The following is a 57,671-nucleotide window of genomic DNA, read 5'->3' as shown; positions in this document are numbered from 1 at the left end:
CACTTTTCTGATTACCATGGGTCCGAATGGCCACAACCGATGGCTCATTCAGAACGATACCGCGCTCGCGCACGTAAATAAGGGTGTTGGCAGTGCCCAGGTCAATGGAGAGATCGCTGGAAAACATGCCACGCAGTTTCTTGAACATGGGGAAAGGACCCTAGGCAACGCGTGGGTAAAAAAGTGCGGCAAACTCTAACAACGACAGGGATTTTGGGCAAGGCGCCAATGTGCTAAATTGGCCGACTTTCTGTGCACCAACCCCCACAATCGCGGCCTTATGACCGTAGAAATGCGGTAGTGTTCCGACAATCTAACACACGGACGCCCTCCGTTCTGTTTTCCACTGGAGAATCCCATGGCGCTTGAACGCTCCGACGTGGAAAAAATCGCACATTTGGCCTCGCTTGGCCTTAATGATGCCGATCTTCCACAGACCACCGCAGCCCTGAACAGCATTCTCGGGCTGGTCGACCAAATGCAGGCCGTGAATACCGACGGCATCGAGCCCCTGGCTCACCCACTGGAAGCCAGCCAGCGCCTGCGCGCAGACGTCGTGACCGAACGCAATAATCGCGAGGCCTACCAGTCCATCGCGCCAGCGGTCGAAAACGGCCTGTACCTGGTTCCGAAAGTCATCGACTAAAGGGAAAGAGCCTTTCATGCATCACATGACTCTGGCCGAGATCGCCCGCGGTCTCGCCGACAAATCGTTTTCTTCCGAAGAGCTGACCCAGGCCTTGCTGGCGCGTATCGCCGCGCTCGATCCGAAGGTCAACAGCTTCATCAGCCTCACCGAGGAGCTGGCCCTGAGCCAGGCCAAGGCCGCCGACGCCCGTCGCGCCAACGGTGAGAACGGTGCGCTGCTCGGCGCACCGATCGCCCACAAGGACCTGTTCTGCACCCAGGGCATTCGCACCAGCTGCGGCTCGAAGATGCTCGACAACTTCAAGGCACCCTACGACGCCACTGTGGTCGCCAAGCTGGCCGCCGCCGGCGCCGTGACCCTTGGCAAGACCAACATGGACGAATTCGCCATGGGTTCGGCCAACGAGTCCAGCTACTACGGCGCGGTGAAAAACCCGTGGAACCTGGAACACGTCCCGGGTGGTTCGTCCGGTGGTTCGGCTGCGGCCGTGGCCGCACGCTTCCTGCCGGCCGCTACCGCCACCGATACCGGCGGTTCGATCCGCCAACCAGCCGCCTTCACCAACCTCACCGGCCTGAAGCCGACCTACGGTCGCGTTTCCCGTTGGGGCATGATCGCCTACGCCTCAAGTCTTGATCAGGGCGGCCCTCTGGCACGCACGGCTGAAGACTGCGCAATATTGTTACAAGGCATGGCAGGTTTCGATAAACAGGACTCCACCAGCATCGACGAGCCAGTGCCGGACTACAGCGCCAGCCTGAACACCTCGATCAAGGGCCTGCGCATCGGCGTGCCGAAGGAATACTTCAGCGCCGGCCTCGACCCGCGTATCGCCGAACGGGTGCAAAACAGCATCAAAGAGCTGGAAAAGCTTGGCGCCGTGATCAAGGAAATCAGCCTGCCGAACAACCAGCACGCGATTCCCGCCTACTACGTGATCGCGCCAGCGGAGGCCTCTTCCAACCTGTCGCGTTTCGACGGCGTGCGCTTCGGCTACCGCTGCGAGAACCCGAAAGACCTCACCGACCTGTACAAACGCTCCCGCGGTGAAGGCTTCGGCAGTGAAGTGCAGCGTCGGATCATGGTCGGGGCCTACGCCCTGTCGGCCGGCTACTACGACGCGTACTACCTCAAGGCGCAAAAAATCCGTCGCCTGATCAAGAACGACTTCATGGCCGCCTTTGAAGAAGTCGATGTGATCCTCGGCCCGACCGCGCCAAACCTGGCGTGGAAGATCGGCGCCAAGACCGGCGACCCGATCGCCGAATACCTGGAAGACCTCTACACCATCACCGCCAACCTCGCGGGCTTGCCGGGCTTGTCCATGCCCGCAGGTTTCGTCGATGGCCTGCCGGTGGGCGTGCAATTGCTCGCCCCATATTTCCAGGAAGGCCGCCTGCTCAATGTGGCGCACCAGTACCAGTTGAACACCGACTGGCACACCCGCACCCCTACCGGCTTCTGAGGAGAACACTATGCAATGGGAAGTTGTTATCGGGCTGGAGATTCATACCCAGCTCGCCACCCAATCGAAGATTTTCTCCGGTAGCGCCACCACGTTCGGCGCAGAACCCAATACCCAGGCCAGCCTGGTAGACCTGGGCATGCCCGGCGTTCTACCGGTGCTGAACCAGGAAGCGGTGCGCATGGCGGTGATGTTCGGCCTGGCGATTGACGCCGAAATCGGCCAGCACAACGTGTTTGCGCGCAAGAACTACTTCTACCCGGACCTGCCCAAGGGCTACCAGATCAGCCAGATGGAACTGCCGATTGTCGGCAAGGGCCACCTGGACATTCCCCTGGAAGACGGCACCATCAAGCGCGTCGGCGTCACCCGTGCACACCTGGAGGAAGACGCCGGCAAAAGCCTGCACGAAGAATTCCCGGGCGCTACCGGTATCGACCTGAACCGTGCCGGCACGCCGCTGCTGGAGATCGTGTCCGAGCCGGACATGCGCAGCGCCAAGGAAGCCGTGGCCTACGTCAAGACCATCCACGCGCTGGTGCGCTACCTGGGCATCTGCGACGGCAACATGGCCGAAGGCTCGCTGCGTTGCGACTGCAACGTGTCGATCCGCCCCAAGGGCCAGGTCGAGTTCGGCACCCGCTGCGAGATCAAGAACGTCAACTCGTTCCGCTTCATCGAGAAAGCGATCAACAGCGAAGTACGTCGCCAGATCGAGCTGATCGAAGACGGCGGCAAGGTGATCCAGCAAACGCGCCTGTACGACCCGAACAAAGACGAAACCCGCGCCATGCGCAGTAAAGAGGAAGCCAACGACTACCGTTACTTCCCCGACCCGGACCTGTTGCCGGTGGTGCTGGAGGATTCCTTCCTCAATGATATCCGCGCCACCCTGCCGGAACTGCCGCAGCAAAAACGCGAGCGCTTCCAGGAGCAGTTCGGCCTGTCGGTCTACGATGCCAGCGTCCTGGCCTCCAGCCGTGAACAAGCCAACTACTTCGAAAAAGTCGTGAGCATTGCCGGCGACGCCAAGCTGGCGGCCAACTGGGTGATGGTCGAACTGGGCAGCCTGTTGAACAAACAGGGCCTGGAAATCGACGAAGCGCCGGTCACCGCCGAACAACTGGGTGGCATGCTGCTGCGCATCAAAGACAACACCATCTCCGGCAAAATTGCCAAGACCGTGTTCGAAGCGATGGCCGCCGGTGAAGGCAATGCCGACGAGATCATCGAGAAGCGTGGCCTCAAGCAAGTCACCGACAGCGGCGCGATCTCGGCTGTCCTCGATGAAATGCTCGCGGCCAATGCCGAGCAGGTCGAGCAATACCGTGCGGCAGACGAAGCCAAGCGCGGCAAGATGTTCGGCTTCTTTGTCGGCCAGGCCATGAAAGCCTCCAAGGGCAAAGCCAACCCGCAACAGGTGAACGAACTGCTCAAAAGCAAGCTCGAAGGCTGATTGCGGTGAAATGGTCGGAGTGGAGTTTCACCTACACCCCGACCTTTTGTGGGAGCTGGCTTGCCTGCGATTCAGACACCTCGGTGTTTCAGTTACACCGAGCCGATGCTATCGCAGGCAAGCCAGCTCCCACATTTACATCTGGGACTTCCTGACAATGAAGCGTCTACTCGGCCTCCTGGCCCTGTCCTCCCTGCTGGCCGGTTGCGCCAGCGGCCTCATCGACCCCAACGGCTACGACGAAACCGGCACCGCGTCCTATTACGGCGCCAAGCACCATGGCAAGAAAACCGCCAGCGGTGAACCTTTCAACCAGAACGCCTTGACCGCCGCCCATCGGCGCCTGCCCTTCGGCACGCAGGTCAAGGTGACCAACCTCGACAACAACCGTTCTGTCGTGGTGCGTATCAATGATCGCGGCCCGCATACCCGTGGCCGCCTGATCGACCTTTCACGCAAGGCTGCCGAGCAGTTGCGCATGCTGCGCAGCGGTACCGCACGGGTACGCGTGCAAGCCCTGAACAACTGATCGAGGCAGCCTTGAGCATTTTCGGATTGAACGCCCTCTCACCCTGGAGCCTGCTCGAACTGGTGGGTGGCCTGATCTTGCTGATCATCGGCGCTGAAATCCTGGTACGCGCCGCGGTACGCCTGGCGGCGAGCCTCAAGGTGCGGCCATTGATCATCGGCTTGAGCATCGTCGCCTTCGGCAGCAGTGCGCCGCAGATGACCGTCAGCCTTCAGGCCACGCTGGCCGGCAACACGGATATCGCCGTGGGCAGTGTCATCGGCAGCAGCATCTTCAATATCCTCGTGACCCTGGGCTTGTCCGCACTGATCATTCCGTTGCGGGTCTCGCGGCAACTGGTGCGCGTGGATATCCCGGTGATGATCGTCGCCGGCCTGCTGGTATTTATCCTGGCGGCTAACGAAATGCTGACGCCCCTCGATGGCGCCGTGCTGCTGGTGGCGCTGGTGGCCTACCTTGGCGTATTGCATTACCAGACGCGTCATTCCCGCCGCCCGCGCACTCTGGACACCGTGGCGAAGGCGCCATGGCTGAGCAGTGTGCTGCTGATGCTCGGCGGTTTGCTGGTGCTGGTGCTGGCCGGGCATTTGTTGCTCGGCGCAGCGGTGGATGTAGCGGGCGATCTCGGATTGTCGGAGCGCGTCATCGGCCTCACGTTGATCGGCGTCGGCACCTCGCTGCCGTGCCTTGCCACGTCGCTGATCGCCGCGTTGCGTGGCGAACGGGAGATCGCCGTGGGCAACGTGATCGGCAGCAACCTGTTCAACCTGCTCGGCGTGCTGGGTTTTACCGCACTGGTGGCGCCGACGCCGCTGTCGGTCTCGCCCAACGCCCTGGACTTCGATTTACCGGTGATGCTCGGCGCCATCATCCTGTGCCTGCCGGTGTTCTATACCGGCTATCGGGTAACACGCATCGAAGGGCTGGTGCTGCTGGGGCTGTACCTGGCGTACGGTCTGCATGTCATGGCCTTCACCACTGGCATGCCGCTGGCCAACAAGCTTGAACAATTGATGCTGTATTACGTCCTGCCAGCGTTAGGGGCTCTGCTGTTGTTCACCTCACTGCGCGCCTGGCACCGCCAACACAAGAGGGAATCGCAATGACCGATCAGAAAAAAGCCGGGGTTGAAGTACGTCGCCAGGTCATGGGCGATGCGTTCGTCGACCGCGCCCTGGGGAATGCCACGGCGTTCACCCAGCCGCTGCAGGACTTCGTCAATGAGCACGCGTGGGGCAGCGTCTGGAACCGCGAAGGGTTACCGCTCAAGACCCGCAGCCTGATCACCCTCGCCGCCCTCACCGCCCTCAAGTGCCCGCAGGAACTCAAGGGCCATGTGCGCGGTGCGCTGAATAATGGCTGTACGGTGGAGGAGATTCGCGAAGCGCTGCTGCATTGCGCGGTGTATGCAGGGGTGCCGGCGGCGATTGATGCGTTTCGGGCGGCGCAGGAAGTGATTGAGGCGTATCAGGCCGATCAGCAGTGACTGTCCTGTAGCTATCGCAGGCAAGCCGGCCCCCACACTTGAGGGTATTCACACGTCCACATGTGGGAGCTGGCTTGTCGGGTCGCCGCATCGCTGCGATGGGGCCTCAAGCTGCCCGCCTATTTCAGATCCAACCACCCGCCTGCAACACAAAAATCCCGATATTCGTGGTCACCGCCGCCATCAGCGTGGTGATCACGATAATCGCGGCCGCCAGCTCATGATTACCCTGCGCCGCCCGGGCCATCACAAAGCTTGCGGCGGCGGTCGGCGCGCCGAAATACAGGAACAGAATCCCCAGCTCCGGCCCTCGGAACCCCAGCAACCACGCGCCCAGGGTGGCGATCACCGGTAGCCAGATCATCTTCATCAGGCTCGCGCTCAACGCCATGTTGCCGCTCTTGCGTAGCGCGGCCATGGACAAGGTGCCACCGATGCAAATCAACGCCAGCGGCAGCGTAGTATCGGACAGGTATTGCAAGGATTTCTCAAGCCAACCGGGCACGCCGATCTGGAAGTACGCGAACGGTGTAGCGACGATCACGCTGATAATCAGCGGGTTGGCCAATACGCTTTTGAAGATGCTCCACGGGTCGGACTTGATCACCGGGCTATAGACCGCCAGCACAATGGTCGACAGCGTGTTGTAAAAGAGGATCACCAGCGCGGCGAGGATCGCGCCCAGGGATATGCCGTAATCGCCGTACATACTGGCCGCCAGTGCCAGGCCGATGACCCCGTTATTGCCACGAAACGCGCCTTGGGCGTAGATGCCTCGGTCTTCGCGCTTGCAGCGAAAGATCGCCCAACCCCAGGCCACGGCAAAGCTCACCAGGGTGGCGACGCAGAAGTAGATGAGCAGGCCCGGCTTGAGCGCCGAGTGCAGGTCGGCATGCAGAATACCAAGGAACAGCAGCGCCGGCATGGCCACGTTGAACACCAGGGACGATGCGGTGTGGATAAAGTTGTCATTGATCCAGTTGATGCGCTTTAGAAACACGCCCAGGAACAGCATGGCAAACACCGGCGCGGTGATGGTGAGGGTGGTGAGGAAGATTGCCAGCATGCCGGGGAGAACCTTGGTGGGCGTCGTTAGTTGGCTAATGATAAGCCAGTACGAGCGGGTTCGTGTGGGCAACGCCATTCAAATGTGGGAGCTGGCTTGCCTGCGATGGCGATGTGTCAGCCGATGCACTCATAATTGATGCACCGCTATCGCAGGCAAGCCAGCTCCCACAGGTTAGCGCCTGGTTTCAGGTAATCGGCGCCGGGTTGAACAGCGTGATGTCGTTATGCAGCTTATGCCGCTCTGCCCAGGTCTGCTTCTTGCCGCTGGCCACATCCAGATAGAAGTGGAACAGCTCCCAACCCAGCTCCTCGATACTCGCCCGCCCCGTGGCAATGCGCCCGGCGTCGATATCGATCAGGTCCGGCCAACGCTGGGCCAGTTCGGAGCGGGTCGAAACCTTCACCACCGGCGCCATCGCCAGCCCATACGGCGTGCCGCGCCCGGTGGTGAACACGTGCAGGTTCATCCCCGCTGCCAGTTGCAAGGTGCCGCAGACAAAATCACTGGCCGGTGTGGCGCAGAAGATCAGGCCCTTTTCCTTGAAGCGCTCGCCAGGGCCAAGTACGCCGTTGATGGCACTGCTGCCGGATTTGACGATGGAGCCCAACGACTTCTCGACAATATTCGACAGCCCGCCCTTCTTGTTACCCGGCGTGGTATTGGCGCTGCGGTCTGCCTCGCCCTTGGCCAGGTAACGGTCATACCAGTCCATTTCCCGGACCAGCTCGCGGGCGACGTCCGGGTTCTGCGCGCGTGAGGTCAGCAGGTAAATCGCATCGCGCACTTCAGTCACTTCGGAAAACATCACCGTCGCGCCGGCGCGCAGTAACAGATCCGAGGCATACCCCAGCGCCGGGTTGGCGGTGATGCCGGAGAACGCATCGCTGCCGCCGCACTGCATGCCCAGGATCAACTCGGAGGCCGGCACGGTTTCGCGGCGGCGCTGGTTGAGTTTTTTCAAGCGCACGTCGGCCAGGGCCATGATCTGCTCGATCATTTCGGTAAAGCCATGGCTGGAATCCTGCAAGCGATACAGCCACGGCTCGCTCAGGTCCACGGAGCTGTCGTTGTCGTGCATCACCTGGCCGGCCTGGAGCTTTTCACAGCCCAGGCTGATCACCAAGGCTTCGCCGCCCAGGTTGGGGTTGCGCGCCAGGTTGCGCACGGTGCGGATGGGGATGTAGGCATCCGTCGCCGTAATCGCCACGCCGCAACCGTAGCTGTGGGTCAGCGCCACCACGTCATCGACATGCGGGTATTGAGGCAGCAACTCGTCCTTGATGCGCTTGACCGCATGGTCCAGCACGCCGGTAACGCATTGCACGGTGGTGGTAATGCCGAGGATGTTGCGCGTGCCCACGGTGCCGTCCGCATTGCGATAGCCCTCGAAGGTAAACCCCTCCAGGGGCGCCTGGGTTTCAGGCACCTCGGTGGACAGCGGCAAGCTGTCCAGCGGCGGTGCGGTGGGCATGCGCAACTGGTCCTCCTGCACCCAACTGCCGCGAGGAATCGGCGCCAGGGCATAACCGATGGTCTGGCCGTAGCGAATAATCTGGCCGCCCTCGGGGATGTCTTCCAGGGTCACCTTGTGGCTCTGCGGGATGAAATCCACGGTGACCAGGCCGTCGGGAAACTCGGTACCGGCGGGTACCCCTTGATCGTTCACCACGATCACCACATTGTCGCGCTCGTGCAAACGGATCGAGCGCGGCGAGTCAGCATGTTCAATCAACTGCATCACACGAACCTCAGGAATGCGCTTGGGAAAGATTGGTCAACTCCGGGCCTTTGGTAGGCGGCTCCTTGAGCACCACGCGCTTGATCGGGCCGACAATCACCAGGTAGCTGAATACCGCCACCAGCGCGTTGGCGCCGACGAACACCAGCGCCCATTTGAACGAGCCGGTGGTGCTGATGATGTAGCCAATCACAATCGGCGTGGTGATCGACGCCAGGTTACCGAAGGTGTTGAACAAGCCGCCACTGAGCCCGGCGATCTGTTTCGGCGAGGTGTCGGAGACCACCGCCCACCCTAGTGCGCCAACGCCTTTGCCGAAGAAGGCCAACGCCATGAAGCCCACCACCATCCATTCGATGTCCACGTAATTGCACGCCACGATGCTGCTGGAAATCAGCAGGCCACCGATGATCGGCGCCTTGCGTGCGAAGGTCAGCGAATGACCCTTGCGCAGCAGGTAGTCGGAAATCACCCCGCCGAGCACCCCGCCGATAAAGCCACAGATCGCCGGTAACGAGGCAATGAAGCCGGCTTTGAGGATGGTCATGCCACGCTCCTGCACCAGGTACACCGGAAACCAGGTCAGGAAGAAGTAAGTGATGCCATTGATGCAGTACTGGCCCAGGTAGACGCCGAGCATCATACGGTTGGTCAGGAGCTGACGGATGTAATCCCACTTCGGCCCGTCGGTTTTTTTACCCTTGCCCTTGTCCTGATCCATATCGACCATCGCGCCATTGGCGGCGATGTGATTGAACTCGGCCTCGTTGATCATCGGATGTTGGCGCGGGCTGTGGATAACTTTCAGCCAGATCAGCGAGAAAACAATGCCGATCACACCCATCACGATAAACACGTGCTGCCAGCCGAAGCGATAGACGATCCAGCCCATCAACGGCGCGAACAACACCGTGGCGAAGTACTGGGCCGAGTTGAAGATCGCCGACGCAGTGCCGCGTTCCGCCGTAGGAAACCACGCCGCAACAATACGGGCATTTCCCGGAAACGACGGCGCCTCGGCCAAGCCCACCATGAAGCGCAGCATGAACAGCGCGACCACCGCAGTGGAGACGCCAAACTCACCGACATAGCCTTGCAGCACGGTGAACAGCGACCAGGTGAAGATGCTCAGGGCATAGACTTTTTTCGAGCCGAAACGGTCGAGCAGCCAGCCACCGGGAATTTGCCCGGCCACGTAGGCCCAACCGAATGCAGAGAAGATATAACCGAGGGTGACCGCGTCGATGCCGAGGTCTTTTTGCAGGCTGGAGCCGGCGATAGCGATGGTGGCCCGGTCGGCGTAGTTGATCGTGGTCACCAGGAACAGCATGAGCAGGATCAAATAGCGGACGTGGGTCGGCTTGGTCGCTTGCATGTAGAAGTACTCCCACTAATTATTTTTTTTGCGGGTAATCATTTTTTTTGCCGTGGAAACCGCTCTATGTGGGAGCCGGGCTTGCCCGCGATGCAGGCACCTCGGTGTGTCAGCCAGACCGAGGTGATGCTATCGCAGGCAAGCCAGCTCCCACCTGGAGCCGGTGCCACGGGGTGCTGCGTGTTACGAACCGATGTAGCTGGTTTTCACCACGGTGTAGAACTCTTGCGCATAGCGACCCTGCTCACGCGAACCGTAGGATGACCCCTTACGGCCACCAAATGGAACGTGGTAATCCACCCCCGCCGTCGGCAGGTTGACCATCACCATCCCGGCCTGGGAGTGGCGCTTGAAGTGGTTGGCATATTTGAGCGAGGTGGTGGCAATACCGGCCGACAAGCCAAACTCGGTGTCATTGGCCATGGCCAGCGCTGCCTCGTAGTCCGCCACGCGCACCACGTTGGCCACCGGGCCGAAGATCTCTTCACGGCTGATGCGCATGGCCGCTTCACTGTCGGCAAACAGTGTGGGCGCCAGGTAATAGCCTTCGGTGTCGCAGGTCACCAGGCCGCCCCCACTCACCAGCCGGGCACCTTCGCTCTGGCCGATGTCGATGTATTTCAGGTCCTGATCCAACTGAGCCTGGGATACCACCGGGCCAATGTCGGTGCCGCTATTCAAAGCGTGGCCCACCTTGATCGACTTCATGCGCTCGGCCATGGCGGCGACAAACTGGTCGTGGATCCCCGCGGTGACAATCAAGCGGCTCGACGCGGTGCAACGCTGGCCGGTGGAGTAGAACGCACTCTGTACCGACAGCTCGACAGCCTGCTTGAGGTCGGCATCGTCGAGAATGATCTGCGGGTTTTTGCCACCCATTTCCAACTGCACCTTGGCCTGGCGCGATACACAGCTGACGGCGATCTGACGCCCAACGCCCACAGACCCGGTGAAACTGATGCCATCGACTTTCGGGCTGTTGACCAACACGTCGCCGACCACACGGCCACTGCCCATCACCAGGTTGAACACACCGGCAGGGAAACCGGCACGGGAGATGATTTCGGCCAAGGCCCAGGCGCAGCCAGGCACCAGTTCGGCAGGCTTGATCACCACGCAGTTGCCATAGGCCAGGGCCGGGGCGATTTTCCACGCGGGGATGGCGATCGGGAAATTCCACGGGGTGATCAAGCCCACCACACCGAGGGCTTCGCGGGTCACTTCAACGTTGACGCCCGGGCGCACCGAAGGCACGTAATCGCCCGACAGGCGCAGGCACTCACCGGCGAAGAATTTGAAGATATTGCCGGCGCGGGTCACTTCACCAATGGCTTCGGGGAGGGTCTTGCCCTCTTCGCGGGCCAGCAGGGTGCCGAGTTCTTCACGACGGGCGAGGATCTCGCTGCCGACTTTATCCAGCGCATCGTGACGCGCCTGGATACCGGAGGTGGACCACGCCGGGAACGCGGCGCGGGCAGCGTCGATGGCTGCGTTGACTTGGGCCACGTCCGCTTTGGCGTATTCGCCAATGGCGTCAGACACATCCGACGGGTTGATATTGGTGCAGTAGTCGGCGCCGGTTACCCATTCGCCATTGATGTAGTTCTCAAAACGCTTTGCCTGGGACACGAATCTTCTCCTGACGCAAAAGGCCGCTGATTGCTCAGCGGCCTTGTGGATAATTTATTGCGCGCCTTGCTTGTCGATCAGCGCGGCGAGGGCTTCGTACTCTTCCGGCAGCAGGTCGGTCAGTGGCGTGCGCACCGGGCCTGCGTCATAACCGACGATTTTCGCACCGGCCTTGACGATGCTCACCGCGTAACCGGCCTTGCGGTTACGGATATCCAGGTATGGCAGGAAGAAGTCGTCAATGATCTTGCCCACGGTGGCGTGATCTTCGCGAGCAATGGCGTGGTAGAAATCCATCGCAGTCTTGGGGATGAAGTTGAACACCGCCGAGGAGTACACCGGCACGCCCAGGGCCTTGTAGGCCGCGGCGTAAACCTCTGCGGTCGGCAAGCCACCGAGGTAGCTGAAACGGTCGCCCAGGCGACGGCGGATCGACACCATCAGCTCGATATCACCCAGGCCATCCTTGTAGCCGATCAGGTTCGGGCAACGTTCGGCCAGACGCTCCAACAGCGGTGCGGTCAGGCGGCAGACGTTGCGGTTGTACACCACCACGCCGATCTTGACCGACTTGCACACGGCTTCAACGTGGGCGGCAACCCCGTCCTGGCTGGCTTCGGTGAGGTAGTGCGGCAGCAGCAACAAACCTTTGGCGCCAAGGCGTTCGGCCTCTTGGGCGTACTCGATGGCCTGGCGGGTGGCACCGCCTACACCGGCCAGGATCGGCACGCTGGACGCACAGGTATCCACGGCGGTTTTCACCACCTGGGAATATTCGCTGGCCGCCAGGGAGAAAAACTCACCTGTGCCACCTGCGGCGAACAAGGCGCTGGCGCCATAAGGGGCCAGCCATTCCAGGCGCTTGATGTAACCCGCCTGGTGGAAATCACCCTGGGCGTTGAAATCGGTCACCGGGAAAGACAGCAGACCGTGGGAGAGGATGGACTTCAGTTCTTGTGGATTCATTATTCGAACACCCTGGGCGAAGACTTTCTAACGAAAGGTTGTTGTTGGTTTTGATGATGTCGTACGTCATCGTACAACTATAAATAGATTCGTCAACTGCAATTCATCCGGCGTAATCCTGCGAAGGCTTAAGACGCGGCTCTTGACGTAGGAAATTTCTCACCTATGATTCAGATAACTGTATACATATACAGTTATCACGGAAGATTCCTACGACATAGCAAGGAGCTAACATGTCAGGTCTTGAACTTGCAGCACCCGAAAAAACACCACCTACCCTGCGCTTCGAAGGCGGTGAACACACCGCCATCGGCGATGACACCCTGCTTCGCTTCGTCAAGGACGCCCCGGCCATTCCTGCGCGCCAAGTCGAACTGCACCTGCCCAACGGGCTTGCGCTGACCTATGGCCAAGTGATCGCCCTGGGCGGCGACTTCTATGGCATCCCCGGCCAACCGATCAGCGATGGCAATTCTCCGGCCGAGCGCGTGCAACGCTTCACCGCGGCCTTCAATTCTCTTGCCGTGTTGCCTGCTTCACGGGAAGAAGCGCAAAAAATCCTGGCGGTGATGCAAAAGGAGATCAACGCCGTCAACCAGGCGATCAAGGACGGCAAGCAGCCTCATGAAGCCTATGACGCCCTGGGAGATACGTTGTCGGAGGAGTGGAACCGCATTACCGGTGGTGGCAGTGCTGTTTCGGCCCTCGTCCCGCTGGGCCGCTACCTGAAGCTGGCAGCGGACAACGCCGACCACTTCGGTGAATGGGCCTTGTCCGCCTACTTGGCCGGCCATACGGCAGCCTTGCAACAGGCAGTAGTGGCCCATCAGACCGGCACCGACCAGGCCCTGGAGTTGGCCTACGCCATGAACAGCTTTGCCGATCATTTTTTGACCGACCTGTTTTCCGCCGGCCACCTGCGGGTACCGCGCAAACAACTGGCAGCGGTGGTGACGCCTGGGGAGCTCGGCTCGCTGATCAGCCGCTTTATGCACGATGAAGACAGTAAATTCGGGCTCAAGGTGCGCAATGCCATGGGCGCTCAGTGGCATGCCTACGGCGACAAGCGCTACTTCGACAGCATCGACGCCGACAATCGCGTGCAGGTCAAACGGGCGGTACAGGCCTCGGCAGATGAAATCTTCGAAACCTTCATCAGCGGTATCGCGCCCTCCCCGGCTGAGTTCAAGGCACCGCTGTATGTGCCCGACCTGAACGCCGCGCAAAACCCGGCGAATAACTTCTCGCCGCTGTTCAAGATGGAGGGGGACAAGGTGCTGCGGCGCAAGGACGTCAACGATTTGAACGACAAGCACTGGACCAATGATTGGTGGGGGTGGAGTACGTATTTACTGCTTAAAGACTACAAGCCAAACCAACCCGCCAGCTAAATAGACGCGGTACTCCAGATAACGGAGATCAAATGTGGGAGCTGGCTTGCCTGCGAATGCAGTTGTTCAGTGACAAGCTAAGTGACTGACACACTGCCATCGCAGGCAAGCCAGCTCCCACACGGGATATGAATGACCTCAGACCCGCTGCGCCTCTGCCTCTTCATGGGCATGACGCAGTCGTTCGCGACTATTGGTCAAATGCAAGCGCATCGCAGCCCGCGCCGCATCCGAATCCTGGCGGGCTATCGCCTCATAAATCTCTTCGTGTTCGCGGCTCAAACGGCTCATGTAGTGCTGTTGATCATCATGGGCCAGGCGCGCCGAATTCAGGCGGGTACGCGGAATGATGCTGGTGCCCAGGTGGGTCATGATGTCGGTGAAGTAGCGGTTGCCGGTAGACAGTGCAATTTCCAGATGGAAGGCAAAGTCTGACGCCACCGCATCGCCGGCGTGGGCGGCACTCTCATTCAAGGCATCGAGGGCCGCACGCATGGCCGCCAGCTGCTCATCGCTGCGACGCAGCGCCGCGAGGCCCGCAGACTCCACTTCCAGGCTGATACGCAGCTCCAGAATCGCCAGCACATCGCGCAAGGTCACCACGGTGGCCGGGTCTATGCGAAAACCGCTGGGGCTTGGCGTGTCCAGCACGAAGGTGCCGATACCGTGGCGAGTCTCGACCTGCCCCGCCGCTTGCAGGCGCGAGATGGCTTCACGCACCACCGTCCGGCTGACGCCATGGGCGTCCATGATCGCCGACTCGGTCGGCAGCTTGTCGCCGCGTTTGAGCTGGCCATCGCGGATCTGCTCGGACAACACCGTGACCAATTCCTGGGCAAGGCTGCGGCGCTTGCGGGGAAGACGTGGGGCGGCACTGGCGTTTTCCATGATGAACCATCTTTCTCGACGAACTAAAGACCGCATCATAGCCCATGGTGGTTGTACGATCACCGTTCCGGCGCGACTTTCATCCATATCCTTCACGCAAAAAAAATGCCCCGACCGACGTCGGGGCATTTTTCAGACGGGTGTGTAAGCGAAATCCGCCTACTTCACCACTTTCAAGCTTGGCCGACCGCTAGGGCGCGGCGGCTCGGTATCCGGTGGCGGTACATCATCGCCGTCTTCGCCTTCGATCGTTTCGTCATCCTCTAAAGGCGACTCCAGATCGAACACCATGCCCTGGCCATTTTCCCGGGCGTAGATCCCGAGGATGGCACCGATGGGCACGAACAGCGTATGGGGCACACCGCCGAAACGCCCTTCGAAGCTCACCGCTTCGTTGTCCATGTGCAGATGGCGCACGGCACTGGGCGATACGTTCAGCACAATCTGTCCGTCACTGGCAAAACCCTGGGGTACCTGAACCGCAGGAAATTCGGAATTGACCAGCATGTGCGGGGTGCAATCGTTGTCCACAATCCACTCATAGAGCGTGCGGACCAGGTAAGGTCGACTGGAGTTCATCAACGGCTCCTTAAGCCTTAGCGCATATCACGTTCGGCACCAGACAGACTCGCCTGGAAAGCCTCACGCGCAAACTGGCGCTCCATGTAATCAAGCAACGGCTTGGCCGGCCGTGGCAGTTCAATGCCCAGAATCGGCAAACGCCAGAGTATGGGTAATAGGCAGCAATCCACCAGGCTTTGTTCCTCACTGAGGAAAAAAGGTTTATCGGCGAACAACGGCGAAACGCCGGTGAGGCTCTCGCGCAATTCCTTGCGCGCCTGCACACGAGCGGCTTCTTTGGAACGCGAATCCAGGATCACATCCACCAACCCGCACCAGTCACGCTGGATCCGATGGATCAGCAGGCGGCTGTTGGCACGCGCCACCGGGTACACCGGCAGCAAAGGCGGATGAGGGTAACGCTCATCCAAGTATTCCATCACCACGGTCGACTCCCACAACGCCAGGTCACGATCGACCAGGGTGGGCAAGCTGCCGTAAGGGTTCACTTCGATCAGCTTCGGCGGCTGACGGCCCGCCTCCACACTGATGATCTCGGCGCTGACACCCTTCTCTGCGAGCACGATGCGTACTCGGTGGGAATAGTGGTCGGCGGGGTCGGAGTAACAGGCCAACCGGTTGGTCACGCCCATGGCGGTCCTCCTCGCTTGTTGAAATTATCGAAAGCTCAAAAACGAGCGCGCCCAGAAAGCATCCCTGTAACGTCCGGTTCAAACCGGCGCTACGTGTTCAGAGATGCCGCTGGGCGCGCAAGATTAACAGCAATTGCTTACGGTTGGATCAATGCACATCCTTCCAGTATTCACGCTTGAGCAAATAAGCGAATACAAAGAAGAAAGCCAGGTACAGCAAGACGTAGGTACCGATGCGCTGATGCTGCAGTTTGACCGGGTTGGCCGAGTAGGCCAGGAAGGTCACCAGGTTCTTGACCTTCTCGTCGAACTGCTCTTCGTTCAGCGTACCGGTCTTGGGCACGATGGTCAGTTGATCGCACGCTTCATGGGTCAGCGGCGTGCCGGTCAACGGATCATATTGCTTCTTGCCGTCTTCAACGACCTGAACCTGTTTGCATCCTACCACCTGGCGCCCCTGCAGGCCGACCAGAACGTTCGGCATGCCGACGTTCGGGAAGACTTTGTTGTTCACGCCATAGGGGCGTGCAGGGTCTTCGTAGAAGGATTTGAGGTAACCGTAGAGCCAGTCGGTACCGCGTACACGAGCCACCAGGGTGAGGTCGGGCGGCGCAGCGCCGAACCAGGTCTTGGCGTCGGCCGGCTGCATGCCGATGTTCATGTGGTCGCCGATCTTGGCACCCGTGAACACCGCGTGGCTGAGCATCACTTCATGGGGGATTCCCAGGTCATCGGCAACGCGCTCGTACCGTTGGAACTTGGCGCTGTGGCACCCCATGCAGTAGTTGGTGAATGTACGCAGCCCATCCTGCATGGCGGCTTTGTCAGACACATCGATATCGACTTTTTCCAGCTGCGCACCATGTTCGGCAGCGAAGGATAGTAGCGGCAGCGCCGCAAGCACGAATGCAACGAGTAATTTTTTCATCAGCCAGTCACCCTTTCCGGAACCGGTTTGGTCTTCTCGAGCCGGGTATAGAACGGCATCAGAATAAAGTAGGCGAAGTACAGGAAGGTGCAGACCTGCGACAGCAACGTCCGCTCAGGGGTGGGCGCCAATACACCCAACACACCCAGGATCACGAACGAAATGCAGAACACCCACAGCCAGATCTTGCTCAGCCAGCCTTTGTAGCGCATTGACTTGACCGGGCTACGGTCGAGCCACGGCAGCACGAACAGCACCGCGATGGCCGCGCCCATGGCGATCACGCCCATGAGTTTGTCGGGGATCGCACGCAAGATCGCGTAGAACGGCGTGAAGTACCAGACCGGGGCAATGTGCTCAGGTGTCTTGAAGGCGTTGGCCTGTTCGAAGTTAGGCTTCTCCAGGAAATAACCACCCATCTCCGGGAAAAAGAACACGATCGAGCAGAACACAAACAGGAACACGACCACGCCGACAATGTCTTTCACGGTGTAGTACGGGTGGAACGGAATGCCATCCAGCGGGATGCCGTTTTCGTCCTTGTGCTTCTTGATGTCCACGCCATCCGGGTTGTTGGAACCCACTTCGTGCAGCGCCAGGATATGCAATACCACCAGGCCCAGGATCACGATCGGCAAGGCCACCACGTGCAAGGCGAAGAAGCGGTTCAGGGTGATGCCGGAGATCAGGTAGTCACCACGAATCCACTGGGTCAGGTCGTTGCCGATCACCGGGATTGCGCCGAACAGCGAGATGATCACCTGGGCGCCCCAGTAAGACATCTGGCCCCAAGGTAGCAGGTAGCCCATGAAGGCTTCGGCCATCAGCGCCAGATAGATCAACATGCCGAAGACCCACACCAGCTCACGGGGCTTCTGGTACGAGCCGTAGAGCAGGCCGCGGAACATGTGCAGGTAGACGACGATAAAGAACGCCGACGCGCCAGTGGAGTGCAGCAGGCGCAGGATCGAGCCGTACTCGACATCACGCATGATGTATTCGACAGAGGCAAACGCCTCTTCCGCCGACGGCGTGTAGCTCATCGTCAACCACACGCCGGTGACGATCTGGTTGACCAGCACCAACAGGGCCAGGGAGCCGAAGAAGTAGAAAAAGTTGAAGTTTTTCGGCGCGTAATATTTGCTGAGATGGTCTTCCCACATTTTAGTGGCGGGGAAGCGCGCATCCACCCAATCCATGAACTTGCTCATCACGCGTTCTCCTTGTCGAGGCCAATGACAATGATGTCGTCAGATTCGTAATTGTGAGGAGGAACCGGCAGGTTCAGGGGGGCGGGCTGGGATTTGTAGACGCGGCCCGCAAGGTCATAGTGGGAACCGTGGCACGGGCAGAAATAACCGCCGACCCAGTCTTTGCCCAAATCGACAGGCGCCACTTCCGGGCGGAAGGTAGGTGAGCAACCCAGATGGGTACAAAGACCAACCAGCAGCAGAATCTCTGGCTTGATCGAACGTGCTTCGTTCTTGGCGTAGGCGGGCTGGTCGGACTTTTCGGATGTCGGGTCAGACAGCTGGCCTTCGATCTTCTTCAGATTCCCCAGGATTTCCTCGGTACGACGAACAATGAAAACCGGCTGGCCGCGCCACTCAGCAATCATCTGCTGGCCTGGCTCGATCTTGCTGACATTCACCTTCACCGGTGCACCTGCGGCTTTCGCCTTGGCACTGGGAAACCATGACCCCACGAACGGGACCGCAGCCCCCACCGCTCCTGCAGCACCCACCACGGATGTGGCTGCTACCAAGAAGCGACGCCGGCCTGCATTCACGCCGTCATTGCTCATTCAGTCCTCTCCCATCAGCTTTTTGGCCTGTTAAATCAGGCGTCTACTAAGTGTTGAATCTTTACTTATAAAAATTTTGACGGATGGTAATGAAAAGCCCCACGTATGACAAGGGAATTGCCCGGGGCTCCGCCTCCAGGCCTTGTAGTATAGGGGGTCTACGGATGTGGCAAGTTGTCACGGCGAAAAATGTGCATAAATCGCAGGCAATAAAAAACGCCCAGCTCCGTGAGGAGGCTGGGCGTTTTTGTGGAACGTAAAGCGAATTAACGCTTCGAGTACTGCGGACGCTTACGCGCTTTACGCAGACCGACTTTCTTACGTTCAACTTCACGAGCATCGCGAGTCACGAAGCCAGCTTTGCGCAGAGCGCCACGCAGGGTTTCGTCGTACTGCATCAGAGCGCGAGTGATACCGTGGCGGATTGCGCCAGCTTGACCACTTACACCGCCACCGATAACGGTGACGTAGATGTCGAACTTTTCAACGGTCTCGGTCAATTCCAGCGGCTGACGAACTACCATGCGGGCAGTTTCGCGACCGAAGAAGTTGTCCAGGGAGCGGTTGTTGATCGAGATGTTACCAGTGCCCGGACGCAGGAAAACGCGTGCGGTTGCGGTTTTGCGACGGCCAGTGCCGTAATTTTGAGTCGCCGACATAATGAACTATTCCGTTAAAACTTCAGTTCTTGGGGCTGCTGAGCAGCATGAGGGTGTACAGCGCCCGCATAGACTTTCAGCTTGCGAAACATATCGCGACCCAGTGGGCCCTTAGGCAGCATGCCTTTGACCGCGATTTCGATCGGGGCTTCAGGCTTCTTGGCAATCAGGCCTTCGAAGTTGGAAGACTTGATACCGCCTGGGAAACCGGAGTGACGGTAGTACATTTTGTCGCTTGCTTTGTTGCCGGTTACACGAACCTGCTCAGCATTGATGATGACGATGTAGTCGCCGGTATCAACGTGCGGGGTGTATTCAGGCTTGTGCTTGCCACGCAGACGGCTGGCGACTTCAGTGGCCAGACGACCCAGGGTCTGACCAGCGGCGTCGACGACAAACCAGTCGCGCTGAACTGTTTCCGGTTTTGCAGTAAAAGTTGTCATTCTTTAATAGCCTCAGGGGCCGCCTGTAAATTTAGACGGCGGATCTTACTGAATAGTGCGTACTTTGACAAGGTCAAAGGCAGCCGGATACAGACGCTATCGGGGGCTCGGGTCGGCGCGTCCGTTCAACGGCAAGATTCTTCGGCAGGCGGCGCATCACTTCCACTGCAGAAAGAGGTGGGCAATTATGCAGATTGCGAAAAAAAATTCAACCTGCTTTTATGATTGTTTTCCCCCGAAGGAGTACCCGATGGATTACCGACAGCTGGGCCGCACCGATCTGAATGTCAGCGCGATCGCGTTGGGCACCATGACCTGGGGCGAGCAGAACAGCGAGGCAGAGGCCTTCGCGCAGATCGAACGGGCCAAGGCCGCGGGGATCAACTTCCTCGACACTGCAGAAATGTACCCGGTGCCGCCCAAGGCCGACACCTACGCCACCACCGAGCGCTACATCGGCAACTACTTCAAAAGCCGTGGCGACCGCGCCGACTGGATCCTTGCCAGCAAAATCGCCGGCCCCGGCAACACCATCGACTACATCCGCGATGGCCACCTGCGCCACAACCGCAAGCACATCGGCGCAGCCCTCGACGCCAGCCTCAAGCGCCTGCAGACCGACTGGATCGACCTCTACCAACTGCATTGGCCGGAGCGCAGCACCAACTTCTTCGGCCAGTTGAGCTACAAGCACAAGGACGAAGACGACCTCACGCCACTGGAGGAAACGCTCGAAGCCCTGGATGAACAGGTGAAGGCCGGCAAGATCCGCCACATTGGCCTGTCCAACGAAACGCCGTGGGGCACCATGAAGTTCCTCGCCCTGGCTGAAGCCCGTGGCTGGCCGCGTGCAGTGTCGATCCAAAACCCCTACAACCTGCTCAACCGCAGCTTTGAAGTGGGCCTGGCGGAAGTTGCCATTCGTGAGCAGTGCGGCTTGCTGGCCTATTCGCCTTTGGCGTTCGGCATGCTCAGTGGCAAGTATGAAGACGGCGCACGTCCGGCCAAGGCGCGCCTGACCGAGTACAGCCGTTTCAGCCGCTACTTCAACCCGCAATCGGAAGCGGCATGCAGCCGCTATGTGGCGTTGGCGCGCGAGCATGGCCTGGACCCGGCGCAGATGGCGCTGGCGTTTGTGACACAGCAGCCGTTTGTGACCAGCAATATCATTGGGGCCACATCACTGGAACAACTGGACAGCAACATCGCCAGTGCCGATCTGAAATTGTCGAAAGAGGTGCTGGAAGGGATTGAGGCGATTCAGAAGGATCATCCGAATCCAGCGCCTTGATTGATCGGTAGACCGCTATCGCAGGCAAGCCAGCTCCCACATTTTGATCTGTGAATGCATTCAAGTGTGGGAGCTGGCTTGCCTGCGATGAGGCCATCAAGAACACCAGAACATCAAAGCGCCCTCGCAATGATCTCCTTCATGATCTCATTGGTCCCCGCATAAATGCGCTGCACCCGAGCATCCGCCCAGGCCCGGGCAATCGGGTATTCCCACATGAAGCCGTAGCCGCCATGCAACTGCACGCACTCATCGAGCACCTTGCACTGCAGGTCGGTGGCCCAGTACTTGGCCATCGCCGCCGTGGGCACGTCCAGCTTGCCTTCCAGATGCAAGGCCATGCACTGATCGACAAACACGCGGCCAATCTGAATCTCGGTGGCCATCTCCGCCAGCTTGAACCGGGTGTTCTGGAAATCGGCAATCGCCTTGCCGAACGCCTTGCGCTCTCGCGTGTACTCAAGGGTCCATTGCAACGCCGCTTCGGCTGAAGACAGCGCGCCAATCGCCACAGTCAGGCGTTCTTGCGGCAGTTCCTGCATCAGGTAGGCAAAGCCCATGCCCGCCTGGCCCAGCAGGTTCTCCTTGGGCACACGCACGTCCTGGAAGAACAGCTCCGAGGTGTCCTGGGCCTTCATGCCGACTTTTTCCAGGCGCTTGCCCTTGTCGAAGCCCGGCGTGTCGGCTTCCACCAGGAACAGGCTGGTGCCCTTGGCGCCGGCCTTGGGGTCGGTCTTGGCAACGACGATCACCAGATCGGCCAGGTAGCCGTTGGTGATAAAGGTCTTGGAGCCGTTGATCACGTACTCATCGCCGTCCAAAACCGCTGTGGTCTTGACGCCCTGCAGGTCGGAACCAGCGCCCGGCTCGGTCATGGCAATGGCCGTGACCATCTCCCCGGAGATCAACTTGGGCAGGTACTTGTGCTTCAGTGCTTCACTGCCGTAATGCAGGATGTAAGGCGCGACGATATCCGAGTGCAGGGAAAAGCCGATGCCGGTCAAACCCAGGCGGCTGACTTCTTCGATCACCACCGCGCTGTAGAGAAAATCCGCGCCCAGCCCGCCATATTCCTCTGGCAGGTGGGAACACAACATGCCCGCCTCCCCCGCCTGGTTCCACAGGTTACGTTCGATATAGCCCTGCTTTTCCCATTGCCCATGGAAGGGCACGGCGTGCTTTTCGAGGAAGGTGCGCACGCTCTCACGGAAGAGTTCGTGCTCCGAGCTGAACAAGGTTCTGGGGATCATGGGTCACCTGCGTGGATTGTCGGACAAGGACGAGCCCACAGAGCCTATGCCCCGAAGGCGTCACGGGACACTGGACACATGCGACAAAAAATAAGACGATCCAGCCGTCTGGTGACCACTTTCCCCTATAAGAATAAATGAAATTATGTCTAACCAAATCTCCACGCCGTTGCGGCGCGTCAGCATTTTGGCCATTGATCGGGTATTCGCTTCAACCCTCATGCAAGCCAAGGATTTCTTCCATCTCGCCAGCCTGCGCCATGGCAAACAGCAAGGCCTGGGCCTGACCCCAGGGTTCGAAACGCGCCTGGTCAGCCCCGACGGCCAGTCAGTGCGCAGCTTCAGCGATGTAATCATGCCGGTGGACGGCGGCCTCGAAGACGCCGACATTATTGTGCTGCCAGCTTTCTGGGACGACTTCGATGCCCTGTGCACCCGCTACCCGCAAGTGCTGCCGTGGCTGCGCGAGCAGCACGCCCGCGGCGCCGTACTCTGCGGCGAGGCCACCGGGGTGTTCTGGCTGGCCGAAGCCGGGCTGCTCGATGGCAAGGAGGCGACCACCTACTGGCGCTTCTTCAATGCCTTCAGCGAGCGCTTCCCCAAGGTGCAGCTCAATCAGGACAAGCACCTCACGGATGCCGATAACCTGTATTGCGCCGGCGGCACCACGTCGGCCTGCGACCTTTATATTTACCTGATCGAACGCTTCTGCGGCGCCAACATCGCCCAGGCGGTGGCCCGCGACATTCTCTATGAGGTGCAGCGCAACTATTCACCGGGGCGGATCGGGTTTGGCGGGCAGAAGCTGCATCAGGACGTGATCATCCTGCAGATCCAGCATTGGCTTGAAGAGCACTTCGCCGACAAATTCCGCTTTGAAGACGTCGCCCGGGAACACGGCATGAGCATCCGCAACTTCATGCGCCGCTTCCAGGCCGCGACCGGTGACAAGCCGCTGCATTACCTGCAACGCCTGCGCATCGAGACCGCCAAGGGCCTGCTCTCGGGCAGCCGCAAGAGCATCAAGACCATCAGCTACGAGGTGGGTTACGACGATGCGAGTTTCTTTGCGCGGTTGTTCAGGCAGCACACGGAGTTGTCGCCCAACCAGTACAGGCAGCAGTTCCAGCAGGCCGCCTGATCTCAGGCAGACATAAAGCATTGTGGGAGCTGGCTTGCCTGCGATGACGGTGTATCAGCCAGCCTATAGCTGACTGATACACCCCCATCGCAGGCAAGCCCGGCTCCCACATTAGATCTCCATTGAGCCGGAGATTGATTAAGGCTTGTGGCCGCGCGACAGGAACTCGTGGGACTGCATTTCCAGCAGGCGGCTTAGGGTGCGCTGGAATTCGAAATTCAAGCGGCCGCCGGTATAGAGGTCCTTGAGTTCGACTTCCGCCGAGATGATCAGCTTGACGTTACGGTCGTAGAACTCATCGACCATGTTGATGAACCGTCGGGCGATATCGTCGGTGGTCACGCCCATCTGTTCCACACCACTCAAGATCACGGCGTGGAAGATCTTGCCCAGCTCGATGTAATCGTTCTGGCTGCGTGGCCCATCGCACAGTTGGCGGAACTCGAACCAGGCCACATCATCGCAGGTGCGCAGTGCGATGATTTCGCGGTTCTCGATCATCAGCTTGTCGTTTTCCACCGCCTGGGTGCATTCCGGCGTCAGGGCACGGAAGCTTTTCTTCAGGCTTTCGTGTGCTGCTTCGTTGAGCGGGAAGTGGAACAGCTCGGCTTGCTCCAGATGACGCAAGCGGTAGTCGACGCCGCTGTCGACGTTGACGATATCGGTGTTCTGCTTGATCAGCGCAATGGCCGGCAGGAAGCGCGCACGTTGCAGGCCGTCCTTGTACAGGCCATCGGGCACGATGTTCGACGTGGCCACCAGGGTCACACCGTTCTTGAACAGTTCTTCCATCAGCGTGCCAAGGATCATGGCGTCGGTGATGTCAGAGACGAAGAATTCATCGAAGCAGATCACCCGGGCCTCTTGGGAGAAACGCTTGGCGATGATGGTCAGCGGGTTTTTCTCGCCCGGCAGGGTCTTCATCTCTTCGTGCACGCGCTTCATGAAGCGGTGGAAGTGCGTACGCACCTTTTCCTTGAACGGCAGTGCTTCAAAGAAGGTGTCTACCAGGTAAGTCTTGCCCCGGCCCACGCCGCCCCAGAAATACAGGCCCTTGACCGGCGTGTGGTCTTTCTTGCCAAACAGCTTGCTGAACATCCCTGGCTTGCTTTGCGACGCGGCCACGAGGTCCTCGTACAGGCGCTGCAAATGACGCACGGCATTTTCCTGGGCCGCGTCGTGGAAGAACTCGGGGCGTTTCAGATCAGCTTGATATCGTTCTAGGGGCGTCATAATTTCGTTAGCAAGGCAACAAAAACGGGCCGACACTGTAACGACGGCCCTGGATAATGGCAATCAACCCTTGGTCGGGTTAATCCTCGATTGGGGCTAACGCAGCGCGCAAGGCTTCGATGGCCGCGTCACGCGATGCTTCATTGGCGTACTCGGCACTGTCAGCTACTGCGGCGCCGTCCAGCCATACGCTGAAGCCCAAAGCCTCGGCGCGTACGTCCAGCGCATCGCCACTTTGCAGTTGCTTGGTCACCGCGCCGGCTGCTTTGCCATCGGTAAAGTTGCGCGACAACAGCAGTTGCTCGCCGTCGGCGGCCAACAGGCGGAAGCGGAAGCTGCCATCGTCTTCACGGAAGCTCACAAACCGTGCAGCCTTCGCTGCTTTTTTCTTGGTGGCGACCGGCGCCGCCGTCTGGTTGACGAACGAACGCAGGCCCACCGCTTCACGCAGCTCGGCCAGGAACGGTGCCGCCACAGCGCGGGCCTTCTTGGCGCCGACCTGCAGCAGGTCCTCCATGTCCGATGGGCGCGCCATCAGTTGATGGTAACGCTCGCGCGCTTCGCCGAGCTGGCCGTCGAGCAGTTGGAACAGACGGTTCTTGGCCTCGCCCCAGCTTAGGCCTTCTAGCAGCTCGCCACGGAATTGGGCTTCCTGGGCCTTGGTCGCAAACGCCTGGTACAGGGTGAACAGGTGCGAATTGTCCGGATCCTTGGCTTCGCCTGGCGCGCGCGAGTCGGTGACGATCCGCGAGATCGCGTCCTTCATGTCCTTGGCGCTGGTGAACAATGGGATGGTGTTGTCGTAGCTCTTGGACATCTTGCGGCCATCCAGGCCCGGCAAGGTGGCCACGCTTTCTTCGATCAACGCCTCGGGCATGGTGAAGAATTCTTTACCGTTGCCGAACAGGTGGTTGAAGCGCTGGCCGATGTCGCGGGCCATTTCCACGTGCTGGATCTGGTCGCGGCCCACCGGCACCTTGTGCGCGTTGAACATCAGGATGTCCGCTGCCATCAGCACCGGGTAGCTGTACAGGCCCATGCTGATGCCCGCATCCGGGTCTTCACCGTTTTCCACGTTCTTGTCCACCGAGGCCTTGTAGGCATGGGCGCGGTTGAGCAGGCCCTTGGCGGCAACGCAGGTCAGCAGCCAGGTCAGCTCGGGGATTTCCGGGATGTCCGACTGGCGGTAGAAGGTCACCCGGTTCACATCCAGGCCACCGGCCAGCCAGGTCGCGGCGATTTCCATACGCGAGCGCTGGATGCGCTGCGGGTCATCGCATTTGATCAGGGCGTGGTAGTCGGCCAGGAAGTAGAAGGAATCGGCATTCGCGTCTTCGCTGGCGAGGATCGCCGGGCGAATCGCACCGGCGTAGTTGCCCAGGTGCGGCGTGCCGGTGGTGGTGATGCCGGTGAGGATACGGGTACGGGTCGTCATGGGTGATCGCTTGTCATCAATTCGAAAGGCGTGGCAGCACCAGATCCTTGAGATCGGTCAGCTTGCCGTGAAAAAAGTGTCCGCATTCTGCCACTTTCAGCAACTCATGGGGGCGTTTGAGGGCGGCGGACCAGTCGTAGACCAGCTGCGGGTCAACCACTTCGTCGCTTTCCGGTTGGATCAGGGTCAACGGGCAGCCCAGCGGTAACGCGTCGGTATCGCGCAGGCGCATCACCGCAGCGGCGATCATGAACAGGTGTGCGAGCTTTTCACCTTTGGCTTCCAGGCGGCCGCCGAGGCTGGCGGCCACATACCCACCGAAAGAAAAACCCAGCAAGGTGATTGGCAGGTCAGGGTGCTTTTCCCGCAGCCAGGTGGCGGCCGCTTCAGCATCGTCGACCTCACCGGTGCCCATATCGTGAGTACCGGCACTGGCACCCACGCCACGGTAATTGAAGCGCAAAGTAATCAAACCCGCATCGCGGGCAGTGCGTTGCAGGGTCGAGACGACTTTATTGAGCATGGTCCCCCCCTGCACCGGGTTAGGGTGGCAAACCAGCGCCAGGCCACGTGGTTCGGGGTGATCCAGGTACAAGGCTTCCAATTGGCCCACCGGGCCATCGATCAAAACGGGGGTTTCACGCATGAGCAAGGATGAACTCCGTGACCTCTCAAGGGGTCGACTCGTCTAGCTAAAAGTCTGTGCATGGCATCATTGCGAGCTTAATCGCGGTATACAGCGCAGGTTTGAGCCGTTAACGTAAAGCAAAGCCGTTTATAGAGGAAGGACTCGTGGAACACTCGCTCTTAGTTTGGTTGTTGCCGACTCTTGCCCTGGTTGCCGGTGTCGCCATTGGTTTCCTGGTTGCCCGCCTGCTGCCGAATGCCGCGCCTAACCGCACGCAACGTCAGCTGGATGACATTCAGGAACGTTTTGACAGTTATCAGAACGAGGTTGTTACCCACTTCAACAGCACCGCGACCCTGGTCAAGAAGCTCACCCAGAGCTACCAGGAAGTACAGGATCACCTCGCCGATGGCGCTAACCGCCTGGCCCTCGACGACATCACCCGCCAGCGCCTGCTGGCCGCGCTGCATTCCGATGCCCCGCAAACCCCACGGGAACGCCTGACCCCGCCTCGGGAAAACCAGGAGCCACCACGGGACTACGCGCCAAAGACGCCGAACGCTCCAGGCATGTTGGATGAGCATTACGGCTTGAAGAAGTAAGTCATCTTCGAGCAACAAAAAGCCCGGCTGATCGATGATCAGCCGGGCTTTTTGTTGGGTGCCTGAACCATCAGACAACACCATGCCCCTGTGGGAGCTGGCTTGCCTGCGATAGCGGTGTGCCCGTTGACACACCTGCCTCAGGCACTCCGCCATCGCGGGCAAGCCCGGCTCCCACATTGAGCGAGCAGGCGCTCAAGTGAGTTGTTGTTCCTGCAACCGCCCACCGTCAATGCGCACATGTCGCCCATGAAAGCGCTTGAGGCTGCTGCGGTGGCCGACGCTGACGATGCTCAACCCCGGCAACTCATCGATCAACGCCTGGTACAAGGTTGCTTCGTCTTCTTCATCCATGGCCGAGGTAGCCTCATCCATGTACAGCCATCGCGGTGCAAACAACAACGCGCGGGCAAAGGCCAGGCGCTGTTGCTCGCCGGGCGAGAGCATGCGTTGCCAGTGGTTGGCTTCATCCAGGCGGCTGACCAGATGGGGCAGGCGACAGGTTTCCAGCACCTGTGCATAACGTTCTGGTGAATAGACACTGTCGTCCTGTGGATAACTCAACACGGCCTTGAGCGTACCAATCGGCAGGTAAGGCTTTTGCGGCAGGAACAGGTAGCGCGTCGCCGGCAAGCGAATGCTGCCATGACCGGCGGGCCACAGATGCCCCATCGCCCGCAGCAAAGTGCTCTTGCCGCTGCCGGAACGCCCGCTGAGCATGACGCGCTGGCCAGGCTCCACGGTCATGTGGGCGTCGGTGAGCAAATGGCGGCCGTCGGCCAGGTCCATGCCCAGGTCCTTGATCACCAGGCGCTCGCCTTCAGGGCGCACGTCGATCGCCGGCGTGCGTTGCTCGTTGTCGCTCATGGCCTGCTGGAAACTCAGCAGACGGTCGCTGGTGGCGCGCCATGTCGCCAGCTCCGAATAGGCGTTGATAAACCAGCTGAAGTTCTCTTGCACGTTGCCGAACGCCGAGTTGATTTGCATCAGCTCGCCCAGCTCGATCTTGCCAGTGAAGTAGCGCGGCGCGGCGACGATAAAGGGGAAGATGATCGCGATCTGGCTGTAGCCAGCGGTGAAAAAGGTCAGGCGCTTGGACACTTTCATGATGTCCCAGAAGTTCTGCCAGACCTTGCCGAAGCGCGAACTCAGGCGTTGCCTTTCATTCGGCTCGCCGTTGTACAGGGCAATACTTTCGGCATTCTCACGCACCCGCACCATGGAAAAACGCAGGTCCGCTTCGAAGCGTTGCTGTTGATTGCTCAGGCCGATCAAGCGCCGGCCGATCAAGTGCGTCAGCCAACTGCCCACAGCGGCGTACAGCAGCGCACACCAGAACATGTAACCGGGGATGGTGACGCCGAACACTTCGATGCTACCCGAGACGCCCCACAGGATGATCGAGAATGACACCAGGCTGACCACGTTACGCAGCAACCCAAGGCCCAGACTCAAGGTACCGGACGTGAAGTTGTTAAGGTCTTCGGAAATCCGCTGGTCCGGGTTATCGGTGTAGCCGCCCTGCTCCAGCTGGTAATAATTCTTGTGCGCCAGCCAACGGCTGAAGTGTTTTTCGGTGAGCCAGGCGCGCCAGCGGATCGTCAGCATCTGGGTCAGGTAAAGGCGGTACACCGCGCCGAGTATCGCCACCGCCGCGATCCCGCCGAAATAGCCGATCAGTTGCCAGAAGGCCGCGGTGTCTTTCTTCTCCAGGGCGTTGTAGAAGTCTTTGTACCAGTGGTTGATCCACACGGAGATCGCCACGCTGAACAGCGACAGGCCAATCACTGCGGCCAGCAGCAGCCAGGCCCTGCCCTTCTCTTCACTGCGCCAATAGGGTGTGATCATCGCCCAGGTTCGGCGGAAGAATTGCCCACGCACCGCGTCGTTGACCGCGCGATATTCAGCGTTCTGATTCATCGTTCAGGCTCGGTAGGAAAAAGTCACAGGCGTTTGAACCGATCATAGGTGATCGGTTCGTGCGTCCGTGCAGCCTGAAGTGAGTTGTTCAGTCGCCGTTCAGCGTCGTACCGGGCGCTTCTGCAACTTGCGTTGCAGCGTGCGGCGGTGCATGCCCAGGGCGCGGGCGGTGGCGGAGATGTTGCCTTCGTGTTCGGTCAACACGCGCTGGATGTGTTCCCACTGCAGGCGGTCCACCGACATCGGATTTTCCGGCACCAGGGTGTCGAGGTCGGCATGCTCGGACAGCAAGGCGGCCAGCACGTCGTCGGCATCCGCGGGTTTGCACAGGTAGTTGCAGGCGCCGCGCTTGATCGCCTCGACGGCGGTGGCGATGCTGGAGTAACCGGTGAGGATCACCACGCGCATTTCCGGATCGAGTTCCAGCAGCTTGGGCAGCAGCACCAGGCCCGAGTCGCCGTCCATTTTAAGGTCGAGGGCGGCGTAGTCCGGCAGGTCGGCCTGGGCGATGGTCAGGCCTTCTTCGGCAGAACCTGCGGTGCTGACGCGAAAACCGCGCCGGCTCATGGCGCGCGCCATCACGCGGGTAAAGGTCGCGTCGTCATCTACCAGCAACAGGTGCGGCAGTTCTTCGCCTTCGACTTGGATCTCGTCACTCATCGATATCTCCTCGTGCGACACGGGGCAGGCGCAGCTCGGTGAGCGTGCCACCTTCCTCATGACTATAGAGCTTCACTGAGCCGCCCGCGCGGGTCACGCTAGCCTTGCTCAAAAACAGGCCCAGGCCGAAGCCTTTGCCCTTGGTGGTAAAGAAGGGTTTGCCGATTTGCTCGGCAATGGCCAGCGGCACGCCCGCGCCGTGGTCACGAATGCTGATGGTGACGTTTTCCGCGTCCCAGTCCAACTGCACCCCGAGGCCTTCAGGGCAGGCGTCGGCTGCATTGTTCAGCAAGTTGAGCAGCGCCTGGGTCAGGTCCGGCGGTGGCGCCATGCGCGGTACGCTGCCTTGGCCCAACAGGTTGAAACGGTAACTGGCTTCGGGACGCATCAGGTGCCAGCGGTTGAGTGCCTCATCGAGCCACTGGGTGACGTCTTGCATTTCGACCGCCAGACGACGATTGGCTTCGGCGGCGCGCACCAGTTGCTGCAGCGTCAGCTTGCACTGTTTGACCTGCTCCTGCAGTACGCTCAAATCATCCTGCAGGACCGGGTCGTGATGGTCCTGGGTCATTTCCTTGAGCAGCACGCTCATGGTCGCCAGCGGCGTGCCCAACTCATGGGCGGCGCCAGCGGCCTGGGTGGCAACGGCCAGCAGTTGCTGGTCACGCAGGCCCTCTTCACGGCGAATGGCGCGCAGTTCTTCCTGGCGGCGCAATTCTTCGGCCATGCGCGCGGCAAAGAAGGTAATGACTGCCGCAGACAAGGCAAAGCTCAACCACATCCCGTAGATCTGCAGGTTTTCCCGGGCGATGGGGAATGTCTGCAAGGGGTAGAACTGCGCCAACAGCAGGGTGTACAGCGTCAGCGCAATGCCCGACAGCACCACCGAATAGCGCCACGGCAGGGTGACGGCAGCGATGGTCAAAGGCACCAGGTAGTAGGAGACGAAGGGGTTGGTAGAACCACCGGAGAAGTACAGCAACACGCTGTGGATAAACAGGTCGCAGGCCAGTTGCAGGGCGTATTCCAGCTCGGTCACAGGCCAAGTGGTGCGCAGTCGAATGGCGGTGAACACACACAATACGGTGGAGAAGCCCAGGGTCACGGCCAATTGCAGCCAGGGCAGCGGCAGCAGGTCGAACCAATAGGCAAGCCCGACGGAACCGGCCTGTGCGGCCAATACCAGGGTGCGAATGAACGTCAGGCGCCAAAGGTTCTGGCGGGTGGCGGAAGTCAGTTTTACGGCGGCGAGCATGAGCTCTCCTGATGAGCGCTGCAGGTATATCGCACCGAGTATAACCAAGACACGAGGACGGCAGGGCTTATGCGGCAAACCGCCACAGCGCGGCCTTCTCCTACCCACATAATTTGGCGCATTACTTACAGGAACCAAGGTGAGCATCGGACCACCCAGAGGCCTACCGCCCACCGATGGGCATCATCATGCCTCGCCACTCAGGAACGCTTTCATGCAGATGAATAACGCACTCCCCACTCAAAGGCCCTACACCGCTGAACCGCCATCAGGTGCCACTCTTAGCCGCCAGCGACGTGCGATAGACCAGAGCCCAAACAACGAGCAATACCTCGTGGAAAGCGTGCGCAGGGATTTATCCAATAACGGTGGTGACGGTTACGAACTCGTCAGCGTGAACCACGATCCCGGCAAGACGGTGGGAGCCCATGACAAAACAATTGTACCCGTGGATGTGGGGATCAATATCGACAGCGCCAGCAATGCCGAGAACCTGGCCTTGGCCTTCAAGTCGGTAACGCAAGATGCCGCGCAGACGGTCAAGCAACTGTTCAAAGACAAGTGGAACCTGGACATCGACCCGGACAGAACGTATCTGACGACGTTCAATTACAACACTACCGGCAAGCCGCCCTACCCGGCCAAGCTGGTCGAACAGATTACGCTGACGGACGCCCTGGTAAAAAACAGCCAGACCACGCCCGAAGGAAGAGGGGCGCTGGTTCCTCATTATGTCGGCGGCCCAGCAGTGAGGCTGGTCGATCACCTGCCCCATATTGCACCAGGCGTATTCGACTTCGCCGACCGATTCAACCCCAATCGCGAGTCGGCCCACATTACCCACACCTACCAAGGCATTTATACCGCCTCCACGCCCGGCACCCCGCAGGTCTATGCGCCTTCAACCCAGCTGTCCGTGTCGCCAAAGGACTTCAAGGAGCAAGTCTGGGCCACCGACTTCCAGCGCCCCTACATCGAGTTCCTTAACGACTTCTGGGACAAGCACGACCGTCAATACCCTATTGTGGCCAAGGCGGCACTCGTCAAAGCTGCACACTCGCAACATCAGGAGGGCAGCCTGACGCAGGAAGACAAACAACTGGTCCTGCGCGCAGCGGGGCTGCCTGGCAACACCCTGGCCTGGGCCGATACGCTGTTCAACGACCTCACACGCCCGACGCGGCCCGATCCTGGACTAGACGTAGGCCTGTTGAGCGTAGGGCAATACAAATCCACCGACCTGATGGTGATCACCGACAAAAACACCCGCCAGGGTGCCGATGGCAAACCGATCAACCGCACACTGCTGGTCATCCCGGGCAACTCTTCGCCAATCCACGCTTTTGACAGCGTAGAGCAAATGAAGCAGTGGTTGGCGAGCCAGGCCGCAGACCCGGAAAAACTCAAGGCACTGGAAGGACACTTCACCTTCAAGGACTTGAACAGCGGCCCGTTCAAAAGCGGCGTGCGTGAAATGCTCAAAGGGATGGCCGTGTGGCCCAAATATGCGCACCACCGTACCTGGCCTCCTGCAACGACCTTGAGCCTCCAGCGCTTCAACGCCACCGGGCGTTCAAATACCGGCCCTGATATCGACGCCACCGCCGATGTCTTTCAACAGATCGGCCAACGCCAGTACGATCGGTCGTTCGACGACGCCAAGTCGCAGATCACCTCCGATGCCGACGTCACCAAAGCCAATATCCTGTCTGGCCTCAGCAAGGCAGCCATGATCGCGATGCTCTTTGCCCCGGTGGCCATCGCCGTGCCCGAAGTGGCTTTGGCGTTGGATGGGCTGTACATCGCCTCGGGTATCACCGAAGCAGGCATTGGCGCCGACGATTTGGCCAAGGGCAAACCCGGCGGCGTCGGTCATTTGATTTTTGGCGTGCTCAATGCCGCGCTGCCTGTAGCCACACGCGTGCTGTCCCAGGCCGGTACAGTGGTGGAAGAAGGGGCCTCGGCCAGTTCGCAACGCCCCGTTGGGCAGCCAGTGACTGATGCCCATCCGGGCAAGCCCTCGGTCGACCTTAACGTCGACAATAACTTTGCCTCCTTACTCCCCGAATCGGAACCTGTGGCGCCGGTCTCCGAAACACTGTCGACGGACGGTAAGTTGGTCACCCTCACGGGCACCAAGGATAACCTGGTCAAAGTCGAAGACAACCTGCACATTTTCACCGACATGAATAAAAATGGTCTGGAGCATCGCCTCAACATCATTGGCCACGGCGATGGCACCCATATTTATTACAAAGGCGGCAAACACACCCCGCAGGGGTTGTACAACACGCTCAAGCGCAATGGCATCTTCCCGGAGAGCTATGACAATATTCGCATTCTGAGCTGTTACTCCGGGGCGCAGGGCGAGAACTCCTTCGCCGCTCAATTTCAGCGACTCACCGGACGCCCAGTGAAAGGCTATGTAGGTGAACTGACTGCCAGATACTCCCCTGAAGAGATCCTGGGAGATAACCAGACAATCTACGAAAGCGGAAAACCCCCTGTAACCTTCGATCATCCCAGTCCCGACGATGGCGTTTCGGGTAAAGAATTCAAGCCGGTGAAGACCAACCCGTATTCGATTTTCGATCACCCGTTCAAATGGTGGAATTTCAGCTACAAGCCTGTAACGTTTACTCCAAAAGGGGCCACCCTGTAACAGAGTCCTCGCGTGGCGTGAGGGTAGCGCACGCCACGCTGAAATTTATTTGTATTGGGTAAACCCGACGAACCCCAAGGCTACGTCTACAGTCTTACCGAACACGAATATCCCCAGGAGCTTCCATGTCTCGTTTCACTCGCAGTGCAGTTGTTCTCACCCTCAGCGCCAGCGCCCTGGCCAGCCTGCCGGCTATGGCCGCCGATGCACTGAATTACAACCAGATCTCCCTGCGCGCCGAAGTCAGCCAGGAAGTGGCCCGCGACAAGATGATCGTCACCCTTTACACCGAATCGCAAAACGCCGACCCGGCCAAGCTCGCGGCCGAAATCACCACCACCCTGAACCAGGCGCTGGGCCAGGCTCGCGAAGTCAAAGGCGTGACCTTGCGCCAGGGCAGCCGCAACAGCTACCCGATCTACGACAGCAAGAACCAGAAGATCACTGGCTGGCGCGAACGTGCAGAACTGCGTATGGAAAGCGCGGACTTCCCGGCACTGTCCAAACTTACCGGCGAGCTGCTCAACACTCTGAAGATGGACAGCATGGACTTCGCCATCGCCGATGCCACGCGCAAGGCCAGCGAAGATGCGCTGCTCAAAGATGCCGTGGCTGCATTCAAGGCGCGTGCGCAACTGGCTACCGATGCACTCGGTGGCAAGGGCTACAAGATCGTCAACCTGAACTTCAACACCAATGGCTACCCGATGCCCTACGCCCGCAATGGCGGCATGATGATGAAAGCCGCCATGGCCGATTCAGCACCGACGCCTGAAGTGGAAGCCGGCACCAGCCAGGTCAACATGAGCGCCGACGGCGTGATCGAAGTTTTACAGTAACTTTTTTAGACAGGACAACGGCGCACCCCCACGGGGCTTGCGCCTTTTTTTTGCGCGTTTGCGCCACGTCATATCCAGCAGTACATCTCGCAGGAATCAAGTGGCCGGCCTCTACGACTCATTACTGCCATAGCTACCAGGGAGGGATGTGCTGGCAATTATTCATACAATGAGAGCCGAATTTATGTCCCTGTCACTCAACTCAACCCACAGGTTATCGCTGCCACTCGTAGTCGCCAAACCGACGTCGGCCATTCAAGCGCAGGCGACACCGCCCACTGCAAAAACCGCCCAACCCGACGAAACAGCACTGCTCAAGGCCTATCTCGAGGCCGCACAACGTAAGGTGTTACACGGCAATGCCGGGCTTATAACCGTGCCGCCCCAGAGCACTCTGGGCCAGTGGCTTGGGCTGTATCGCATGCATTTGGAAAACGCCGTGGTACAAGGCTGGCTGCAGGAACAACACTTCGCCCCGGACACCTTGCTTTCAATCAACCCGTCTACAGGTACCTTGTCCGCCAAGGTCGAGGGCAAAACTAAAACCTTCCATCTCTCGGATTCATCAGGCTGGGGACAAATTTCAGGACCATTGCTGGACGCCGCAAAAGTTATCGCCCCTGGAAATAACGGTGATTTACGTGTGAGGCTGGGCAAGGACTCCATCAAGGTCAGCGCAAAAGTGGTGGCCAACTTTGAAGGTGTGCCCCTTCCCCAAAAGCTGTCACAGGCTCGAACACAAATAAGGCACCTGGAACACAAAGACACCTTCGATCCTATCCCCGCCGATGACCGCCTGCGCCCTGCCAGCAGCCGCTCGCCACAGGCGCTGCAAGTGCAAAAACACAACGCCGCCAACTACTACAGCACCGCACCACAAGCCTTGGCTTACAAGCGCCTGGCCGTTGACGTCGCCGACAACCTGCCCAATACGCGGGCAGAGGCCAAAAAGTGGGCGGATGACCTGCTGCTCAAACTCACGGGCAAACCTATCGACTCCGACACCGTGTACTTGAACCGTTTCAAAGGTGGCGAAAGCGCAGACACGGCGACCGGCTGGGAACACACCTTTCAAGAACCCTGGTCTTCGCTGCGCTTGCCCGACGCCTTGCTGAAGAACTTCTCCGAGCACGACTGGGTGCCCGGCAACCTGGACCTCGAAGCGGGGCTGTATACCCAGCCTGCTGGCCAAAGCGAAAAAGGCGGCTACGGCAAGCATAATCAAATCGACCTCAAGCCCTCCCAAGTGATGCATGAAAGCTGGAAAACCGACTTTCAGACCCAAATGACCCAGAAGATCGACCATTTCTGGAGCACGCATAACGACGAGTATGAGACGACGATCAAAGGTGAATTCATCTTCCAGGCCCGCAAGCAATTGAAAAGCGCCGAGAGCAGACCCCCTCTTGAACGTTCCTTGCAAGCGCCCGAGCACCAGTTCACCCGTGACGACTACCGTTTGGTGATGGGTGCTGTGTCCAACCTTACGCTCGATGAAAACGCCCCGATCACCGTGGAACAACTCAAGGCCAAAGCACCGGCAAACGGCAACGTTCAAGCGCATGCCCTGAGCCTCCACGGGGTTACGTCCAGCGATATAGTGCGATTCAGCGCTGCGGACGGTGGCCGGCAAGTGCTCTATATACCGGGCGCCGAACCCGCATTCTTGCGCTTTGATTCTATTGAGAAGCTGGATCAGTGGCTGCTCGAGCAAGCCAAGGACCCTGCAAAACGCGAAGCACTGGCGGCTCACTTCCCGATGATCTATCGCCAGGACCAGACCAAGAGCTTTGCTGAACGCGCGGCAAAAGTACTGATGCCCATTCTGTGGTTCACCCATGTGGGCGAAAAGAAGGATGGCCTGGACACCCTCTTGGCGAAAATGGCCAGTGGTGAGTTGAAGGGGTCAGCGATCGACCGCAGCCACGCTGCCATTAAAGACGACGTTTTTTCCACATTGGCGACGGCCGCCACAGAGCGGATGAACAGTGACGCCGATGTGGTCATCAAGTCCAACAGCGAGGAGATTCGCGATACCTGGCTGAACGACATCACCGTAGCCGCCGGCCTGCTGGTCAAACTCGCGCCCATCGCCGCGCCCGTAGCCGCCGCAGCGGTGGCGGCCGGGTTGACCGAGGTGGCGCTAGGGGCAGAAAAAACCTCGTCTGGCGACACCGTGACAGAGCGGGATGAGGGCGCCTCCAAAGCGTTCGATGGCTTACTCAATACAGTGTTTTCCTACGGTGCCAGTGCTGTGCCGGAAGACCCTTTTGCACTGCCCGCAGAAAGAGAACTACCGAGCCTTAAGCCCCAGCCCCTCCCCAGGGCAAACGCTCGCGAACCACAACCTGGGCCGTCCACAGGCACCCCTGTGGTTATCGACTCCATTAACGCCCCACTCCCCAGATCCCGTTCACTCATTCCAATGGCGCAATATGCCGTCCCGGAGGGTGAACAGCTGATAAAGAACGCGCCTCGCGACGCGTTGGGTGTTTATCGAGTAACCGACAGCCAGGGAGCGTTGCGCCAGTTCGTGCGCCTTACCGATGAGACGGGGGCGAGCAAGGTATTTGAGATATCGGGGCGTTACCGGACCGGCGATGCATTTGCCAGAGTCATCAACCCCGATAACGGCGCGGGGCTGATGGTCATCACACCCGGGCGTAATGGAGAGTGGGCCCGGGCACCGGGCGATGGCGGGATAAAATGGCCGTGGCCGTGGCAACGTCCTGAGTCCCCGACACCCAGTAACGATTTAAAAACGCCTGCACATGTATCGGATAATTTTATTGAGTTAGACGGCACCAAAATGAAAAGCGCTGACCTATTCGACAAGTATTTCAACGTTGCAGAGCAAGCGAACTATAAATATGGCGTCACTTTCAGGGAAAATAACGGTATTTTAGAAAATCGTCCTGTCTTTTCCTGGACAGCAGACAGCGCGGATTTCACCGTACTTGCATCGGAAACAGCCTCCCCCTCCTCGTTTGGTAGCAGCAATTACTCCGAATACTTTATCAAAGACATCGACCGGGACCCTTACACAATAAGACGCCCTGGCCTGGAGAACGTTGAGATCAACGTACCCCGGCAGCTAGCAGGAATGACCATCCCAGATAACTTAGGAGGGGCAATTCGTGAGGGTCTGGTAAGGGACGGGATCGATACATTTGAGCGCACCGTGCCCAATCCTGACATGCGAGCGGCAATTTCAGAGGTTGCTCATCAAGGATCTTCCGCTCCTGCGTGGTTTGAATTGCAACCTCCGCGAGTGAAAGACGGCTATAGCAGCAGCGTTAGCAACCGGCAGTACTTCATCGACTACAACCCTCTAAAAAATGAGACCGAGGTCACAATAGTCACCCAATGGCACCTGAAATATGATGTTAGAGGTGAGTCCACCCTCGTCGATGACGTGAACATAACAGCCACTCGGACTTTCACCCTTCGTGAAAGTAATGAAATAGACGGCCCGCCCGTTACAATCGATAAATCGGCCCCCACCCGTATAGAAGTATCCCCCGCATAAAGGTATCCCCTACCTAAGCCAGTTGAACGGCGGTAACCTCGGTGACCGCCGTTTTTGTTTGGGCTGCTTTAAGATGCCCGCCGCCTCAGGGGTCTCCATGGAAAAAATCGCCGTCAAGCCACTGCTCCTCGCCGCAAGCCTTCTGGCCTTTATACCAATGACCCAGGCCGCCACCACCCTGGTCTACTGCTCCGAAGCCAGCCCCGCCGGCTTCGACCCCAGCCAGTACACCAGCGGCACCGATTTCGATGCGTCCGCCGAAACCGTGTTCAACCGCCTGACCCAGTTCAAGCGCGGCGGTACCGAAGTCGAACCTGGCCTGGCCACCAGCTGGGATGTTTCCAAGGATGGCCTGACCTACACCTTTCACCTGCGTGAAGGCGTCAAGTTCCATACCACCGACTTCTTCACCCCGACCCGCGACTTCAACGCCGATGACGTGCTGTTCACTTTTAATCGCCTGCTCGATGCCGACAGCCCGTTTCGCAAGGCCTACCCCTCAGAGTCGCCCTACTTCACCGACATGGGCTTGAACACCACGATCAAGAACGTCGAAAAACTCGACGAGTACAGCGTGCGGTTCAACCTGAACACGGTCGATGCTTCGTTCGTGCAAAACCTGGCCATGAGCTTCGCCTCTGTGCAATCGGCCGAATACGCCACCCAGTTGTTGAAACAAGACAAGGCGGAGCAGATCAACCAGCAACCGGTCGGCACCGGGCCGTTTGTGTTCAAGCGCTACCAGAAAGACTCGCAGATCCGTTATGTGGCCAATAAACAGTATTGGAAACCCGAGGATGTGAAGCTCGATAACCTGGTGTTCGCCATCACCCCGGACGCCGCCGCGCGCCTGCAGAAACTCAAGGCGGGCGAATGCCAGGTCAGCGGTTACCCGCGCCCCGCCGATATCGAGGTGATGAAGCAAGACCCCAACCTGCGCGTACTGCAACAAGCGGGCTTCAACCTGGGTTTCCTGGCCTATAACGTGACTCACCCGCCGCTGGATCAACTCAAGGTTCGCCAGGCACTGGACATGGCCATCGACAAGCCCGCAATCATCAAGGCCGTGTACCAGGGCGCCGGGCAATTGGCGCAGAACGCACTGCCTCCCGCGCAGTGGTCTTATGACCCGAAAATCCAGGACGCCCCCTACGACCCGACCAAGGCAAGGTTGCTACTAAAAGAAGCAGGGGTTGCACCAGGTACCACCATCAACCTGTGGGCAATGACCGTACAACGCGCCTCAAACCCGAATGCGCGGATGTCTGCACAAATGATTCAACAGGATTGGGCCAAGGTCGGCATCAAGGCCAACATCGTCAGCTATGAGTGGGGCGAATACATCAAGCGCGCCAAAAATGGCGAACACGATGCAATGATTTATGGCTGGACCGGCGACAACGGCGACCCCGATAACTGGCTGGGCGTGCTCTACAGTTGTGCTGCGGTCAAGGGCAGCAACTACGCCAAATGGTGTAACCCGGCCTATGACAAGCTGGTGCAGCAAGCCAAGGTCAGCAGCGACCGCGAGCAGCGCATCAAGTGGTATCAGCAGGCACAGAAAATCCTTAAGGAACAAGTACCTATAACGCCTATTGCGAACTCGACGGTTTTCCAGCCTATGCGCAAGCAAGTGCGTGACTTCAAGATCAGCCCGTTTGGGCTAACGCCGTTCTACGGTGTGGGTCTAGATAAGTAACAGCCGCGCCCCAACCGAGTGCGCTAGACGCCTCGGCTGGGCTTTTTTGGTGCGCCATTTGCACCGAAAAAACCCTCCAAACAGGCACTTTTGTGTCGAAACTTTCATAATTGCGACATTCCTGTACGTTCGTACCACAGTTTTCCCTTTGCAACCGCTCTGCATCTTGCATTGGGTATGGCGCCTGCATAAGTATCCGCAGGCCGACTCACGAGGTCGCCCTCACCACCAAAAATGACAACAAATCATGAGGCCAACATGCTTAAACACGCAGTCCTTCCGTTATTAGTGAGCGCTGGCCTTATGGCCGCAGCCCCCGTAGCCCTTGCGGCAACTAACCTGGTGTTCTGCTCCGAAGGGAGCCCGGCCGGTTTTGATCCAGGCCAGTACACCACCGGAACAGACTTCGATGCCTCGGCCGAAACCATGTTCAACCGCCTGAGCCAGTTCGAACGTGGCGGCACCGCCGTCGTTCCTGGCCTGGCCACTAGCTGGGACGTGTCCCCGGATGGCCTGACGTACACCTTCCACCTTCGCGAAGGCGTCAAGTTCCATACCACCCCGTACTTCAAGCCAACTCGTGAATTTTCGGCTGACGACGTACTGTTCACCTTCAACCGGATGATCAATAAAGACGATCCATTCCGTAAGGCCTACCCCACCGAGTTCCCGTACTTCACGGACATGGGGATGGACACCAACATCAAGAACATCGAGAAAATCGATGACCACACCGTCAAGTTCACCCTTGGCACCGTGGACGCCGCGTTCATCCAGAACCTGGCCATGAGCTTCGCCTCGATCCAGTCCGCCGAATACGCTGCGCAGTTGTTGAAGGAAGGCAAGCCTGCCGACATCAACCAGAAGCCGGTCGGCACTGGCCCGTTCGTGTTCAAGAGCTACCAGAAAGACTCGAACATTCGCTACACCGGCAACAAGGACTACTGGAAACCTGAAGACGTGAAGATCGATAACCTGATCTTCGCTATCACCACCGACCCGTCGGTGCGTATCCAGAAGCTCAAGAAAAACGAATGCCAGATCACCCTGTTCCCACGTCCGGCCGACCTCAAGGCGCTGGGTGAGGACAAGGACCTGAAACTGCCGCACCAGGCCGGTTTCAACCTGGGCTACATCGCCTATAACGTCATGCCAGTACTCAAGGGCCAGACCGCCGCGAACCCGCTGGCTGACCTGCGCGTCCGTGAAGCCCTGGACATGTCGGTGAACAAGCAGCAGATCATCGACTCCGTGTACCAGGGTGCCGGCCAACTGGCAGTCAACGCCATGCCGCCGACCCAGTGGTCCTATGACACCACCATCAAGGATGCCAAGTACGATCCTGCCAAGGCCAAGGAATTGCTCAAGGCCGCTGGCGTCAAGGAAGGCACCGAGATCACCCTGTGGGCCATGCCGGTCCAGCGCCCCTACAACCCCAACGCCAAGTTGATGGCCGAGATGCTGCAGAACGACTGGAAACAGATCGGCCTGAAGGTCAACATCGTCAGCTACGAGTGGGGCGAGTACATCAAGCGCTCCAAAGGCGGCGAGAACCAGGCCATGATCATTGGCTGGAGCGGCGACAATGGTGACCCGGACAACTGGCTGAACGTGCTGTTCGGCTGCGACTCGTTGTCGGGCAACAACTTCTCCAAATGGTGCGACAAGAAATTCGACGGCATCGTTAAAGAAGCCAAGGCCACTTCGGATGTCGCCAAACGCACCGAGCTGTATAAGCAGGCGCAACATATCCTCAAAGATGCAGTCCCGATGACACCTATCGCGCACTCGACGGTGTATCAACCCATGCGTAATACCGTGCAGGACTTCAAGATCAGCCCGTTTGGCTTGAACTCCTTCTACGGCGTTAGCGTCAGCGGCAAGTAAGGATCAATAACGGCGACGTTTCCTAACGTCGCCGTTATTCCATCCGCCTGGACCTTAGGAAACAGACTACGTTTGCAAGCGTTGCCGTCTTACAGCAATGAACTGCGACCCGTGCCTCCGTTGCCTACAAGGTCAGTCAGAATTGACGCATTTACTGCAAGGTCAGCGCCCCATAAGGTCGTAGGACAGCAGAGGCATCACTCTGGGAAGGGCACTTGCTGTGTGTGGGATCAGTGATGTCTGCCTGGCTGTAAGCCAGCAGGAAGGCTCGCTGTTGATAACTACAAACAAGGACCGGGATCGCCATGCGCCATACCACCGTTGTATCCGCTCTGTTTGCCACCAGCCTGCTGGCCATGGCCACCATGGGCCAAGCCGCCGAGAAAAAGAGCCTGGTGTTCTGCTCCGAAGGCAGCCCGGCAGGGTTTGACACTGCGCAATACACCACCGCTACCGACAACGATGCGGCGGAGCCTTTGTATAACCGTTTGGTGGAGTTCGAAAAAGGCGCGACCGACGTCGTCCCTGGGCTGGCAACCAAGTGGGACATTTCCCCGGATGGCCTGACCTACACCTTCCACCTACGTGAAGGGGTGAAGTTCCACAGCAACAAGGAATTCAAGCCGACACGGGACTTCAACGCCGACGACGTGCTGTTCACCTTCAACCGCATGCTTGACCCCGAGCACCCGTTCCGCAAGGCCTACCCCACCGAGTTTCCGTACTTCAACGGGATGAGCCTGAACAAGAACATCGCCAAGGTCGAGAAAACCGACCCGTACACCGTGGTGATGACGCTGAACACGGTCGACGCCGCGTTCGTGCAGAACATCGCCATGAGCTTTGCCGCGATCCTTTCGGCGGAATACGCCGAGCAGTTGCTCAAGCAAGGCCGGCCCAGCGACATCAACCAGAAACCGATCGGGACTGGCCCGTTCGTGTTCCAGCGCTACCAGAAAGACTCGCAGATCCGCTACGTGGGCAACAAGCAGTACTGGGACCCGAGCCGCGTCAAGCTGGACCAACTGATCTTCGCCATCAACACCGACGCCTCGGTACGCGTACAGAAGCTCAAGGCCGGCGAATGCCAGGTGACCTTGCATCCACGCCCTGCCGATGTCGAGGCCCTCAAGGCCGACCCGAACCTGCAACTGCTGACCAAGCCGGGCTTTAACCTGGGCTATATCTCCTACAACGTGCGCCACAAGCCATTCGATCAGCTTGAAGTACGCCAGGCGCTGGACATGGCGGTGAACAAGCAGAGCATCCTCAATGCTGTGTACCAGGGCGCCGGGCAACTGGCGGTCAACGCCATGCCGCCGACGCAGTGGTCCTACGACGACAGCATCAAGGACGCCGCCTACGACCCGGAAAAAGCCAAGCAGTTGCTCAAGGCCGCCGGGGTCAAGGAAGGCACCGAGATCACCTTGTGGGCCATGCCAGTGCAACGCCCGTACAACCCCAACGCCAAGCTGATGGCGGAAATGCTGCAGAACGACTGGGCCAAGATCGGCCTCAAGGTCAAGATCGTCAGCTATGAATGGGGCGAGTACATCAAGCGCACCAAGAACGGTGAGCACGATGTCAGCCTGATCGGTTGGACCGGCGACAACGGTGACCCGGACAACTGGCTCGGCACCCTCTACAGCTGCGACGCCATCGGCGGGAACAACTACTCCATGTGGTGCGACCCGGCGTACGACAAGCTGATCAAGCAAGCCAAGGTCGTGACCGACCGCGAACAAAGGACTGTTCTGTACAAACAGGCGCAGCAACTGCTCAAGCAGCAGGTGCCGATCACGCCCATCGCCCACTCGACGGTCAACCAGCCGTTAAGCGCCAAAGTCGAAGGCTTCAAGGTAAGCCCTTTCGGCCGCAACGTGTTCTCGGGCGTCAGCATCAACCCATAAGAAAATAACCGGATGGCGGGGAGCGAAATACGCTTCCCGGCAAACGTGCAGGCTTTTGTTGGGAAATTTCCTACGCCAAACGTTTGCAATAGCTTGAACGAGTTCCACACCCAATAGCCGGATCACCCAAAAAGACCGGCATTAAAAAAGAGAACCAAAGGAGCTTCACCCATGAAACTGAGCAGCAAAGCGCTTCTGGCCTTGGCCATCAGCAGCATCACGGCCACCGCCTACGCTGAAACGCAAAGCCAGGACTTCGTTCCTACCACCCTGGCCGGCACCAGCGCCCAAAGCGAGGCCAAAGGCTTTATCGAAGATTTCAGCCTGGGCGGCACCACGCGTAACTGGTACTCCCATGAAAGCAAATACCGTGGGGGCACCTTCTCGTACCAGAAGCACGGCCAGACCCTGACCGATCGCAACCGTACCAACTGGGTGCAGGGCACCATCCTCAACGCCAGCTCGGGTTTCACCCAGGGCACCGTAGGGGTCAAGACTGAAGTGGCGGTGTACAACGCCCTGGTGCTGGATCGCAGCAAGCGTGATATCAAAGGCGGCTCCAACCGTACCCTGGCCGACTCCAACGGTGACGCCGTAGACCAGTGGAGCAAACTGGGCTTGGCCAACGTGCAATTCCGTGTGTCCAACACCACACTGACCGCCGGTCGCCAGAACTTCAGCAGCGGCATCGTCGACACCATCGGCAACCGTGCTCTGCCTTCGAGCTTCCAGGGTGTGAGCTTTAACAGCGAAGAGTTCAGCAACCTGTCGTTCCAGGGCGGCGTGTTCGACCGCGTTTCGCCACGTAGCGAGCAGAGCCTGTCGAAATTCCGTAGCGAATACGGCAATGGCGCAGAAACCGACAAAGTGTCGACCCTGGGTGTGAACTACCAGCCGCTGAAAAGCCTGAAGACCAGTTTCTTCGCCGCCAACGTGAAGGACTTCTGGAACCAGTACTACTTCGGCGCCACCCACGAGCTGGGCGACGCGCAGCAGTTGGGCCTGACCACCGGCTTCAACTACTACAAGACTGTCGATGAAGGCAAAAAAGAGATGGGGGAAATCGACAACGATACCTTCTCCCTCTCCCTGGGCCTGACTCACCAGGCACACAGCCTGACCTTCGGCTACCAGCAAGTGAACGGTAACGAGTACTTCGACTACCTGCACGAAACCAACGGTATCTACCTGGCCAACTCCCTGACGTCTGACTTCAACGGCCCGAACGAGAAATCCTTCCAGATCGCCTATGCCATCAACATGGCTGAATACGGCGTACCCGGCCTGAAGTTCAACGCTTACTCGGCACGCGGCTGGGACATCGACGGTACCCACTACACCGGCAACAATGGCCGGGCCAAGTTTGCTTATGACGGCATCCAGTCCCAGGACGGCGAGAAGCACCAGGAATACGGTGTAGGCGCCTCTTACGCGCTGCAGAGCGGCCCACTCAAAGCCACCACCGTGCGCGCAACCTATGTTGAGCACCGTGGCAGCGAGTTCCAGTCCGACGGCAGCATCAAAGAGTTCCGTCTGGTCACCACCATCCCGTTCAACATCCTTTAATTAGCGCCAGGCAGGCGGCGAGCTCAGGACGAGCCCGCCGCCTACGCTTTTCTGGCTCCATCGATTGCAGAGGGCTCTGAATGAAAATGCTCCCACTACAAGCCGCCATGGCCGCTGCGCTGTTGAGCGTGGCGATCGGCGTTTCGGCCAAACCGCTGGTGGTCTGCACCGAAGCCAGCCCGGAAGGTTTCGACCCGGTCCTGTACACCACTGCTGTGACTGCTGACGCCGCCGCTGAAACCATGTTCAACCGCCTGGTGGACTTCAAGCCCGGCACCACTGAAGTGGTCCCTGCCCTGGCCAAAGACCTGCCGGAAATCAGCGCCGATGGCCTGACCTACACCTTCCACCTGCGTGACGACATCAAGTTCCACACCACCGACTATTTCAAACCCACGCGCAACCTGAATGCCGATGATGTGCTTTGGAGCTTCCAGCGCCAGCTGGACCCGAATCACCCGTGGCATAACAAGTCCAACGTGGGCTACCCGTACTTCGAAAGCATGGGCTTCAAGGAACTGCTCAAGAGCGTAGAGAAAACCGACGATCACACGGTTGTCTTTACCCTGACTCGTCCTGAAGCTCCCTTCCTGGCTGACCTGGCCATGGCGTTTTCCTCGATTCACTCCGCCGAATATGCCGACCAATTGCTCAAGTCCGGCAAGACCGATGATCTGAACGCCAAGCCAATCGGCACCGGGCCGTTCATCTTCAACCGCTACGCAAAAGACGCCCAGGTGCGTTTCAAGGCCAACCCGGAGTACTTCCGTGGCAAGCCGCCGGCCGACCCGCTTATTCTGGCAATCACCACCGATAGCAATGTGCGCCTGCAAAAGCTCAAGGCCAACGAATGCCAGATCGCGCTGTATCCCAAGCCCGATGACGTACCCAGCGCCAAGGCTGATCCCAACCTGAAAGTGGCGGAACTGGCGGCGATGACCACCAGCTACACCGCCATGAATACCACCCACAAGTACATGAGCGATGCGCGGGTACGTCACGCGATCAATATTGCCTTCGATAAGAAGGGCTACAACGAATCGCTGTACGGCAAAGGCAACGCCGTCGATGCCACCGGGCCGTACCCGCCGACCCTGCTGGGTTTCAGCGACAAGCTGAAAAACCCGGAGCGTGACCTGGACAAGGCCCGCGCCCTGCTCAAGGAAGCCGGCGTGCCGGAAGGCACCGAATTCACCCTGTTCACCCGCAACGGCGGCGGCCCGACCAACCCTAACCCGATGCTCGGTGCCCAGCGCATGCAAGCGGATCTGGCCCAGATCGGCCTGAAGGTCAATATCAAGGTCATGGAATGGGGCGAAATGCTCAAGCGCGCCAAAGCTGGCGAGCACGACATGGTTTCTGCCGGTTGGGCCGGGGATAACGGCGACCCGGATAACTTCCTCACCCCTAACCTGAGTTGCGATGCAGCGAAAAACGGCGAAAACTACGCCCGCTGGTGTAACAAAGAGTTTCAAGACTTGATCGACAAGGCCCGCGCCGACGCTGAACCCGCCGAGCGCGCTGCACTCTATGAACAAGCTTTGGCCGTTTTCGAGAAGGACCAACCGTGGATTCCCATGGCCTACCCGAAAATGTTTACCGCCATGCGCAAGAACGTCGAGGGTTATACCCAAAGCCCTCTGACCACCAATAACTTCGCCACCACCCAGGTGAAGTAATAAGAAAAACGCTCGGCACCGTCGACATTGACGGTGCCGGACCTGCCTAACCGGCTGATTGAGGTACACACCAAGATGTTTAGTTTTATTGCCCGCCGACTGGGGTTATTGATCCCCACGTTCTTCGGCATCACGTTGCTGACCTTTGCGTTGATTCGCATGATTCCAGGCGACCCCGTAGAAGTCATGATGGGCGAGCGACGGGTTGACCCCGAAATGCACGCACAGGCAATGGAGCGCCTTGGCCTTAACAAGCCGCTGTATGCGCAATACCTGGACTATGTCGGCAAGCTCGCCCAGGGCGACCTTGGCGAATCGCTGCGCACCCGCACCAGCGTGTGGACCGAGTTCACCGCCCTTTTCCCCGCGACCCTGGAGCTGTCCATGGCCGCGCTGTTGTTCGCCGGTATCCTGGGCCTGTTGGCCGGGGTGATCGCGGCACTCAAGCGAGGATCCCTGTTCGACCATGGGGTGATGGGCATCTCCCTGGCGGGGTATTCGATGCCAATCTTCTGGTGGGGCCTGATCCTGATCATGTTCTTCTCGGTAAGCCTGGGCTGGACCCCGGTATCCGGACGTATCGACCTGCTCTATGACATCGAGCCGCGCACCGGCTTCATGCTGATCGACACCCTGCTGGCCGACGAGCCGGACGCTTTCTGGGATGCGTTGCACCACCTGATCCTGCCCGCCATCGTGCTCGGCACCATCCCGCTGGCGGTGATCGCGCGCATGACCCGTTCGTCGATGCTCGAAGTGCTGCGTGAGGACTACATCCGTACCGCCAAGGCCAAGGGCCTGTCGCCGGCGCGCGTGGTGTTCGTGCACGGCCTGCGTAACGCACTGATCCCGGTGCTCACCGTGGTCGGCCTGCAGGTCGGCACGCTGCTGGCCGGTGCGGTACTGACCGAAACCATCTTCTCGTGGCCCGGCATCGGCAAATGGCTGATCGAAGCCATTGGCGCGCGGGACTACCCGGTGGTGCAAAACGGCATTCTGCTGATCGCCTGCCTGGTGATCCTGGTGAACTTCGTGGTGGATATCCTCTACGGCTTCGCCAACCCACGCATCCGTCACCAGCGCTGAGATCATGACCATGACCACACCTACTCAAGTGTCAGCAGTCGATCAGAGCCTGCTGTACCCGTCCCCGTACAAAGAATTCTGGCAAGCCTTCTCCAAGAACAAAGGCGCGGTCGCCGGCCTGCTGTTCATGCTGCTGATCGTGTTCTGCGCGATCTTCGCCCCGTGGGTTGCACCGCATAACCCCAGCGAGCAATACCGTGACTTCCTGCTCACCCCGCCGGCGTGGCTGGAAGGCGGGCAGATGCAGTTCCTGCTGGGCACCGACGAACTGGGCCGTGACTTGCTCTCGCGCCTGATCCAGGGCTCGCGCCTGTCGTTGCTGATCGGTTTGTCGTCGGTGGTGATGTCGCTGATCCCGGGTATCCTGCTGGGTCTGTTCGCCGGGTTCTTCCCGCGCTTGCTGGGCCCCACCATCATGCGCCTGATGGACATCATGCTGGCCCTGCCATCGCTGCTGCTGGCCGTGGCGATTGTCGCCATCCTCGGCCCTGGCCTGATCAACACCGTGATCGCCATCGCCATCGTGTCGTTGCCGTCTTATGTGCGCCTGACGCGAGCCGCCGTGATGGGCGAATTGAACCGCGACTACGTGACCGCCGCCCGCCTCGCCGGTGCCGGCCTGCCACGCTTGATGTTCATCACCGTGCTGCCTAACTGCATGGCACCGCTGATCGTACAAGCGACCTTGAGCTTTTCCTCGGCGATTCTCGATGCCGCGGCCCTGGGCTTCCTCGGCCTTGGCGTACAACCGCCAACCCCGGAGTGGGGCACCATGCTGGCTTCGGCCCGAGACTACATCGAACGCGCCTGGTGGGTGGTGAGCCTGCCTGGCTTGACCATTTTGCTCAGCGTGCTGGCAATCAACTTGATGGGTGACGGCCTGCGCGATGCGCTGGACCCGAAACTCAAGAACGCCGCCTGAGGAGATTCCCATGTCACTTTTAGAAATCAAGAATCTCAACGTACGCTTCGGCGACAAGACCGCCGTGCCGGTGGTCGATGGCCTCGACATCTCCGTCGACAAAGGCGAAGTACTGGCGATTGTTGGCGAGTCGGGTTCGGGTAAATCCGTGACCATGATGGCGCTGATGGGCCTGATCGAGCATCCCGGCATCGTCACTGCCGATGCCCTGAGTTTCGACGGCAAGGACATGCTCAAGTTGAGCAACCGCCAGCGCCGTCAGATCGTCGGCAAAGACCTGGCGATGGTGTTCCAGGACCCGATGACCGCGTTGAACCCCAGCTACACCGTGGGTTTCCAGATCGAAGAAGTGCTGCGCCTGCACCTGAAAATGTCCGGCAAACAAGCACGCAAACGCGCCATCGAGCTGCTGGAAAAGGTCGAGATCCCAGGCGCTGCCAGCCGTATGGATGCCTACCCGCATCAATTGTCCGGTGGTATGAGCCAACGCGTGGCAATCGCCATGGCGATTGCCGGTGAGCCCAAGTTGCTGATCGCCGATGAACCGACCACTGCGTTGGACGTGACCATCCAGGCGCAGATCATGGAACTGCTGCTGGCCCTGCAAAAAGAGCAGAACATGGGCCTGGTGCTGATCACTCACGACCTCGCGGTGGTTGCCGAAACCGCCCAGCGCGTGTGCGTGATGTACGCAGGCCAGGCGGTGGAAGTCGGCCAGGTGCCGCAGCTGTTCGACATTCCGGCACACCCGTACAGCGAAGCGTTGCTCAAGGCCATTCCCGAGCACAGCCTCGGTGCTACGCGCCTGGCCACGTTGCCGGGCATCGTGCCCGGCCGCTACGACCGTCCGCAGGGTTGCCTGCTGTCGCCGCGCTGCCCCTACGTGCAGGACTCCTGTCGCGCCCAGCGGCCGGGCCTTGATCCGAAAAGCCACAGCCTTGCCCGCTGCTTCTACCCGCTGAACCAGGAGGTGGCGTAATGGCCGTCGTACTTACCGCCCGCGACCTCACCCGTCACTACGAAGTGTCCCGTGGCCTGTTCAAGGGCCACGCCACCGTGCGCGCCCTTAATGGTGTGTCTTTTGAGTTGGAGGCCGGCAAAACCCTCGCCGTGGTAGGCGAGTCGGGCTGTGGCAAATCCACCCTGGCCCGCGCCCTCACGCTGATTGAAGAGCCCTCGTCGGGCTCGTTGAAAATCGCCGGGCAAGAGGTGGCTGGCGCCGACAAGGCCCAGCGCAAGCAATTGCGCAAAGACGTGCAGATGGTGTTCCAGAGCCCCTATGCTTCGCTGAACCCACGCCAGAAAGTCGGTGATCAACTGGCCGAACCGCTGCTGATCAACACCAACCTGTCCGCCGCCGAACGCCGCGAGAAAGTGCAGGCGATGATGAAGCAAGTGGGCCTGCGCCCTGAGCATTATCAGCGCTACCCGCACATGTTCTCCGGCGGCCAGCGCCAGCGCATCGCGTTGGCCCGCGCCATGATGCTGCAACCCAAGGTGCTGGTGGCAGACGAACCGACCTCGGCGCTGGACGTGTCGATCCAGGCCCAGGTGCTTAACCTGTTCATGGATTTGCAGCAGGAATTCAACACCGCCTACGTGTTCATCTCCCACAACCTCGCGGTGGTGCAGCACGTGGCTGACGATGTGATGGTGATGTACCTCGGCCGCCCGGTTGAGGTGGGCCCCAAGGAAGACATCTACGCACGCCCGCTGCACCCTTATACCCAGGCGCTGCTGTCGGCCACCCCGACCATTCATCCGGACCCGAGCAAGCCGAAGATCAAGATCGTCGGCGAACTGCCCAACCCACTGAACCCGCCGCCTGGCTGCGCGTTCCACAAGCGTTGCCCGTATGCGACGGCGCGTTGCAGCAGTGAAGAGCCGCTGTTGCGTCCTTTGGATAACCGGCAGGTGGCTTGCCACTACGCGGAGCAATTCGTGGCCTGACCGCCCTTGTGGCGAGGGAGGATGCTCCCTCGCCATGCACGTGCGGTTTCCAAAGCAGGTAATACAGCGTCCTACTGCCCTTCCCGTCAGGTTGCGCATCAGCCTGGCGGGCGGGGCTTCTTTTCGGGTTGGCGCCGCGTCTCAGGTTTCGCCGTCATCAAAGGTCTCACTGTCCTCCCCTTCGTTGATGGGGTTTTCCGGATACCTGACATCCGTGGGCTGGGGCTGCGGTTTCCAGCTGCCGGAGTTGACCTCGTTGGCCTTTTTCTTGGTGACAGGGCCGGTGTCTTTCCATTGGGGCGTACCATCGCCGGCCAGTGCCGGCAGCGTTGTCAGCCTGGGCCTGCCAGTAGCATCAGACAAATAACGTATCGAACATTTCGCACGGTGGTCTCCTTCGCAGGCAATGTGTGAAAACTAGACCCGATACAGGGTTCTCGCCAATTCCCAGCCTTTATAGAGACAAAAAGGGCGAAGCCATGACAGCTTCGCCCTTATCTCAACCGCTAAGATCATGATGATGCTCACCTCCCATTATCACCTGATTGCCCAATGCTGGAGCCAGGCGAGAGAACCTTTCGAGACTATAATGCAGTAACGTTTTGCTTCAATATAAAGAACCCTTCGACGCGTCTCATCGAGCCGTGAACATCCACATTGAGATCAAACTTAAAAAATCCGGCTTTCTTTGAAGGATTTATCATTCCAGTAACAAAACCGGACGTCACTTCAGTACTGTTCCCTGCCAAAAAACTCTGCACATGGAATCCCTGACCGACAGGCGTATTGATGCCCCAAAAATCATACGAGTCGAATACAAACATAAAGCCCGTTTCACGAATACCGTTTTGAGTGTCCCGACCTTTAAAAGTCGGTGGAATCGGTTGCGGCCCCTCTTCAAGATATACGTATTTATACTGCGGGATTACCAGCCCCCCGCCTTCAAAACGATATTCAAAATGCCCAATAGCATTCTGTATCTGCTCTTCCTCATGACTGACCATGATCCAATCTCCATGCGAGGTAACCTGATATAAAGATCTGTACCTTCAAATCAAAAACCAAAACCAAAACATGCTATTGAACTTCTACGTATAAGCATTGACGATAGGCCTTACGACCTCCTCGCCTATCTAACGGCTGAGCGCTATAAAAATCTACTGTCAAACTTCACAGTTGACTTTAGCCGTCTACGCAGTCAAAAAAACCCTAAAGATAAAATCTTTAGGGTTTTTAGTTAGCTTTTCAAGATGTTAGCTTTTCAAGATGAGAAGCCTAAATCAATGGTGCTCACGAGTAGCGCGGAACTTCACATCCGGCCAACGCTCTTCCATCAGCGCCAGGTTCACCCGGGTCGGTGCCAGGTAGGTCAGGTGACCACCGCCGTCGATCGCCAGGTTTTCCACGGCCTTGTTGGAGAACTCTTCCAACTTCTTCTTATCGCTGCAATCAATCCAGCGCGCCGAATACACCGTGATCGGCTCGTAGGAGCACTCCACCTTGTATTCCTCTTTCAAGCGGCTGGCGACCACGTCGAACTGCAGCACACCCACGGCGCCGAGGATGATGTCGTTGCTGCGCTCGGGGAAGAACACCTGGGTGGCGCCTTCTTCGGCCAATTGCTGCAAGCCTTGGCGCAGTTGCTTGGACTTGAGCGGGTCACGCAGGCGCACGCGGCGGAACAGTTCCGGGGCGAAGTGCGGGATACCGGTAAAGCCCAGCGCTTCGCCTTCGGTGAAGGTGTCGCCGATCTGGATGGTTCCGTGGTTGTGCAAACCGATGATGTCGCCGGCGTAGGCTTCTTCGAGCTGTTCACGCTCGGAGGAGAAGAACGTCAGGGCGTCGCCGATGCGTACGTCCTTGCCGGTGCGCACATGGCGCATCTTCATGCCTTTTTCGTAGCGGCCGGAGCAGATACGCATGAAGGCAATACGGTCGCGGTGCTTGGGGTCCATGTTCGCCTGGATCTTGAACACGAAGCCGGTGAATTTCTCTTCCACCGGTTCCACGGTGCGCTCGTTGGCGACGCGGGCCAGCGGGCGCGGGGCCCAGTCCACGACGGCGTCCAGTACGTGGTCGACGCCGAAGTTGCCCAGGGCGGTACCGAAGAACACCGGGGTCAACTGGCCGTCGAGGAACTCCTGCTGGTTGAACTCATGGCAGGCGCCCTGCACCAGTTCCAGTTGGTCGACGAAACGGTCGTACTCGTCACCCAAGTGGGCGCGGGCTTCGTCGGAGTCGAGTTTTTCAATGATCTTGGTTTCGGTGCGTTCATGACCGTGGCCAGCGGTGTAGACAATGATGTAGTCGTCGGCCAGGTGGTACACGCCCTTGAAGTCGCGGTAGCAACCAATCGGCCAAGTGATCGGCGCGGCCTTGATCTTCAGGACGGCCTCGATTTCATCCAGCAACTCGATGGGGTCGCGGATGTCGCGGTCGAGTTTGTTGATGAAGCTGACGATCGGCGTGTCACGCAGACGGCACACGTCCATCAGCGCGATGGTACGTGGCTCGACGCCTTTACCGCCGTCGAGGACCATCAGCGCCGAGTCCACCGCGGTGAGGGTGCGGTAAGTATCTTCGGAGAAGTCTTCGTGCCCTGGGGTGTCGAGCAGGTTGATCATGTGCTCGCGATAGGGGAACTGCATGACCGACGTGGTAATGGAAATACCTCGTTGTTTTTCCATTTCCATCCAGTCGGAGGTGGCATGGCGGTCGGATTTGCGCGATTTCACCGTGCCGGCTACCGCGATCGCCTTGCCCATCAGCAACAGCTTTTCGGTGATGGTGGTTTTACCGGCATCGGGGTGGGAAATAATGGCGAAAGTGCGGCGTTTCGCGACTTCGGCGGCCTGGTGGGTCATGGGAAATCGCCTGGCAGGTGAGTCAAAAAAGGGCGGCGAGTATAGCGCAAACGCGAGGGTACGGACCACCGTTGAGCCCATTGGGGGTGGCTAAATGCGCCCAAGTGTGGAACCTTTTAAAAGGTCGAGACGTCCACTCCCCTGCTACCGCACTCGGAACAGGGGCTGAAATATCAGCAAGTTAGCCTGACGAGGCTGCGCTCATGGCTCGATCGCATACTGCATTGCCAGTATCGGCGAGTTGCTTTTCGCGAACTCATTCAGAGGCAGCCAGGAATGGCATTGCCGCCGGAAAATGTGTTCGCCGACAAAAGAAAAAAAGGAGTCCGCCTGTGGCTATTCGCTATGGCAAAGGGCTGATAGGAGGCGCGGTTGTCGTCGCGCTCCTGGCCCTGCTGGTCCACTGGATCGGCATCAACACGATCGAACTGTACCGCGACGATTTGTTGTTTTACCTGCAAGCTCATCTGATTCTGGTTTTAGTCTCCATGCTGGCAGCCCTGATTGTGGGCATTCCCGCCGGTATCCTGCTCAGCCGACCCAACATGGTCGGGCGTGCAGAACGTTTCATGCAGATCTTCAACATCGGCAACACCGTCCCTCCCCTGGCCGTACTGGCCATCGCCCTCGGCGTCCTCGGCATCGGCAGCGGCCCGGCCATCTTCGCGCTGTTCCTCGCCTCGCTCCTGCCCATCGTGCGTAACACCTACGAAGGCCTGAAAAACGTTCAGGGCTCCCTCAAGGAAGCCGCCACCGGCATCGGCATGACCCCGCGCCAGGTGCTGTTTCGCGTGGAGCTGCCCAACGCCGTGCCGATCATCATCGGCGGTGTGCGCGTGGCCCTGGCGATCAACGTCGGTACCGCACCGCTGGCGTTCCTGATTGGCGCCAACAGCCTGGGCAGCCTGATTTTCCCCGGCATCGCCCTGAACAACCAGCCGCAACTGTTGCTCGGCGCCGCGTGTACCGCGCTGCTGGCATTGCTGCTTGATGGCCTGGTGACCATGGCCAGCCGCCTCTGGCTGGAACGCGGGTTGCGCCCGTCTTAAGGCCCGGTAAAGGAATTCACATGAAAAAACTGAGCTTGATATTAGGCTGCGTCCTGCTGTTTGCAGGTATTGCGCAAGCCGCTGAAAAACCCGTGATCCGCATTGGCGCCCGGGTGTTCACCGAGCAGACCCTGCTCGCCGAAATCACCTCCCAGTACCTGCGCACCAAGGGCTACGACGCCCGTGTGACCGGCGGCCTGGGCAGCAACCTGGCGCGTAGCGCCCAGGAAAGCGGGCAACTGGACCTGATCTGGGAATACACCGGCGTGTCGCTGGTGGCCTACAACCATATCGACGAGAAACTCGACAGCGAACAGTCCTACGCTCGGGTCAAAGAACTCGATGCGAAAAAGGGCTTGGTCTGGCTGTCGCCGTCGCGTTTCAGCAACACCTACGCACTGGCGCTGCCGGAGAAAGTTGCTGAGGAACATCCCGAGATCAACAGCATCAGCGATCTCACCAAAGCCATGGCCGAAGACATCAAGGAACAGCGCCTGGTCGCCCTGGACACCGAGTTCGCCAACCGCTCCGACGGCCTGGCGGGCATGGTTAAGCTGTACGACATGAACCTGACGCGCAAAAACACCCGGCAGATGGACGCGGGCCTGGTCTACACCGCGCTGCGTAATGGCCAGGTGTTTGCCGGACTGGTCTACACCACCGACGGGCGCCTCAACGCCTTTAAGTTGAAGCTGCTCGAAGACGACAAGCACTACTTCCCCGACTACACCGCAGCCCCGGTGATCCGTCAGGAATACCTCGACCAGCACCCGCAACTGGCCGCCGAACTCAAGCCTTTGGCCAACTTGTTCGACGATGAAACCATGCGTCAGCTTAATGCACGCGTCGACGTCGACCATGAAAGCCCGTCCGCCGTTGCCGCCGATTTCCTGCGCCAACATCCAATCAACTAAAAAGGAGAAGACATGGAATTTTTGAACGCCTTTTCCCATCTTGATTGGGCCCAGGTCCTGCACCTGACCTGGCAGCACATCACCCTGGTCGGCATCGCCGTGATCCTCGCGATTTTTATCGGCGTGCCCCTGGGCATTCTGATGACGCGCTTTCCAACCCTGGCAGGTCCCTTACAAGCCAGTGCCACGGTGCTGTTGACGGTGCCATCCATCGCACTGTTCGGCCTGCTGCTGCCGTTCTACTCCAAGTTCGGCCAGGGCCTGGGGCCAATGCCGGCGATCACCGCCGTGTTCCTCTACTCCCTGCTGCCAATCATGCGTAACACCTACCTGGCCCTCACCGGCGTTGAGCCAGGCATTCGCGAAGCCGCACGCGGCATCGGCATGACCTTCGGCCAGCGCCTGCGCATGGTCGAACTGCCGATTGCGGTGCCGGTGATTCTCGCTGGCGTGCGTACCGCCGTGGTGATGAATATCGGTGTGATGACCATCGCCGCCACCATCGGTGCCGGTGGCCTGGGTGTACTTATTCTGGCTTCCATCAGCCGCAGCGATATGTCGATGCTGATCGTCGGCGCCGTGCTGGTCAGTCTCCTGGCCATCTTCGCCGACCTGCTTCTGCAATGGCTGCAACGCTCGCTGACTCCAAAAGGATTGCTCAAATGATCGAACTTCAAAATCTGTCCAAGACTTTTCAAAGCAACGGCAAGACGGTCACCGCCGTCAACGATGTGAGCCTGACCGTCAACGAAGGCGAGATTTGCGTATTCCTGGGGCCCTCGGGTTGCGGCAAGAGCACTACGCTGAAAATGATCAACCGCTTGATCAAGCCCACCTCGGGCAAGATTTTGATCAACGGCGAAGACACCACTGACCTCGACGAGGTGACCCTGCGTCGCAACATCGGCTACGTGATCCAGCAGATCGGCCTGTTCCCCAACATGACCATCGAAGAGAACATCGTGGTGGTGCCCAAGCTGCTCGGCTGGGACAAGCAGAAATGCCACGACCGCGCCCGCGAGTTGATGAGCATGATCAAGCTGGAACCCAAGCAGTACCTGCATCGCTACCCGCGTGAGCTGTCGGGTGGGCAGCAACAGCGCATCGGTGTGATCCGCGCCCTGGCGGCGGATGCGCCGCTGCTGCTGATGGACGAGCCGTTCGGCGCGGTCGACCCGATCAACCGCGAGATGATCCAGAACGAGTTCTTTGAGATGCAGCGCGCGCTGAACAAGACGGTGATCATGGTCAGCCACGACATCGACGAAGCCATCAAGCTGGGCGACAAGATCGCCATCATCCGCGCCGGCAAACTGCTGCAGATCGACCACCCGGACACGCTGCTGGCGCACCCGGCCGACGAGTTCGTCAGCAATTTCGTGGGCCAGGACAGCACCCTCAAGCGCCTGCTGCTGGTAAAAGCCGAAGACGCGGCGGACAACGCCCCGTCGGTGAGCCCGGAAACACCCGTGGCCGATGCGCTGGAATTGATGGACGAGCACGACCGCCGCTATGTGGTGGTCACCTGTTCGGAGAACAAGGCGCTGGGCTACGTACGCCGTCGCGACTTGCACCGCCAGGCCGGCACCTGCGGCCAGTACCTGCGCGAGTTCAACGCCACGGCAGCGTATGACGAGCATTTGCGCATCCTGCTGTCGCGCATGTACGAGTTCAACCGTTCGTGGCTGCCGGTGATGGATGCGGAGCGGGTATTCCTCGGGGAAGTGACCCAGGAGTCGATTGCCGAATACTTGAGTTCTGGTAAGTCCCGTGGGGGCAAGACCAGTATCGTGTCTCCAGCCGAGACCGCGCTGGTCTGATCCGCCGCTATCGCAGGCAAGCCAGCTCCCACATTTGAACTGCATTCTTATGTTGGAATGCATTCCCCTGTGGGAGCTGGCTTGCCTGCGATGAATACACCGCAAATCCACCTGATTGGCCCCATCCGGGGAACATCAATCCGTCACACCGGTCGGTTACATAAGTAGCTGCACGCGGCCGCGCGACGAAC

50 protein-coding genes (1 of these 50 cut by a window edge) are annotated in these 57,671 nt (G+C 59.2%); 26 read left to right on the top strand and 24 right to left on the bottom strand.

Annotated elements, in window-relative coordinates:
* Positions 1-148: the start of a rod shape-determining protein MreB gene (gene mreB, locus GIV35_RS04265; protein ID WP_002555108.1), read on the bottom strand. Its footprint begins 890 nt before the window's first position; 148 of the gene's 1,038 nt are visible here — the first part of the coding sequence; it begins with the start codon at positions 146-148; its stop codon lies beyond the left edge, outside the window.
* Between the two features lie 210 nt (positions 149-358).
* On the opposite strand from mreB, the gene gatC reads away from it, so the two are divergent.
* The 6 genes from gatC (at position 359) to GIV35_RS04235 (ending at position 5,585) form a co-directional block, all read left to right on the top strand.
* On the top strand, positions 359-646 hold the full coding sequence (gene gatC, locus GIV35_RS04260) for an Asp-tRNA(Asn)/Glu-tRNA(Gln) amidotransferase subunit GatC (protein ID WP_003188556.1): 288 nt from the start codon (positions 359-361) through the stop codon (positions 644-646).
* Between the two features lie 16 nt (positions 647-662).
* The gene (gene gatA, locus GIV35_RS04255; protein WP_105225778.1) at positions 663-2,114 is read left to right on the top strand and encodes an Asp-tRNA(Asn)/Glu-tRNA(Gln) amidotransferase subunit GatA; all 1,452 of its coding nucleotides are present in this window, start codon (positions 663-665) and stop codon (positions 2,112-2,114) included.
* 10 nt (positions 2,115-2,124) lie between these two features.
* Positions 2,125-3,570, top strand: coding sequence for an Asp-tRNA(Asn)/Glu-tRNA(Gln) amidotransferase subunit GatB (gatB, locus tag GIV35_RS04250; protein ID WP_105225777.1), 1,446 nt, complete (start codon positions 2,125-2,127; stop codon positions 3,568-3,570).
* Positions 3,571-3,727: 157 nt separating this feature from the next.
* On the top strand, positions 3,728-4,099 hold the full coding sequence (locus GIV35_RS04245) for a septal ring lytic transglycosylase RlpA family protein (protein WP_054897024.1): 372 nt from the start codon (positions 3,728-3,730) through the stop codon (positions 4,097-4,099).
* 26 nt (positions 4,100-4,125) lie between these two features.
* Positions 4,126-5,205, top strand: a complete 1,080-nt coding sequence (locus tag GIV35_RS04240) for a calcium/sodium antiporter (protein WP_105225776.1) — start codon at positions 4,126-4,128, stop codon at positions 5,203-5,205.
* Complete coding sequence (locus tag GIV35_RS04235) at positions 5,202-5,585, top strand: carboxymuconolactone decarboxylase family protein (protein WP_213154050.1); 384 nt, start codon at positions 5,202-5,204, stop codon at positions 5,583-5,585. Before GIV35_RS04240 ends, GIV35_RS04235 begins: the two co-directional genes overlap by 4 nt.
* Positions 5,586-5,709: 124 nt before the next feature.
* Here the strand turns inward: GIV35_RS04235 and GIV35_RS04230 are convergent, their stop codons facing one another.
* The 5 genes from GIV35_RS04230 to kdgD all read right to left on the bottom strand — a co-directional run bounded on the left by GIV35_RS04230 (position 5,710) and on the right by kdgD (position 12,362).
* Complete coding sequence (locus GIV35_RS04230) at positions 5,710-6,651, bottom strand: AEC family transporter (protein WP_034126295.1); 942 nt, start codon at positions 6,649-6,651, stop codon at positions 5,710-5,712.
* Between the two features lie 187 nt (positions 6,652-6,838).
* Complete coding sequence (garD, locus tag GIV35_RS04225; RefSeq protein WP_236265819.1) at positions 6,839-8,392, bottom strand: galactarate dehydratase; 1,554 nt, start codon at positions 8,390-8,392, stop codon at positions 6,839-6,841.
* Positions 8,393-8,402: 10 nt separating this feature from the next.
* Positions 8,403-9,767 (bottom strand): MFS transporter, encoded by a 1,365-nt coding sequence (locus GIV35_RS04220; protein WP_014716915.1) that lies wholly within the window; start codon positions 9,765-9,767, stop codon positions 8,403-8,405.
* A gap of 183 nt (positions 9,768-9,950) precedes the next feature.
* Positions 9,951-11,396, bottom strand: a complete 1,446-nt coding sequence (locus GIV35_RS04215) for an aldehyde dehydrogenase family protein (protein ID WP_047712588.1) — start codon at positions 11,394-11,396, stop codon at positions 9,951-9,953.
* A 54-nt stretch (positions 11,397-11,450) separates the two neighbouring features.
* Positions 11,451-12,362, bottom strand: a complete 912-nt coding sequence (gene kdgD, locus GIV35_RS04210) for a 5-dehydro-4-deoxyglucarate dehydratase (RefSeq protein WP_003188537.1) — start codon at positions 12,360-12,362, stop codon at positions 11,451-11,453.
* Positions 12,363-12,595: 233 nt separating this feature from the next.
* Between kdgD and GIV35_RS04205 the strand changes: the two genes are divergently transcribed.
* Entirely contained in the window at positions 12,596-13,753 is a 1,158-nt protein-coding gene (locus tag GIV35_RS04205) for a phospholipase (protein ID WP_105225772.1), read from the top strand.
* Between the two features lie 138 nt (positions 13,754-13,891).
* On the opposite strand, the gene GIV35_RS04200 is transcribed toward GIV35_RS04205, so the two are convergent.
* From GIV35_RS04200 to rplM, 8 genes are all read right to left on the bottom strand, one after another.
* Positions 13,892-14,641 carry a FadR/GntR family transcriptional regulator gene (locus GIV35_RS04200; protein ID WP_034126291.1) on the bottom strand — a complete coding sequence of 250 codons (750 nt, stop codon included), beginning with the start codon at positions 14,639-14,641 and terminating at the stop codon, positions 13,892-13,894.
* 159 nt (positions 14,642-14,800) lie between these two features.
* A complete protein-coding gene (locus tag GIV35_RS04195; RefSeq protein ID WP_105225771.1) occupies positions 14,801-15,220 on the bottom strand; it encodes a ClpXP protease specificity-enhancing factor in 420 nt (139 codons plus the stop codon).
* A 17-nt stretch (positions 15,221-15,237) separates the two neighbouring features.
* Positions 15,238-15,855, bottom strand: a complete 618-nt coding sequence (locus GIV35_RS04190; protein WP_003188529.1) for a glutathione S-transferase N-terminal domain-containing protein — start codon at positions 15,853-15,855, stop codon at positions 15,238-15,240.
* Between the two features lie 148 nt (positions 15,856-16,003).
* Entirely contained in the window at positions 16,004-16,783 is a 780-nt protein-coding gene (locus GIV35_RS04185) for a cytochrome c1 (RefSeq protein ID WP_014716911.1), read from the bottom strand.
* The gene (locus tag GIV35_RS04180) at positions 16,783-17,994 is read right to left on the bottom strand and encodes a cytochrome b (protein WP_003188526.1); all 1,212 of its coding nucleotides are present in this window, start codon (positions 17,992-17,994) and stop codon (positions 16,783-16,785) included. The genes GIV35_RS04185 and GIV35_RS04180 overlap by 1 nt, the downstream gene beginning before the upstream one ends.
* Entirely contained in the window at positions 17,994-18,587 is a 594-nt protein-coding gene (gene petA / locus GIV35_RS04175) for a ubiquinol-cytochrome c reductase iron-sulfur subunit (RefSeq protein ID WP_003188524.1), read from the bottom strand. The genes GIV35_RS04180 and petA overlap by 1 nt, the downstream gene beginning before the upstream one ends.
* 266 nt (positions 18,588-18,853) lie before the next feature.
* Positions 18,854-19,246: a 30S ribosomal protein S9 gene (rpsI, locus tag GIV35_RS04170; RefSeq protein ID WP_002555064.1), complete on the bottom strand. Its 393-nt coding sequence runs from the start codon at positions 19,244-19,246 to the stop codon at positions 18,854-18,856.
* 14 nt (positions 19,247-19,260) lie between these two features.
* The gene (rplM, locus tag GIV35_RS04165; protein WP_003188508.1) at positions 19,261-19,689 is read right to left on the bottom strand and encodes a 50S ribosomal protein L13; all 429 of its coding nucleotides are present in this window, start codon (positions 19,687-19,689) and stop codon (positions 19,261-19,263) included.
* Positions 19,690-19,939: 250 nt separating this feature from the next.
* On the opposite strand from rplM, the gene GIV35_RS04160 reads away from it, so the two are divergent.
* Positions 19,940-20,980 carry an NADP(H)-dependent aldo-keto reductase gene (locus GIV35_RS04160; RefSeq protein ID WP_236264341.1) on the top strand — a complete coding sequence of 347 codons (1,041 nt, stop codon included), beginning with the start codon at positions 19,940-19,942 and terminating at the stop codon, positions 20,978-20,980.
* 113 nt (positions 20,981-21,093) lie between these two features.
* Here GIV35_RS04160 and GIV35_RS04155 read toward each other — a convergent pair whose 3' ends face one another.
* On the bottom strand, positions 21,094-22,230 hold the full coding sequence (locus tag GIV35_RS04155; RefSeq protein ID WP_236264342.1) for an acyl-CoA dehydrogenase family protein: 1,137 nt from the start codon (positions 22,228-22,230) through the stop codon (positions 21,094-21,096).
* Between the two features lie 220 nt (positions 22,231-22,450).
* Here GIV35_RS04155 and GIV35_RS04150 point away from each other — a divergent pair, with 220 nt between their 5' ends.
* Complete coding sequence (locus tag GIV35_RS04150) at positions 22,451-23,371, top strand: GlxA family transcriptional regulator (RefSeq protein WP_177430947.1); 921 nt, start codon at positions 22,451-22,453, stop codon at positions 23,369-23,371.
* 138 nt (positions 23,372-23,509) lie between these two features.
* Here the strand turns inward: GIV35_RS04150 and zapE are convergent, their stop codons facing one another.
* The 3 genes from zapE to GIV35_RS04135 form a co-directional block, all read right to left on the bottom strand.
* Entirely contained in the window at positions 23,510-24,604 is a 1,095-nt protein-coding gene (gene zapE, locus GIV35_RS04145; protein ID WP_003188500.1) for a cell division protein ZapE, read from the bottom strand.
* A 79-nt stretch (positions 24,605-24,683) separates the two neighbouring features.
* Positions 24,684-26,039: a tryptophan--tRNA ligase gene (locus tag GIV35_RS04140; RefSeq protein WP_236264343.1), complete on the bottom strand. Its 1,356-nt coding sequence runs from the start codon at positions 26,037-26,039 to the stop codon at positions 24,684-24,686.
* A gap of 16 nt (positions 26,040-26,055) precedes the next feature.
* Positions 26,056-26,685, bottom strand: coding sequence for an alpha/beta hydrolase (locus tag GIV35_RS04135; protein WP_236264353.1), 630 nt, complete (start codon positions 26,683-26,685; stop codon positions 26,056-26,058).
* Between the two features lie 146 nt (positions 26,686-26,831).
* On the opposite strand from GIV35_RS04135, the gene GIV35_RS04130 reads away from it, so the two are divergent.
* Entirely contained in the window at positions 26,832-27,269 is a 438-nt protein-coding gene (locus GIV35_RS04130; RefSeq protein ID WP_003171734.1) for a YhcB family protein, read from the top strand.
* 195 nt (positions 27,270-27,464) lie between these two features.
* Here GIV35_RS04130 and GIV35_RS04125 read toward each other — a convergent pair whose 3' ends face one another.
* From GIV35_RS04125 to GIV35_RS04115, 3 genes are all read right to left on the bottom strand, one after another.
* Positions 27,465-29,189: an ABC transporter ATP-binding protein/permease gene (locus GIV35_RS04125; protein WP_236264344.1), complete on the bottom strand. Its 1,725-nt coding sequence runs from the start codon at positions 29,187-29,189 to the stop codon at positions 27,465-27,467.
* A gap of 99 nt (positions 29,190-29,288) precedes the next feature.
* A complete protein-coding gene (locus GIV35_RS04120) occupies positions 29,289-29,849 on the bottom strand; it encodes a response regulator transcription factor (RefSeq protein WP_003171731.1) in 561 nt (186 codons plus the stop codon).
* Positions 29,842-31,104 carry an ATP-binding protein gene (locus GIV35_RS04115; RefSeq protein WP_200647614.1) on the bottom strand — a complete coding sequence of 421 codons (1,263 nt, stop codon included), beginning with the start codon at positions 31,102-31,104 and terminating at the stop codon, positions 29,842-29,844. The genes GIV35_RS04120 and GIV35_RS04115 overlap by 8 nt, the downstream gene beginning before the upstream one ends.
* Before the next feature lie 214 nt (positions 31,105-31,318).
* Here GIV35_RS04115 and GIV35_RS04110 point away from each other — a divergent pair, with 214 nt between their 5' ends.
* The 12 genes from GIV35_RS04110 to GIV35_RS04055 all read left to right on the top strand — a co-directional run bounded on the left by GIV35_RS04110 (position 31,319) and on the right by GIV35_RS04055 (position 50,833).
* Positions 31,319-33,766 carry a dermonecrotic toxin domain-containing protein gene (locus GIV35_RS04110; RefSeq protein ID WP_213154053.1) on the top strand — a complete coding sequence of 816 codons (2,448 nt, stop codon included), beginning with the start codon at positions 31,319-31,321 and terminating at the stop codon, positions 33,764-33,766.
* Between the two features lie 125 nt (positions 33,767-33,891).
* Positions 33,892-34,605, top strand: coding sequence for an SIMPL domain-containing protein (locus GIV35_RS04105; protein ID WP_034126285.1), 714 nt, complete (start codon positions 33,892-33,894; stop codon positions 34,603-34,605).
* A gap of 184 nt (positions 34,606-34,789) precedes the next feature.
* Entirely contained in the window at positions 34,790-38,134 is a 3,345-nt protein-coding gene (locus GIV35_RS04100; protein WP_236264345.1) for a dermonecrotic toxin domain-containing protein, read from the top strand.
* Positions 38,135-38,231: 97 nt separating this feature from the next.
* Positions 38,232-39,833, top strand: coding sequence for an ABC transporter substrate-binding protein (locus GIV35_RS04095; protein WP_105225762.1), 1,602 nt, complete (start codon positions 38,232-38,234; stop codon positions 39,831-39,833).
* Positions 39,834-40,091: 258 nt separating this feature from the next.
* A complete protein-coding gene (locus tag GIV35_RS04090; protein ID WP_034126282.1) occupies positions 40,092-41,720 on the top strand; it encodes an ABC transporter substrate-binding protein in 1,629 nt (542 codons plus the stop codon).
* Positions 41,721-42,076: 356 nt separating this feature from the next.
* Complete coding sequence (locus tag GIV35_RS04085) at positions 42,077-43,630, top strand: ABC transporter substrate-binding protein (RefSeq protein ID WP_371920470.1); 1,554 nt, start codon at positions 42,077-42,079, stop codon at positions 43,628-43,630.
* Positions 43,631-43,801: 171 nt separating this feature from the next.
* Positions 43,802-45,196, top strand: coding sequence for an OprD family outer membrane porin (locus GIV35_RS04080; RefSeq protein WP_089041380.1), 1,395 nt, complete (start codon positions 43,802-43,804; stop codon positions 45,194-45,196).
* Positions 45,197-45,276: 80 nt separating this feature from the next.
* Positions 45,277-46,875 carry an ABC transporter substrate-binding protein gene (locus GIV35_RS04075; RefSeq protein WP_105225761.1) on the top strand — a complete coding sequence of 533 codons (1,599 nt, stop codon included), beginning with the start codon at positions 45,277-45,279 and terminating at the stop codon, positions 46,873-46,875.
* A gap of 75 nt (positions 46,876-46,950) precedes the next feature.
* Positions 46,951-47,961: an ABC transporter permease subunit gene (locus GIV35_RS04070; protein ID WP_003171721.1), complete on the top strand. Its 1,011-nt coding sequence runs from the start codon at positions 46,951-46,953 to the stop codon at positions 47,959-47,961.
* A gap of 10 nt (positions 47,962-47,971) precedes the next feature.
* On the top strand, positions 47,972-48,883 hold the full coding sequence (locus GIV35_RS04065) for an ABC transporter permease subunit (RefSeq protein ID WP_003188486.1): 912 nt from the start codon (positions 47,972-47,974) through the stop codon (positions 48,881-48,883).
* 10 nt (positions 48,884-48,893) lie between these two features.
* The gene (locus GIV35_RS04060; protein ID WP_213154056.1) at positions 48,894-49,862 is read left to right on the top strand and encodes an ABC transporter ATP-binding protein; all 969 of its coding nucleotides are present in this window, start codon (positions 48,894-48,896) and stop codon (positions 49,860-49,862) included.
* The gene (locus GIV35_RS04055) at positions 49,862-50,833 is read left to right on the top strand and encodes a peptide ABC transporter ATP-binding protein (protein WP_003188483.1); all 972 of its coding nucleotides are present in this window, start codon (positions 49,862-49,864) and stop codon (positions 50,831-50,833) included. Before GIV35_RS04060 ends, GIV35_RS04055 begins: the two co-directional genes overlap by 1 nt.
* Positions 50,834-50,974: 141 nt before the next feature.
* Here GIV35_RS04055 and GIV35_RS04050 read toward each other — a convergent pair whose 3' ends face one another.
* From GIV35_RS04050 to GIV35_RS04040, 3 genes are all read right to left on the bottom strand, one after another.
* Entirely contained in the window at positions 50,975-51,196 is a 222-nt protein-coding gene (locus tag GIV35_RS04050) for a hypothetical protein (RefSeq protein ID WP_233475119.1), read from the bottom strand.
* 221 nt (positions 51,197-51,417) lie between these two features.
* On the bottom strand, positions 51,418-51,837 hold the full coding sequence (locus GIV35_RS04045) for a hypothetical protein (protein WP_213154057.1): 420 nt from the start codon (positions 51,835-51,837) through the stop codon (positions 51,418-51,420).
* 276 nt (positions 51,838-52,113) lie between these two features.
* Positions 52,114-53,697: a peptide chain release factor 3 gene (locus GIV35_RS04040; protein ID WP_034126275.1), complete on the bottom strand. Its 1,584-nt coding sequence runs from the start codon at positions 53,695-53,697 to the stop codon at positions 52,114-52,116.
* Between the two features lie 332 nt (positions 53,698-54,029).
* On the opposite strand from GIV35_RS04040, the gene GIV35_RS04035 reads away from it, so the two are divergent.
* The 4 genes from GIV35_RS04035 to GIV35_RS04020 are packed head-to-tail and all read left to right on the top strand — an operon-like array spanning position 54,030 to position 57,480.
* The gene (locus tag GIV35_RS04035) at positions 54,030-54,746 is read left to right on the top strand and encodes an ABC transporter permease (RefSeq protein ID WP_004372306.1); all 717 of its coding nucleotides are present in this window, start codon (positions 54,030-54,032) and stop codon (positions 54,744-54,746) included.
* A gap of 20 nt (positions 54,747-54,766) precedes the next feature.
* Complete coding sequence (locus GIV35_RS04030) at positions 54,767-55,660, top strand: glycine betaine ABC transporter substrate-binding protein (protein WP_105225757.1); 894 nt, start codon at positions 54,767-54,769, stop codon at positions 55,658-55,660.
* A gap of 12 nt (positions 55,661-55,672) precedes the next feature.
* On the top strand, positions 55,673-56,326 hold the full coding sequence (locus GIV35_RS04025; protein WP_003188473.1) for an ABC transporter permease: 654 nt from the start codon (positions 55,673-55,675) through the stop codon (positions 56,324-56,326).
* Entirely contained in the window at positions 56,323-57,480 is a 1,158-nt protein-coding gene (locus GIV35_RS04020; RefSeq protein ID WP_236264346.1) for an osmoprotectant ABC transporter ATP-binding protein OsmV, read from the top strand. The genes GIV35_RS04025 and GIV35_RS04020 overlap by 4 nt, the downstream gene beginning before the upstream one ends.
* The last annotated feature ends 191 nt before the right edge of the window (positions 57,481-57,671 follow it).

This window comes from Pseudomonas sp. PA-1-6B, assembly GCF_021609545.1.
Lineage (GTDB): Bacteria > Pseudomonadota > Gammaproteobacteria > Pseudomonadales > Pseudomonadaceae > Aquipseudomonas > Aquipseudomonas fluorescens_BV.
Note: the sequence above shows the minus strand (reverse complement) of the source record. Positions and strands in the feature narration are given on the sequence as shown.

Excerpts from the sequence above, each read along its gene's own strand:
- gatC (WP_003188556.1), top strand. The coding sequence starts at position 359 with ATGGCGCTTGAACGCTCCGACGTGGAAAAAATCGCACATTTGGCCTCG.
- gatA (WP_105225778.1), top strand. The coding sequence starts at position 663 with ATGCATCACATGACTCTGGCCGAGATCGCCCGCGGTCTCGCCGACAAA.
- gatB (WP_105225777.1), top strand. The coding sequence starts at position 2,125 with ATGCAATGGGAAGTTGTTATCGGGCTGGAGATTCATACCCAGCTCGCC.
- GIV35_RS04245 (WP_054897024.1), top strand. The coding sequence starts at position 3,728 with ATGAAGCGTCTACTCGGCCTCCTGGCCCTGTCCTCCCTGCTGGCCGGT.
- GIV35_RS04235 (WP_213154050.1), top strand. The coding sequence starts at position 5,202 with ATGACCGATCAGAAAAAAGCCGGGGTTGAAGTACGTCGCCAGGTCATG.
- GIV35_RS04230 (WP_034126295.1), bottom strand. The coding sequence starts at position 6,651 with ATGCTGGCAATCTTCCTCACCACCCTCACCATCACCGCGCCGGTGTTT.
- garD (WP_236265819.1), bottom strand. The coding sequence starts at position 8,392 with ATGCAGTTGATTGAACATGCTGACTCGCCGCGCTCGATCCGTTTGCAC.
- GIV35_RS04220 (WP_014716915.1), bottom strand. The coding sequence starts at position 9,767 with ATGCAAGCGACCAAGCCGACCCACGTCCGCTATTTGATCCTGCTCATG.
- kdgD (WP_003188537.1), bottom strand. The coding sequence starts at position 12,362 with ATGAATCCACAAGAACTGAAGTCCATCCTCTCCCACGGTCTGCTGTCT.
- GIV35_RS04205 (WP_105225772.1), top strand. The coding sequence starts at position 12,596 with ATGTCAGGTCTTGAACTTGCAGCACCCGAAAAAACACCACCTACCCTG.
- GIV35_RS04200 (WP_034126291.1), bottom strand. The coding sequence starts at position 14,641 with ATGGAAAACGCCAGTGCCGCCCCACGTCTTCCCCGCAAGCGCCGCAGC.
- GIV35_RS04195 (WP_105225771.1), bottom strand. The coding sequence starts at position 15,220 with ATGAACTCCAGTCGACCTTACCTGGTCCGCACGCTCTATGAGTGGATT.
- GIV35_RS04190 (WP_003188529.1), bottom strand. The coding sequence starts at position 15,855 with ATGGGCGTGACCAACCGGTTGGCCTGTTACTCCGACCCCGCCGACCAC.
- GIV35_RS04185 (WP_014716911.1), bottom strand. The coding sequence starts at position 16,783 with ATGAAAAAATTACTCGTTGCATTCGTGCTTGCGGCGCTGCCGCTACTA.
- GIV35_RS04180 (WP_003188526.1), bottom strand. The coding sequence starts at position 17,994 with ATGAGCAAGTTCATGGATTGGGTGGATGCGCGCTTCCCCGCCACTAAA.
- petA (WP_003188524.1), bottom strand. The coding sequence starts at position 18,587 with ATGAGCAATGACGGCGTGAATGCAGGCCGGCGTCGCTTCTTGGTAGCA.
- rpsI (WP_002555064.1), bottom strand. The coding sequence starts at position 19,246 with ATGTCGGCGACTCAAAATTACGGCACTGGCCGTCGCAAAACCGCAACC.
- rplM (WP_003188508.1), bottom strand. The coding sequence starts at position 19,689 with ATGACAACTTTTACTGCAAAACCGGAAACAGTTCAGCGCGACTGGTTT.
- GIV35_RS04160 (WP_236264341.1), top strand. The coding sequence starts at position 19,940 with ATGGATTACCGACAGCTGGGCCGCACCGATCTGAATGTCAGCGCGATC.
- GIV35_RS04155 (WP_236264342.1), bottom strand. The coding sequence starts at position 22,230 with ATGATCCCCAGAACCTTGTTCAGCTCGGAGCACGAACTCTTCCGTGAG.
- GIV35_RS04150 (WP_177430947.1), top strand. The coding sequence starts at position 22,451 with ATGCAAGCCAAGGATTTCTTCCATCTCGCCAGCCTGCGCCATGGCAAA.
- zapE (WP_003188500.1), bottom strand. The coding sequence starts at position 24,604 with ATGACGCCCCTAGAACGATATCAAGCTGATCTGAAACGCCCCGAGTTC.
- GIV35_RS04140 (WP_236264343.1), bottom strand. The coding sequence starts at position 26,039 with ATGACGACCCGTACCCGTATCCTCACCGGCATCACCACCACCGGCACG.
- GIV35_RS04135 (WP_236264353.1), bottom strand. The coding sequence starts at position 26,685 with ATGCGTGAAACCCCCGTTTTGATCGATGGCCCGGTGGGCCAATTGGAA.
- GIV35_RS04125 (WP_236264344.1), bottom strand. The coding sequence starts at position 29,189 with ATGAATCAGAACGCTGAATATCGCGCGGTCAACGACGCGGTGCGTGGG.
- GIV35_RS04120 (WP_003171731.1), bottom strand. The coding sequence starts at position 29,849 with ATGAGTGACGAGATCCAAGTCGAAGGCGAAGAACTGCCGCACCTGTTG.
- GIV35_RS04115 (WP_200647614.1), bottom strand. The coding sequence starts at position 31,104 with ATGCTCGCCGCCGTAAAACTGACTTCCGCCACCCGCCAGAACCTTTGG.
- GIV35_RS04110 (WP_213154053.1), top strand. The coding sequence starts at position 31,319 with ATGCAGATGAATAACGCACTCCCCACTCAAAGGCCCTACACCGCTGAA.
- GIV35_RS04105 (WP_034126285.1), top strand. The coding sequence starts at position 33,892 with ATGTCTCGTTTCACTCGCAGTGCAGTTGTTCTCACCCTCAGCGCCAGC.
- GIV35_RS04100 (WP_236264345.1), top strand. The coding sequence starts at position 34,790 with ATGTCCCTGTCACTCAACTCAACCCACAGGTTATCGCTGCCACTCGTA.
- GIV35_RS04095 (WP_105225762.1), top strand. The coding sequence starts at position 38,232 with ATGGAAAAAATCGCCGTCAAGCCACTGCTCCTCGCCGCAAGCCTTCTG.
- GIV35_RS04090 (WP_034126282.1), top strand. The coding sequence starts at position 40,092 with ATGCTTAAACACGCAGTCCTTCCGTTATTAGTGAGCGCTGGCCTTATG.
- GIV35_RS04085 (WP_371920470.1), top strand. The coding sequence starts at position 42,077 with ATGGCCACCATGGGCCAAGCCGCCGAGAAAAAGAGCCTGGTGTTCTGC.
- GIV35_RS04080 (WP_089041380.1), top strand. The coding sequence starts at position 43,802 with ATGAAACTGAGCAGCAAAGCGCTTCTGGCCTTGGCCATCAGCAGCATC.
- GIV35_RS04075 (WP_105225761.1), top strand. The coding sequence starts at position 45,277 with ATGAAAATGCTCCCACTACAAGCCGCCATGGCCGCTGCGCTGTTGAGC.
- GIV35_RS04070 (WP_003171721.1), top strand. The coding sequence starts at position 46,951 with ATGTTTAGTTTTATTGCCCGCCGACTGGGGTTATTGATCCCCACGTTC.
- GIV35_RS04065 (WP_003188486.1), top strand. The coding sequence starts at position 47,972 with ATGACCACACCTACTCAAGTGTCAGCAGTCGATCAGAGCCTGCTGTAC.
- GIV35_RS04060 (WP_213154056.1), top strand. The coding sequence starts at position 48,894 with ATGTCACTTTTAGAAATCAAGAATCTCAACGTACGCTTCGGCGACAAG.
- GIV35_RS04055 (WP_003188483.1), top strand. The coding sequence starts at position 49,862 with ATGGCCGTCGTACTTACCGCCCGCGACCTCACCCGTCACTACGAAGTG.
- GIV35_RS04045 (WP_213154057.1), bottom strand. The coding sequence starts at position 51,837 with ATGGTCAGTCATGAGGAAGAGCAGATACAGAATGCTATTGGGCATTTT.
- GIV35_RS04040 (WP_034126275.1), bottom strand. The coding sequence starts at position 53,697 with ATGACCCACCAGGCCGCCGAAGTCGCGAAACGCCGCACTTTCGCCATT.
- GIV35_RS04030 (WP_105225757.1), top strand. The coding sequence starts at position 54,767 with ATGAAAAAACTGAGCTTGATATTAGGCTGCGTCCTGCTGTTTGCAGGT.
- GIV35_RS04025 (WP_003188473.1), top strand. The coding sequence starts at position 55,673 with ATGGAATTTTTGAACGCCTTTTCCCATCTTGATTGGGCCCAGGTCCTG.
- GIV35_RS04020 (WP_236264346.1), top strand. The coding sequence starts at position 56,323 with ATGATCGAACTTCAAAATCTGTCCAAGACTTTTCAAAGCAACGGCAAG.